Below are 49137 nucleotides of genomic sequence, written 5' to 3'. Positions count from 1 at the left end.
CCGTTAACCATGTGAAAAAGGCTTTGAAATTACTGAAGTGAGAACACTTATACCAAATGGCGATAAAGCTAATTTCCGAGATGGTCAGCTGTGCAGTTCTGATTCTTAAAGAGTAGCGGATTTGTTTGAGAAACTTCCAATAAGTTGATTCAAATTTAAGAAAGAAATCATCGATTACACAGAATAATTCGGTACTATTGAACATTAGGACTAGAGCTTTAGGTTTGGTAACTCAACTGATGGCTCTAGTTCTTTTATTTTTCAAGTCAATTTTTTATCCACGATTCGGGTTATTTTAGCTTGAGTGTTCTTAGAGGCGGTTTACTTTAGGGGATTGGTGAGTTAAATGCGAGTAATCTAAGTGTTTGTTAATTCTGGTTGTTCAAGAGTATTTTGGGTAGAACATTATAACCGATAATCATTATTATTCAGCTTGTTGTTGAAATGGTTTTAGATGGTATTCTTGGGAAAGGTGATTGCTAACATTGTTTGTTTTTTTTGTGCATATTTTGGCTGGTTTTTATTAAAATTCCTGCTCAATTTTTAGATGTAGAGTCTCTTATTTTTATAGTAAAAAAAATCATTAAAAAACCGCTAAATTATTGAAAAAAACGGATGAAGTTATTTGAAATAACTGAAAATAAACCTATTAATTATCATAAACCCATGTTAAGCTCGATGCGTTTTAGGATATATGTTATACGATATTATCGTTAAAAACCTATAACAAATGGATGTAACCGGAAATTGTTGATAGTTTTACAGAATGATTACAAGCTTTAAGATTATAAAAAATTTTAAAACCTTGTTGGCTCTGCTGTTTGCAACACCGGAAGGTCCTTATCTTTCAATATCTGAGGATTGACTTATGACAGCTCGTGAACAAGGCGTAGTAAAGTGGTTTAATGACACTAAAGGCTTTGGTTTTATTCAACGTAATGGCGGTGATGACGTATTTGTTCATTTCCGTGCAATTATGGGTGACGGTCACCGTTCTTTACGTGACGGCCAACGCGTTGAATTCAGCGTAGTTCAAGGACAAAAAGGTTTCCAAGCTGAAAACGTTCAGCCTTTAGACTAATTTGTTGCTTTAACGCAATATAAAAACGCTCCAATGTAATTTGGGGCGTTTTTGTTTATAATACTTCTTTTTTTGATCATTGCTGGTCCGAGTGCATACCTATATGACATCTGGTTTTGATACCTTAAATTTACATCCGCAGTTGAAAAAGGCAATTGACGCTTTGGGCTTCACGCAAATGACCCCAATTCAACAAAAGGTTTTGAAATATACACTAGTAGGTCACGATGCTATTGGTCGGGCTCAGACAGGTACAGGAAAAACAGCAGCATTTTTGGTTAGTGTAATCAATGATTTGTTGAATAATCCAATTCAAGAGCAGCGATTTCGTGGTGAACCACGTGCTTTGATTTTAGCGCCTACACGCGAGTTGGCTTTACAAATTGAAAGTGATGCGCAAGCATTAACTAAGTTTTCAAATTTACACCTTGTGACGTTGTTGGGTGGTGTGGATTTTGATAAACAAAAGAAAATGTTGGACAGTAATTTTGTCGATATTATTGTTGCAACACCTGGTCGATTGATTGATTTTGTTGAGCAAAAAGAAGTTTGGTTGGATAAAATCGAATTTTTGGTGATTGATGAAGCTGACCGTTTACTTGATATGGGTTTTATTCCATCAGTAAAAAGAATTGTTCGTTTTTCTCCATATAAAGAACAACGTCAAACGCTCATGTTTTCTGCAACCTTTAGTTATGATGTGCTTAATCTTGCACGTCAATGGTTGTTTGAGCCTGTAACTGTTGAAATTGAACCAGAACAGAAAACCAATAATGATGTTGAGCAGCGTGTTTACATGGTTGCCAAAGAAGATAAATATAAGCTTCTACAAGACATTCTTCGTGATGAACCTATTGATAAAGTCATGATTTTTGCGAATCGTCGAGATCAAGTACGTCGTTTGTATGATCATTTAAAACGTGATGGTTATCGAGTTGGAATGTTATCTGGTGAGATCGCACAAGATAAACGTTTGAAAATGCTAGATCAGTTTAAGCAGGGTAAAAATAATATTATGATCGCAACAGATGTTGCAGGTCGTGGTATTCATGTAGATGGTGTTTCTCATGTGATTAACTTTACCTTGCCGGAGCAGTCGGATGATTATGTTCACCGTATTGGTCGTACGGGGCGTGCAGGGGCTCAAGGTGTGAGTATTAGTTTCTTATCTGAGGATGATGCCTTTTATTTACCAGAAATTGAAAAAGCAATTGGTAAAAAGCTTCCTTTAACGCGTTTGGAAGGCTATTGCTAAGTTTAAGTTAAATTTAGTGTATCGCATTTGATATGACTAAATTTCATTTGGAAAGACTAAATCACTTTTTGATTTAGTCTTTTTTTTATTTTAAGTGCAATTTGCTGGTTAAATTACACAAAAGATTCATAATTTTTTGGGAAATCCAGTGATTAGTTGCTGAATTGAAGTAAATCAACATGTAGAATATGGCGCATTACCTGGGAGGATATTATGGCTCTAATCTCAATGCGCCAGCTCTTGGATCACGCTGCAGAATATAACTACGGCGTACCAGCATTTAACGTAAACAACTTAGAACAAATGCGCGCAATTATGCTCGCTGCAGATGCGACTAATTCACCTGTCATCGTGCAAGCTTCAGCAGGCGCACGTAAGTATGCAGGTGCACCTTTCTTACGTCATCTAATTTTAGCTGCGATTGAAGAGTGGCCGCATATTCCAGTAGTAATGCACCAAGATCATGGTACAAGCCCTGATATTTGCCAACGTTCGATTCAATTGGGTTTTAGCTCAGTGATGATGGATGGTTCATTAGGCGTTGATGGTAAGACACCAACATCTTATGACTATAATGTTGATGTAACACGTCGTGTTGTCGCTATGGCACATGCCTGTGGTGTTTCGGTTGAAGGTGAGATTGGTTGCTTGGGTAGCCTTGAAACTGGTATGGCTGGTGAAGAAGATGGTGTGGGTGCGGAAGGCGTACTCGATCATTCTCAATTGCTCACTTCTGTTGAAGAAGCAACTCAATTCGTTACAGACACCAATGTAGATGCCTTGGCGATTGCTGTGGGTACTTCACATGGTGCGTACAAGTTTACTCGTCCACCTACAGGCGATATCTTGGCGATTGATCGTATCAAAGAAATTCATGCTGCATTGCCAAATACCCATTTGGTTATGCATGGTTCAAGCTCTGTACCACAAGAATGGTTGGCAGTGATTAACCAATATGGTGGCGATATCAAGGAAACTTACGGTGTGCCTGTTGAGCAGCTTGTAGAAGCAATCAAGCATGGTGTGCGTAAGATTAATATTGATACCGATTTACGTTTGGCATCTACGGGTGCAATGCGCCGTATGATGGCTGAAAAACCAAGTGAATTTGATCCACGTAAATTCTTCGGTGAAACAGTTGAAGCAATGAAGCAAATCTGTGTAGATCGTTACCATTCATTTGGTACAGCAGGTAATGCAGATAAGATTCGCCCAATTTCGTTAGAGAAAATGGTTGATCGTTACAAATAATTAATTTGTGATGAATAAAAAACAGCATCTTTTGGTGCTGTTTTTTTATTTCTAAGTGTAGAAAATAAAATGTGCTGTAGGGTGCTAATATATTAACTGAATAATTTTTATAAATTAGATATTAACCAGTTTTAGATTGCAATGTGCAGTGGATGTCGAAAATCACATATGATGTGAGATAATAGAGTATTGAATTATGTCTAGATCACTTTTAGCTCAAAAATTGACTGAGCATAATGAGAAAATGAAACGAATAGAGCATAATGAGATTATATCAAAACTTTTAAGTATTGATGAAAAAGAGTTATTTGGGTGTGAAGATAAAGATAATGAAAGTTTAGCGGAAAGAATATTAGCATCGAACAATGTGATGTTTCAAACCCCATCAGATAGGGATGTTTATATTAGACCTCTTGCATAAGTGCCATTTTCAATGATTTTAGAATTGATCAAACTTAATAAAATCAATACTTACATCTGATTGTTTTTTGACTTTTGCAAGAGGTCTATTGTAGATGGTGTCAATCAAATACATAAATATTTGGATATAAATGAAAAAGAATCAGTAAGTGTTTCGCTTAGACTTCCTAGTTATATCTTTACATCATGTTTTTGTATTGCAAGTATTTTAGACTTTTATAATTTTATATATAAATTTCTAAAACATGATAGTGTTATTATTTTCGTTCTAAAATTACCTTCAGGACATTATGTTTTTGCAAACCCAGAATCAGAATTGATAATCTATACTGATGATAATTCTAGTAGTGGGTAGTTTATGTTGTTTTCTATTCTTTGGTGGCATTTAGTTTATTGTACTTTATTGCATTACGATGAAGTGAGAACTTAGCTAAGGTAAAATTTTATTAAATAAAAATTAATCATAAAAAATGCCAGCTAAATCGCTGGCATTTTAATGTAATGGACTTATTTTTGCTGAGTTACTTTTGAATCTAAGCTTGTATCTTTAATTTCAACATAAGCATTAGCACGCAGTTCACGCATCCAACTATCCACTTCGGTATCGAATAAACGTTCACCTAAAACTTGGCGAGCCATACGCTCTTGAACTTCTTTGGTCATATCTTGTTGGCGAGTATCAGTCACTTGTAAGATGTGCCAACCAAATTGGCTCTGGAAAGGTTTGCTGATTTGCCCAACTGGTGTTTCTTTCATCACTTGTTCAAATTCAGGCACCATTACGCCTGGACTAACCCAACCAAGACTACCACCATCACGTGCTGAACCTGTATCATTTGAATAGGTTGCAGCTAAAGTTGCAAAATCATCGCCTGCCTTCGCACGATTATACAGGCTATCAATCATTTGTTTTGCGCGATCGAGGCTAACAACTTCAGATGGTTGAATCAAGATATGACGAGTTTGGTATTGAGAAACTAAGGCTTTTTGATCATCTTGTTTACGCTCAATAAGTTTGAGTACGTGTGTTCCATCACGGACATTAATTAGTTCTGTTGTTTGTCCGACTTTTAAAGGAGTAATTCGCGCAGCAAGTTCACTTGGGATTTCGGATAAAGAGCGAAAACCCATATCTGCACCATCGACTTTAATTGTTGAGGTGGAGAGTTTTGAGCTAATAGCTTTGGCATCATCATTGTTAGTGAGAGAGAGTTTTACCTCTTGAGCAATTCTTTGTACATCAGCACTGTTTTCACCAGAAACACGCATATGTATCACATGAACTTGTGTCCCAAGTGCAGCTTGACCTTCAGGAGAGTTTAGGAAGTTTTCAACATCATGATCGCTGATTTTAATACGAGACATCACTTGTTGTTGACGTAAGCGACCAATCGCAAGATCTTCAGCAATTCGGTTGCGTAAATTCTCATAGGTACCTGGTGCAATCGCATCTAATTTTTGTTGAAATGCTTCTAATGTATTTGCACCTGATTGATTTGCAATTTTTAATACGGCTGCATTTAGGCTTTTTTCATCAGCTTTGATGCCAAAGCGTTTGACTTGCTCTAATTGTGCTTGACGAATGATCAGCTGATCTAAAACCTGCATTTGTAAATATTGTTGCGGTGGAACTGTTTTATTTTGCGCTTTTAACTGATGTTCTGTTTCGGCAATTCCTTGTTCTAAATCACTTTTAAGAATGACACTACTATCTACAATTGCAACAACCTCATCCGTAGGTTGAGCAAAGCTTTGCATTGAGGAAGAAATTAGGGCAGCGAGAACAGTCGCTTTAAAGATATGTTGGAAAGATTTTATCTTCATTAACGTTGTGTCCAAGATTGATTAATTTTGTTGAAACCTAAAACTCTATTTTCAAGAAGAGAAGCGAGTTTGTTGTTTAAAGCACCGAGACCTTTAAGTGTAAATTCAGCCATGACAGCACGTTTTCTATGGACATCAGATGAGTTTGGATCATCTAAATCATTATAGTAAGAACGACCATATACTGAAACAGCCCAACAACAAGACTCATAATTAACACCAAGTAAATATTCACGCATTAGGTTGTTATCCAGGTCATATTGAGCATGGCCCATAATACGCCAATTGTCTTTTACTGGTTGTATAAAGGATGCAACAGCCTGATCGTAAGAGCTTTGACGATCAGGAATATTTTTACGATAGAAGTAACCCAAATTGTATAGCTTTCCTGTGTCGCCTACATAGTAAGCTTGGAAGTCTCGTTGAGCATTATCACCATTTGACATCCATGCTGAATTAGCCGCAAGGGTGAAGTTCTGATTGAGTTGACTTGATATGTTCACAATTGGCCCTGTACGACGTTGGGTGTCAAATTCGTCAGGTTGTTGGTTGAGTGTTACACGTCGATCGCTAAAATAATAACTTTGCCCGACACTGGCTTTAATCCGTTCTAAACCTTCAGTATCTAGTAGACTGTAGGTTACACCGAGTGATAAGAAGTTATTATCATCTAAACGGTCATGTCCGTAGAAGCGATATGGATTGAATAGCTGATCATAATTAATTGATGCTGTTGTGGAATCAAAGTTTGGATGATCATCTTGATTTTTGTAGGGAGAATAAGCATAAAAAGCACGTGGTGAAATACTTTGTAAGTATTTACCCTCTTTTTCGAAAGTTATGCCTGTTGCAATGGTGAATTGAGGGACAGCAACTGATTTTTCTAAATCATCAGATGTAGATAGCCCACGTCCTTCTTTTGAGTCTTGATCGTAAAAGGTGTTAATACTTCTGATCGATATTTCAGGAACGGCATAGAACCAAGATGGTGTTAGGTAGTTGTAGCGCACAGCAAATTGGTTGTAAATACGTGTACCACTAGACTCTAATGCGGATTGATCGTTAATTGATTTTTTAAAGTAGGCAGTATCATTATTAAACTCATATTGTAGACCTTGAGGGTCACCGCCAACATAATTTAATAAAAACTGTGGAAGACGGGCATAAGGCTTGTCTGCGTCTAGAATTTTTTGATCAAGCGTCTGAAAGTCTTCAACTTTTAACTGTGCCTTAAGCCCGGGGATACCATTGCGATAATTGAGTTCCCAAGCACGACGTAAGTTAAGGTCTGTTCGCGTATTCGGATTGTTATTAAAGTCAGCAAAGTAATCTTTATCCGATGCGTAATTATATTCTAAATCGGTTGACCACTGATTGTTGATTTTCCAATTGTGAATAAAATGTAAATCGCTTCGATTTTTATCGTCATAATGGTTATCTGTGGGTAAATAACCACCCCAAATACGACCAGAACCAAAATCTTCGGTCATATAGCGAAATTCTGCATCTAATTTTGCACCACGTTGACTCATATAACTTGGCGTGAGTGTCAGGTCATAATTCGGCGCAAGATTAAGATAGACGGGTGTCGTAAGTTGGGCACCACCATCGTTGCTATAGCCAAAATTTGGGCTTAATAAACCTGTTGTACGACGGTCATCAATGGGAAAATTGAAATAAGGTACTGCTAGGACGGGAACGTCTTTGACATAAAGTTTGGTTCCACGAGTGACACCACGACCAGAAGCTTGATCCAGTTCAATTTGTTTGGCTTGTATTTTCCAAGCAGGTTTTTGATCAGGCGGACAAGCGGTATAACTTGCATCTTTCAGTACAATTAGATTTTCATTCTGACGTTTAATCTGACTTGCGTGTCCATGTGCATGCTGCTGTTCAGAAATATAGAAACTATTATTTAAATCGCCTGTTTGGGTTTTTAAATTATAGTCAATATGATCACTTTGGGTAAGTAACCCTGATTGAGCAAGTTGGACGTGCCCTTGAGCTTTGGCATGTGTTTGTGTTGGATCAATCGTGACTTGATCTGCACGAATCGTTCGACCCTCTTGGTCAATGATGACATTACCTTGTAGAACAGAATCGCCAGTAGGGTTGTAATGCCCATAATCTGCGGTAATCACAGAGGTCGTTGTATTTGAATGACTTGCCTTTGTTTCAGGATTGATTGGTGTGACCCATGTTCCCTGACAAAAAGAGGAGCTCAAATAGCGATTGTCGCGTAATTGTGCTTCTGGTGCAGATTTATCAACATAATATTGCTGAAAAAACTTCTCGCCAGGATAGTTTTCTTGCACTTGATCTTTTTGAATGGCTGCTTTGAGCTGTTTATTGTCAAGCGTAGAGACAACATCAGCCTGCGCTGCGAAACTGGATTGAATCGAGCCGCCACACAAGAGTGTTAAAATAGCTGTTGCTAAAGGATTAAATTTAAACTGATGTTTCATTGTCTCATTAACCAGTACGCTAATTCACAATTAATTATTGTCGCATCATAGAGAAAAAGTTGATAAGTGGCTACACTTAAGCTTTCAAAATCTCAGCTAGTTTTAGATTTTATTGCAAATGAATACACAACGCGAACAATTGATACAAACTTGGCTTCAAGCTACTCTCCAAACCGATCAATTTGAGATCAATTTTTTGGCTGGAGATGCGAGCTTTCGTCGCTATGCCCGAATTAAGTTACAAAACAAAACATATATGCTCATGGATGCGCCACCTGAAAAAGAAGATTGCGTCCCATTTGTAGAGATTGATGAGTTCTTTGATCAAAATGGTGTGCGTGTACCGCATATTGTTGCCAAAGATCTATCACTCGGTTTGTTGTTGTTAGAAGACTTTGGTGATGTCGTATTATCAACTTTATTAAATGATGACACTGTTGATCAATATTATGCACAAAGCTTCAAGCAGTTGATTGACTTACAGCAGATCGACGTACATCAACAGTTGCCAGCATATTCCTATGAAAAGTTGATGACAGAAATGCGTCTGCTAACCGAATGGATGTTGCCGTCATTAGAGATTCAGCCGACAGAGCAGCAGTTGGAAACGATTGAACAGGCTTTTGATTTCCTTGCGATTGAGGCAATCAATCAGCCACAAGTCATTGTACATCGTGATTATCATAGTCGTAATTTGATGAAAATCGAGAATGAACAGGTTCTTGGCGTGATTGATTTTCAAGATGCAGTGATTGGTGCTGATACCTATGATCTGATTTCGATTACACGTGATGCGTATGTGCAATGGAATGCTGCACGAGTCTATGGGTGGTTCGAGGTGTTCTATAACTTGTTACCTGCGACTGCAAAAGAAAATCGTAGCTTTGAGCAATTCAAGCGTGATGCTGATTTTATGGCAATTCAACGCCACCTCAAGATTCTCGGTATTTTTGTGCGCCTGTTTGAGCGTGATGGCAAATCAGGTTATTTAAAAGATTTACCACGTGTGATGTGGTACTTACTTGAAGAAAGCCAAACTTATACTGAGCTTAATGATTTTATGCAATTTGTGCATGATGTTGTGATGCCAAAATTCATCGCTAAATATGGTGAATATGAGGTCGTTGCATAATGAAAGCCATGATTCTTGCAGCAGGTCTAGGAAATCGTATGCGACCTTTAACGTTGCATACGCCTAAGCCTTTACTTGAAGTAGGTGGAAAGCCCCTGATTGTTTGGCATATTGAAAAGCTGCAACAGATAGGTGTTACCGAGATTGTCATCAATACCGCTTGGTTAGGTGAGAAACTGGCAACTGCTTTGGGTGATGGCTCTCAATTCGGTGTGACGATTTTATGGTCGCACGAAGGTGAAGGGCTTGAAACCGCAGGTGGGATTGTCAATGCACTACCATTATTGGGTGATGAACCCTTTATTTTGGTGAATGGTGATGTTTGGACCACAATGGATTTCGCTCCCTTGTTAAATGTCGAGTTGGGTGACAAACAGGCACATCTGGTGTTGGTTGATAACCCCCCACAACATTTGAAAGGTGATTTTATCCTTGTGAATGGTTTGGCTTGTACTTTTGAGCAAGCACAGTTAGGTGAAGCTTTGACCTATAGTGGGGTTGCGGTTTTAGCACCCAAAATGTTTGCTGGTTTAGAAAATGGTAAGCGACCTTTAGCACCCTTGCTTAAACAAGCGATGCAACAACAGCAAGTCTCTGCTGAAAAATTACAAGGGGTCTGGGTGGATGTTGGCACTCCAGAGCGTTTGGAGCAGCTTGATCAACAAATTATACAAGGTGTGTTTTTATAAAAATGCTTTGTCTATCTTTGATTTGCATAAGAAAAGACGAAAAACCTAATGGATTATGCAGTTTATCATGTTTGTAAATGTTTAACTGCATAATCGTTCAACAAGTCCTACTGTGCCTTGTATCAGAAATCGGTATACTGCACGGCAAGTTTATCGAGATGTTGCACTGTTATGCATCCTTTTTTTCAAGAATTAAAGCAAGGTAGTCAGGCTTTAGGTTTAAACCTGAGTGAAGAAGCACTAACACTACTATTGAAATATCAAGATGCTCTAGTGCTGTGGAACAAAGCATACAACTTGACCGCAATTCGCGATCCAAAAGAAATGTTGGTTAAACATTTGTTAGATAGTTTAAGTATCTTAAATGATTTACCACAAGGGCGATTATTGGATGTTGGTACGGGCGGTGGAATGCCCGGCATGATCATTGCATTATGCCAACCAGAACGTTCTTGTGTGCTATTGGATTCAAATGGGAAAAAAATTCGCTTTTTAAAGCAATTTATCGCCGATTTAAAATTGAATAATGTTGTTGCAGTTCAAACACGTGTAGAAAATGAAGACACGATTGGTGAACTTGGTCAGTTTGATGTCATTACAAGTCGAGCATTTGCATCATTAACTGATTTTGTTGATGCGGCGCAACCTTATATGCATGAGCAAAGTATTATTGCTGCAATGAAGGGCTTGATTCCAGTTGATGAAATGGAACAGATGAAAGACCAGTATGCATGCAAAGTGATAGAGCTGCGTGTACCACGATTAGATGAACAACGTCATTTACTTTTACTTCAACGAATTCAATAAAAAATATTAAGGGTAATCATGGCTCAAATTATTGCGATTGCAAATCAAAAAGGTGGCGTGGGAAAAACCACAACAGCCGTTAATCTTGCTGCTTCTTTGGCGATTTTGAAGAAACGTGTCTTATTGGTTGATATGGATTCTCAAGGTAATGCCACTATGGGATCTGGCGTTCAAAAGAATGATTTACTTTACTCGATTACGGATGTGTTGTTGGGTGAAGTGCCAATTGAAACGGCGATTCAAAAAGCTGAAGTTGGTTATAAAGTTCTAGGTGCAAACCGAGAGCTTGCGGGTGTGGAACTTGCAATTGCTGAACAAGAAGGGCGTGAGTTTATTCTTAAAAATGCCTTGCAAGAAGTTGATTCAGCTTTTGATTATATTATTGTGGACTGCGCACCAAGTTTGAGTTTGATTACAGTGAATGCTTTGGCTGCGGTTAATGGTGTAATTATCCCAATGCAGTGTGAATACTATGCTTTGGAAGGTTTGGCTGACTTGACTCAGACGATTGATCGTATACAAAAAGCGCTCAATCCAAGCTTGGAAATTGTTGGGGTATTACGTACCATGTATGATGCTCGAAATGCGTTGACGCGTGATGTGTCGGCTGAGTTAGAGCAGTATTTTGGTAAAAAGTTATATGAAACGGTGATTCCTCGAAATATTCGTTTAGCAGAAGCGCCAGCTCATGGTTTGCCTGTGATCTATTTTGAGAAAAGTTCAAAAGGTGCGGTTGCATATTTGAATTTAGCCGCAGAAATGTTGAAGAAAAGTAAAGTGAAAAAAGGAAGTGCTATATGAGCATCAAAAAACGCGGATTGGCTAAAGGTCGTGGTTTAGATGCGCTATTGGGTTCAATTCAAAAAGAAAAATTGCAACTTGAAGCACAAGCCTTGGATCATGGTCAACTCAAGCAAATTGATGTCAATTTATTAAAACGTGGTGAATATCAACCACGTCGCTTTATCCAAGAACAAGACTTACAAGAGCTTGCATCGTCGATTGAGAAACACGGGGTGATGCAACCAATTGTGATTCGTCCTATCGAAGATGAACAATATTCTTATGAAATTATTGCAGGTGAACGCCGTTGGCGTGCTGCGCAATTAGCAGGATTAACGGAAATTCCTGCAATCGTGCGAGATTTAAATGATCAAGTTGCGATTGCACTAGCGTTAATTGAAAATATTCAGCGTCAAGATCTCAATCCAATTGATCAAGCAGTTGCTTTGCAACGTTTTCATGATGAGTTCGGTTTGAGCCATCAAGAAATTGCGGATACTGTAGGTAAAGCACGTACCACTGTCAGCAATTTACTACGCTTGTTAAGTTTGCCTGATCCGATTAAAGACTTAATGCAACAAGGTCAATTGGATATGGGGCATGCACGCGCTATTCTAACCTTGAAAGCAAAAGACCAGATGGATGTGGCGGAAATCGTGATTGAAAAAGCCTTGTCAGTACGTCAGACTGAGCAATTGGTGCGTGAGTGGAGTGAGCCAAAACCTGAAAAGGAAAAGGTACAGGTTTCTCCTGATATTGAACAGTTGACCCAGAAATTATCAGAACGTTTTGGAGCAAATGTGAAAATTGACCATAACCAGAAAGGTAAAGGGAAAATGGTCATTCATTATCACTCATTGGATGAGTTGGATGGAATCTTAAATATTTGTTTACCTAACTAATATTTAAGGTACATCCTTTTATATTTTAAATATTATTGGGGAATAATATGTGGGAACTTGTGAAAGCGGGTGGTTGGTTAATGCTACCCCTTATTCTTTCATCAATTTTTACGGTTGCGATTACAATTGAGCGATATATTCGTTTAAAACGGTCACAAGTTTTACCGCAAGCGTTGCTTGTTCATGGTTCAAATGTTGAATCTGTAGTTTCATTTTTAGAACAAGATGAAGCGAAAAAAAGCCCCTTAGGTCGTATTCTAAAAGCAGGTTATGACCACCAAGATCAAGGTGAGCAATTTGCGCGTGCACAAATGGAAGCAACAGCCTCACAAGAAATCAGCTATCTAGAAAAAAATATTAACTTTTTAGGTACTTTGAGTGCGATCGCACCTTTGCTTGGCTTGCTAGGAACAGTACTCGGTATTATTGAGTCGTTTTTAGTGATTGATATTGGTTCAGCGGGAAATGCAAGTATGATGATGCCTGGTATCTCTAAAGCATTGATTACTACGGCTGTTGGGATGCTGATTGCGATTCCTGCCATGATTGCTTATCGTTATTTTCAACGTGTTGTGCATGAATATATTGCTGAATTAGAACAGCAATCAACATTATTTCATGCTGCACTTTTCTACAAAAAAGCACCTCATGTGCAAGAACATCGCCGTGCAAGCTGAGCATAGGTGACATTATGAAATTTAAGCGTTCTCAAGTCGAAGATATTCATATCAATTTGACACCAATGATTGACTGTATGTTATTTATTTTGGTGTTTTTATTACTCTCTACGACTTTTAGCCAGCAAAGCCGTATAAATCTAACTTTACCTGATGCCCAAGGTGTTCCACCTAAACAATTCGATCACAAAATTGAAATCATGGTAGACTCGACGGGGCATTATTCTGTGAATGGTCAAGCATTATCAACCAAAGATAGTGCGGATTTGAGTACAGCAATTAAGCAAGCTGCACAAGATCGTCGTGATTTTATGTTTATCATTGCAGCTGATGCGAAAGCAAAGCATGAAGATGTGATTCGTGTAATGGATGTAGCAGGTCAGCTTGGCTTTGTTAACGTAAATATTAGTACAAAAGTTCCAACTAGAGGTTTTACTGAGTGAATCAAGATTTTAAGGTTTATGTACGTCTATTAGGTTATTTAAAATCTTATTGGGGTGTTGCCTTATTTATATTACTTGGTTTTGGAATCAATGCAGCGACAGAGGTCTCTGTTGCCAAGTTGCTCAAGTATATTATTGATGCAATTCAAAGTGGTAGCCGTGAAAATCTTGATTGGTTTCCTGCCTTAATTGTCTTACTAATGTTCTTCCGTGGTTTGGGTTTGTTTTTGGGTGGATATTTTTCAGCGGTTATTTCACGTAGTTTAGTCTTTAGTATTCGTCAGGAGGTTTATGCTAAATTGCTACGACTACCTGCGCAATATTATTTAGATAATAGTGCAGGTCATATCAGCGCAAAGTTGATGTATAACGTTGAGCAGTTAACGGCTGCATCATCAGAATCTTTACAAACTTTGATTAAAGATGGTTTGATTGTTGTTGGTTTATTGAGTTATTTACTATACACAAACTGGCGTTTGACGCTGTGTATCGTGGTTTTCATGCCATTTATTGGTTTGTTAGTCCGTATTGCGTCTAAGAAAATGCGAAAATTATCGATTCAAGTGCAAAATACCATGGGTGATGTGAACCATGTTGTGCAAGAGACGATTAATGGAAATTCGGTTGTTAAGAGCTTTACGGGAGAAGCCTTTGAGCAACAACGCTTTTATAAGTCCTCTGAGGAAAATCTTCGTCGTGGATTGAAAATGGTTGTAGTGCAGAATATTAACAGCCCAATTATTCAGCTGTTATTATCCATTGCGATGGCGACTATTCTTTGGCTAGCATTGCGCCCACAAGTTTTGGGTGATACCTCAGCAGGTGAGTTTATCTCATTTATTACAGCTGCAGGTTTGATCTCAAAACCAGTGAAGAATTTGACTGATATTAATGAAAAGCTTCAACGAGGTTTAGCAGCAGCACATTCAGTATTTGAATTGTTGGATTTACCTGAAGAAGAAAATAATGGGCAACTCAAACCAGTGCTGAAAGGGAATATTCGATTTGATCATGCAAATTTGCGTTATACCGATGGTACGCACGCAATCAAAGACTTTTCTTTAGATATTAAGGCTGGTCAAACCATTGCATTGGTAGGTCGATCTGGCGCAGGAAAAACCTCATTGGTCAATATGCTGCCACGTTTCCAAGAGTTGAGTGAAGGTCAAATTTATTTTGATGATATTGCGGTACAAGAGATTGAGCTTTCTTATCTGCGTTCACAAATTGCGACAGTCAATCAACAGGTTGTGCTCTTTAATCGTTCAGTACGCGATAATATTGCTTATGGTCAGTTACAAGATTCGAGTGATGACAAAGTGATTGCAGCAGCCAAAGCCGCTTTTGCCCATGACTTTATTATGAATTTACCACAAGGCTACGACACAATACTTGGTGCGCAAGGTTTAAACCTTTCAGGTGGTCAACGTCAACGTATTGCAATTGCGAGAGCAATCTTAAAAGATTCTCCAATCTTAATCTTAGATGAAGCAACCAGTGCGCTAGATAATGAATCTGAATACTTTATCCAGCAAGCTTTTGATGAAGCGATGCAAGGTCGTACGACAATTGTAATTGCACACCGTTTATCTACAGTGGAAAATGCCGATCTTATTGTGGTGATGGATAAAGGGCAAATTATCGAGCAGGGTACGCATACTGAATTACTTGCAAAACATGGAATGTATTATCAACTGCACCAACGTAATTTTGAGGAAAATTAACGATGTCAATTGCGCAATATGTGCAAGATGCTTGGAATAAAAAAGCGCCTTGGCTGATCGTATTGCGCCCTTTGTCATTATTGTATCGTTTAATTTTTTCGTTAAATAAGACCTTGTATACTGTTGGTTTTAAGAAAAGCTATACAGCACCGATTCCAGTCATGATCATTGGGAATATTACAGTGGGTGGTAGTGGAAAGACACCTCTGTTAATTGAACTGGTCAAGTATTTACAGCAACAAGGTATTCGTGTTGGTGTGATCAGTCGTGGTTATGGCGGGAAGGGTCCTTTTCCGCTGTTGGTCAATGCTCTCTCTGAGCCAGATGTTGCAGGTGATGAACCTTGTTTGATTGTTCAATCGACTCATGTGCCGATGGCTGTTGGACCGAACCGACAAGCATCCATTGAATTATTGTTGCAATCTGAAAAGCTTGATTTGATTATCAGTGATGATGGTTTGCAGCACTGGGCGTTAGCACGTCAAATCGAGTGGATTGTATTGGATCAAAATCGTGGTTTGGGGAATGAAAAGTTACTGCCTGAAGGCTATCTACGTGAGCCAAAGTCAAGATTAAATGGCAGTACCGTGATTGAGCATACCAAAGTTGCACAAACACAAAGAAATATGCATTTAGAGATTGGGCAGCTGTATCTGTTAAATGCGAGTGTAGACCTAAATGGATTTGATCCACGTCAGTGTTTTAATGTAGTTGTTGGTATTGGCTTTCCACAGCGGTTTTATCAAACTTTGAATCAATTGAAAGTGAATCAGTATCAGGCACATGAGTTCCCTGATCATCATGATTACCAAATCAGTGATCTTACTTTTAATAATCAAGATGCGATTATTACCACCGAAAAAGATGCGGTAAAGTTTAAAGTATTGTTGAAACAGCATCCTGAATTTAATATTCCGATTTGGGTTGTGCCTGTTGAAGCGGTTTTGTCTTCTGATTGTTATGCTTTGTTGAAACAGCAATTGCAACACGTTGGTATTCAATTTTCTTAGAGATCGACCATGAAACATATTGTCATTCCTGCTCGTTTTGCGAGTTCGCGTTTACCTGCAAAACCATTATTACTTATTCATGGTCGTCCAATGATTTTGCGTGTGGTAGATCAAGCGAAAAAAGTCGAAGGATTTGATGATTTGTGTGTTGCAACAGATGATCAGCGTATTGCTGAGGTTTGTCGTGCTGAAGGTGTTGATGTTGTTTTAACCAGTGTTGATCATCCATCAGGCACAGATCGTTTAAGTGAAGTCGCTCGTCTCAAAGGTTGGGCACAAGACGATATTATTGTAAATGTGCAAGGTGATGAACCCTTACTTCCTGCTCAATTGGTTCAACAAGTCACACAGTTATTAGTTGATTACCCACATTGCTCGATGTCTACTTTATGTGAACCTATTCATGCTCTAGATGAATTTCAACGCGATAGTATTGTCAAAGTCGTGATGAGCAATCGTAAAGAAGCGCTGTATTTCAGTCGAGCAACCATTCCTTATGATCGTGATGGGGCGAAATTACTAGAGCCAAAGCTTCATAATCAAGCCTTCCGTCATCTAGGCTTGTACGCATATCGCGTGAAATTATTACAAGAATATGTGACATGGGAACAAGGTAATCTTGAAAAATTAGAAAGCCTTGAGCAGTTACGTGTATTAGAAAATGGTCATCGTATCGCAATTGATATTGCCGAAGCTAATCTACCGCCAGGTGTGGATACCCAAGCTGATTTAGCGCGTTTAAATGCGTTACCTGTAAGTTTGTTTGAATAATTATGGTGAGTATGCAGTCAACAACCGTTTATCCTTGGCATAAGCAAACATGGGCGTTATTGACAACGCGATTTCCTGATCTAGGACATGGTTTGCTTTTTTATGGTAAGCAAGGCTGCGCGAAGCATCAATTCACTGAACGGTTTGTGGCATGGGTATTATGTTTAAACAAACAAGTTGAACAAGCTTGTGGTGAATGTACAAGTTGTCTTTGGTTGAAATCTAATACACATCCTCGCTATGTTCATATCACTATAGATGAAGAAAATAAAAAGCAAAATGCCAAAATAAAGATCGAGAAAATCCGTGATTTGTTGCCATTTGTTCAGCAAACAGGTGATGGATGGCGAGTGATTGTTATTGAGCCAGCAGAAGCTTTAAATGCAGCGTCCGCAAATGCACTACTAAAGACCTTAGAAGAACCTGGCGAACGGGTGATTTTAATTTTGTTGGCTGATCATTATTTGAAATTACCCGCAACCATTCGTAGTCGATTGCAGCATTTTGCTTTAGATCGTTTAGATGTTGAGGATGCGCAGAATTTTATTCAACAGCAAATTCCAAATATTTCGGCTGAACAAACGACTTTATTGCTTAACCTTGCGAATGGCATGCCATTGACTGCAATCGAGCTTCATCAAAGTGATTGGTTGCAAAAGCGAGCTGTATTTTTGAGTGATTGGTTTAAACTGGTTACTGAAAAGAATATGCCTTTAAACTATTCAAGTAAGTGGTCTAAAGAATTGAGTTTCTCGGAATTCATGACCATGTTTGAATATTTATTGGCTGATTTGGTTGCTCTAAAATTAAATCAGTCTTTGAGAAATGATGATTTAGATCTGACACAGCTTGCACAGTGTTATGATTTAGAATCGTTATTTCAAATTTATTCTGACTTGCAACAGAAGAAATTGATGGTTGAGCAAAATGTACAAACACAATTGGTACTCGATCAGTTGTTTATCCAATTGATGAATTTTTAATTTTTCTTGGGGAGTTGGTGTTGTTTTGGTCAAATTTTGTTTTTGAGTAATACAGCAACTGGAGATGACAAGCTAAAAATTAACTATGAAAATGAATGCTGTTGTTTTACTCGTATCGTATATCCATTTGGTTGCTATTATGGGAGGGTAATAGATCTTAATTATAGGGTAGGTAGTTGTATGGGGTCTATTATAAAATTAGTGAATTATTATTTGATATTACAAGCTAAAGTAGAACTATATGAAAATTTAATACTCTTAGCTTGTATTGTAACCACTATTCTAACATGTGTGTGGGTTTTAATTTGTCTTCACATTTTCATTCAATAAGAATTCCATTAATGCTTTTTGAGCATGTAAGCGATTCTCTGCTTCATCCCAAACGACCGCATTTTTGTGATCTAGCATATTTTCAGAAATTTCCTCACCGCGATGTGCAGGTAAGCAATGCATAAATAAGCAATCTGGATGTGCTAAGTCCATCAATTTTTCGTTAACCTGAAAATCAGCAAATGCTTTTTCACGTAGCTTTTGCTCTTCTTCTTGCCCCATGCTTGCCCATACGTCTGTTACGATCAGGTCGGCATTTACAGCAGCATCTTCCGCTTTATTAAAGACTTCTACGCAGTCAGCAAATTCAGCTAAAAACTCAGGTTTTGGTTCATAGCCTTCAGGTGTGGCAATTTTGAGTTTAAAGCCCATCATGTGTGCTGCTTCAATGTATGAATTACACATATTGTTGCCGTCGCCAATCCACGCGACTGTTTTACCTTTAATACTACCGCGATGTTCTTGGAAAGTTTGTAAGTCTGCAAGTAACTGACATGGATGATGGTCATCTGTAAGACCATTAATGACAGGAACTTTAGAATAAGATGCAAAACGCTCTACAATGTCATGACCAAAAGTACGAATCATAATGATATCGAGCATACTTGAGATGACACGTGCAGAGTCTTCAATTGGCTCACCACGTCCCAATTGTGTATCGCGTGGAGAAAGGAAAATTGCATTGCCACCAAACTGGCAAATTCCTGCTTCAAAAGAAATACGTGTACGTGTACTCGATTTCTCAAAAATCATTCCTAAGACTTTACCCACAAACGGTTGAAATACCGTATTTGAATGCTGCATACGCTTCAATTCTTGCGCGCGCTCTAAAATGCGTTGCAACTCTAAAGTTGAAAGGTCTCGTAAAGTTAGGAAATGCCGAAGCGCCATAGTGACTCCCACAATAATTATTGAATAAAAACAATAATTAATTGTTATTTAATGGGTGGTGAATAAAAAAGAATTGACTACTATACTATATGGCTCAAAAAATGCAAAAGAATTAGGCTTTTTGATGGGCTTTTAAGAATATATCTACACAATAGTTAATATAATCAAATATTTCTGCATCATTAGCTTGAACATTTAAGCCCATCAAATTGCGCCATTCGACATCGCGTAAAATACCAAAATACATGGTGGCTGAGAAATGGGGATTTGAGCAGAATATTTCATCCATACTGTGTGCCTGTTCAAGTGCAAAGGCAATAGTATTTTGAATATTTAAAGCACATTGGTCATAAAAATAATGTGCAAGCTGAACGTCTTTTTGAGTTTGTTCAGTAAACATGCGCATAAAGGCAATATTTTCAGGTTGTACGATATGTTGATAAAAACGTTGTAAGGTTTGAATTAAATAGATTCTTAAATTATTTTTTTCAGGTGTATATGGAAAACAAACGCCTTTGAAAAAAACTTCTCTACGATAATCGCAAATTGCCGTAAACAGGCCTTCTTTATTGCCAAAATATTTATAAATCGATGTTTTTGAACCACCTGCATGATTGACGATATCATCCAGTGAAACTGCATCATAACCTTTTTCAAGAAATAAATCGGTTGCACAAAGTAATAAGGCAAAACGACGTTCTTGACCGCGACGGGTTTGGGGTTGTTCACAGCTTGGGTAACAAAGATCAGCCATTATCGTCAATGAGTGCTATGGGGGTGCGTTCATTATAGCAAAAACCTTATGTCTTGTATGGTTATAGACATAGAGTATGTTTCAAAACGTCACGATATAAAAAAGCGAGTAAATAAATTACTCGCTTTTTTGCAATGGATATGGGATTAAGCTGAGCGAACTTCTTCGTCATCATCTTCATCAGAAGATTCCATGCCGAGTTCTTTTAGTTTACGGGTGAGTGTGTTGCGCCCCCAACCTAAAAGTTCAGCAGCATGACGCTTGCGTCCACGAGTCTGTTGTAAGGCAGCATTAATGAGCGTGCGTTCAAACATTGGAGTGGCGATATCTAAAATTTTCATTTCGCCATTTTTTAGTTTCTGGATTGCCCATTGACCTAATAATTCATCCCAATGATGTACAGTGACTCTTTCAACTAAAGCTGGGCTTGCTGTTGAAGAAACCGGTGTCGCATCATTCGTCGATTTTTGTATAGAGACTTGTTTAAGCTCAGCAGGTAGGTCTTCTGGATAAACTTCTCTGCCCGTAATCATTACGGTTAACCAACGGCAGGTATTTTCTAATTGACGAACATTACCTGGCCAAGGAAGCTGTTGCATGTAGTCAGTCGTTTCTGTGCGTAAGATTTTAGGGCTTACACCCAGTTCTTTTCCTGCGCGAGCCAAGAAATGTTGGGCAAGCATTGGAATATCTTCGCTACGATGAGCAAGTTTTGGAATATGAATGCGAATCACGTTGAGACGATGATACAAGTCTTCACGGAAACGTCCTTCATTCACTAACTTTTCTAAGTCTTGGTGTGTTGCTGCGACAATACGCACATCCACTTTGACTGGAATATGTCCACCTACACGGTAGAATTCACCATCTGCAAGTACACGAAGTAAACGTGTTTGCGTTTCAAAAGGCATATCGCCAATTTCATCAAGGAATAATGTACCGCCATTGGCTTGTTCAAAACGCCCTTGATGTTGAGTGTTGGCGCCTGTAAAAGCACCTTTTTCATGCCCGAATAACTCGGTTTCGATTAAATCTTTTGGAATTGCAGCCATATTGAGTGCAATAAAAGGTTTGGCACGACGTGGAGAATGCTTATGTAGTGCATGCGCAACAAGTTCTTTACCTGTACCAGATTCACCATTAATCAATACCGTGATATGGGACTGAGATAAACGTCCAATTGCACGGAATACTTCCTGCATTGCAGGAGATTCACCGATAATTTCGGTTGATTGTAGTGGCGTCGTTGCTTTGGTTGCTTCTTGTTGTTGTAATTTATTGAGATGCAAAATCGCACGATTAACGAGGGCCAGTGCTTCATCAATATCAAATGGTTTTGGTAAATATTCAAAAGCACCTGTTTGATAACTCGATACAGCCGATTCTAGATCCGAATGCGCTGTCATGATAATCACAGGAAGGTCTGGATGGGTATTCTTAACCTTAGACAAGAAAGTTAAACCATCAATTCCAGGCATACGAATATCTGTCAAAATGACATCAGGTGCACCATCGTGTAAGCGTTCAAGTGCTGTTTGTGCTTCTTCAAAGTTGGTAACGTCAAAACCTTCTTCTTTAAAAGTTTTTTCGAGTACCCAACGCATGGCACGATCATCATCTATTACCCAAATTTTATTTCGTGACACGGTCTAACTCCCAAGGTAAATATAAGCTAAATATGGTTTTTCCTGGAACGGACTGACACTCGATCATTCCGTTGTGTTGATGCATTATGTTTTGTGCAATACTGAGGCCGAGTCCTGTACCTTTTGCTCGCCCTGTGACGAGAGGATAAAATACAGACTCTAGAATATTTTCTGGCACACCTGGTCCATTGTCTTCAATATCAATACGGATGGTTGAACGATTAAGTACACCATTAATTGTGACTAAGCGCTGGATACGGGTTCTTAAACTAAGTTCAGGTTCGGAATCTATAAAGAAGTCTTTATTTTCGGTCATCGCTTGAACTGCATTTACGCTGATATTGAGCATGACTTGAATGAGTTGATCACGATCAGCCATGACATCAGGCAAAGAAAGGTCATAATCACGTGTGATCTTAATTTTTTTCTTGGTTTGGTTCGCGATCAGTGAGCGAACACGCTCTAAAGGCTCATGAACATTTACCAGTTCATAGCTTGGTAGTTGACGCGAACCAAGCATGGTATCTGCGAGGTTGGTTAATCTATCGACTTCACTAATAATAATATCTGTAAATTCACGATAGCTATCATCGCCTAAACTACGCGCCAGTAACTGTGTTGCGCCGCGAATACCCGCAAGCGGATTTTTAATTTCATGTGCAACACCACGGACGAGTTGGCGTGCGACTTGATGCTGTTGAACGAGATTTTCTTCTTTAGAAATTTTTAGCATACGATCAATTGGATTTAACTCAATTAATAGTAGCGGATGGTAGCTTTTACCTGCATTGAGTTGTGATGCTGTGTAGTCAACATGTATCGGTTTAAAGTTAACATTAATCACAGCTTCACGGCGAGTGTAATGTTGTCCACTTTGTAAGGTATTCAAAAGTGCTTCATAAGTATTAAATGAATCATCATGCGCATGAAGTAAATTTAGTACAGGTTGACCTGATGCGCGAAATGAACTGATGTCAAATAATGCTTCACAAGCAGAATTTAAATAAAAAATATTCAATTTACTATCGACCAATAAAATGGCAGTGGTTAGATTATCTACAAGTAGTCGATAGTCGATAGTGTTGTGTTGATCCATTTGTGAATCGTCCTGTTTTAAAATGGCGCAATAAATATCAATGTAGTTGAATAGCCATTAATTCATGAAATGTACTTAATGCAAAAAATAAGCCAACTTTGTAATTGCTAATTTTCAATAACTTAATTGAGAAGTATCAAGTTTATGCTGTGTTTTTCACATGGATTGAGTTATTTCAATATTTTATCATGTTCTAAAGTGGTGCATTGTTTGGATTTATTTAAAATTTTGGTTGTATTTTGGTGCATTACACAAAGAGATGGCTTTGCAGCTATGCGGCAGCAAAGAAAAGTCATACAATACGCCGATTCAAGTGGAGCGCAGATTCATGAAGACCCCCAAAGTCGGTTTTGTATCTTTAGGTTGTCCTAAGGCATTGGTAGATTCTGAACGAATTTTAACTCAGTTAAAGACTGAAGGTTATCAAGTTGCATCAGATTATGATGGTGCAGATTTGGTTGTTGTTAACACCTGTGGTTTTATTGAATCTGCAGTGCAAGAGTCTTTAGATGCGATTGGCGAAGCCATGAGCGAAAATGGTCGTGTCATTGTCACTGGCTGTTTAGGTAAAGACGAAGACAAAATTCGCCAAATGCACCCAAATGTTCTTAAAGTAACAGGGGCGGCAGCATATCAAGATGTGATGGAAGCAGTACACGAGTATGTGCCTGCACCGCCGAAGCATAATCCGTTTATTGATTTAGTGCCTGAGCAAGGTGTTCGTTTAACACCAAAACATTACGCTTATTTAAAAATATCAGAAGGTTGTAACCACCGCTGTACATTCTGCATTATCCCAAGCATGCGTGGTGACTTAGTGTCTCGTCCTGTAGGTAAGGTGTTGGATGAAGCGGCTGCGCTGAAACGTGCAGGTGTAAAAGAAATTCTAGTGATTTCTCAAGATACTTCTGCATATGGTTTAGATACCAAATACAAGTTGGACTTTTGGAATGGGCAGCCTGTAAAAACCAAGTTTTATGATATGTGTGAAGCACTTGGTCAGTTTGGTATTTGGGTGCGTTTACATTATGTATACCCATACCCACATGTAGATGCTGCAATTGATCTTATGGCACAAGGTAAAATCTTGCCATATTTAGATATTCCTTTTCAACATGCCAGTCCGCGCATCTTAAAATTGATGAAGCGACCAGCTCATAGTGAAAATACCTTAGAACGCCTGAAATTGTGGCGTGAAAAATGTCCAGATTTAGTGATTCGCTCAACTTTCGTGGTTGGTTTTCCAGGCGAGACAGAAGAAGACTTCCAGATTTTATTAGACTGGTTACAAGAAGCTCAACTTGATCGTGTAGGTTGTTTTACTTATTCGCCTGTAGAAGGTGCAACAGCCAATGATCTTCCAGATCATGTAGCAGAAGAGATTAAACAAGAACGCTATGAGCGTTTTATGGAAGTTCAGCAAGCGATTTCTGCGGCAAAATTGCAAAAACGTATTGGTCAGACAATGACAGTATTAGTTGATAGCTTGGAAGAAGAATTCCCTGTTGCAGTTGCTCGTTCTTATGCAGATGCGCCTGAAATTGATGGTAACGTTTTTGTTGAAGATATTGATAAAAATGTGATAAAAGCCGGTGATTTGCTTGAAGTCGAAATTACCGATGCAGATGAATATGATTTGTTTGCAAAGTTGATTCAAATTAAATCTGCTTGATGTTGAATTGAATTTAAGAAAATTTTGAGATTGGTCGATTTGGAGTAAAAGTATGTCAGCTTCTAAAAATCCACGTTATGCACGAATCTTGCTCAAGCTTTCTGGTGAAGCTTTAGCAGGTAATAAAGATATGGGTATTGATGCCCAAGTATTAGATCAAATGTCGCTTTCAATTGCACATTTGGTTGGATTGGGCGTACAGGTTGGTATTGTTGTTGGTGGTGGTAATTTATACCGTGGTAGCCAACTACAAAAAGATGGTTTGGTTGGACGTGTAACTGGCGATCAAATGGGGATGTTAGCAACGGTAATGAATGGTTTGGCAATGCGTGATGCATTGGTTCGCCGTAATATCAAAACACGGTTGATGTCTGCTCTTCAAATTGGAACGGTTGTAGAATCATATTCTAGTCGTGATGCGATTCGCCATTTAAGTCAAGGTGAAGTCTGCGTATTTGTTGCAGGTACAGGTAATCCTTTCTTTACCACAGATACTGCTGCTTGTTTACGTGGTATTGAAATTGAAGCAAACTTGATCTTAAAAGCAACAAAAGTAGATGGTGTCTATAACAAAGACCCAAGTAAATATGATGATGCTGTTAAATATGATAATTTAACTTTCGATCAAGTGCTTGATGAGAAGCTTGGTGTGATGGATCTTACCGCAATTTGTTTGTGTCGCGATCATCATGTTCCATTGCAAGTCTTCGATATGAACAAATCGGGTGCATTGCTTTCCGTGGTAATGGGTGAAAAAGAAGGGACTCACGTTACGAATTAATGTACGTGAGCCATAAAGCTCTTTATACTAATGTCTAATATTTTGTAATACCTAATGAATAAGTAAGGAAGATCATATGATTAACGATCTCAAAAAAGATAGCGAACAGCGTATGAATAAAACACTTGACTCTTTGGAGCAAGGTTTTGCCAAAGTTCGTACAGGTCGTGCACACCCATCTATTTTAAATGGTGTGATGGTTTCTTACTATGGTTCTGATGTTCCATTAAACCAAGTTGCAAACGTGGGGCTTGAAGATTCACGTACACTGTTAGTACAGCCATTTGAACGTTCAATGGTTTCTGCAATTGATAAAGCGATTCGTGAAGCTGGTTTGGGATTGAACCCTATTACAGCAGACGCAATTCGCGTACCAATGGCTGCGTTGACTGAAGAAACGCGTCGTGATATGCAAAAAGTTGCGCGTACTGAAGCTGAGAATGCAAAAGTTGCGATCCGTAATATTCGCCGTGATGTACTAGGTGATATCAAAGCATTATTGAAAGAAAAAGAAATTTCTGAAGATGATGATCGCCGTGCATCTGATGATATTCAAAAAATTACAGATAAATACGTTGCCGAAGTAGAAAAGCGCTTGGCTGCGAAAGAAGCTGAATTAATGAAGGTCTAAGATTTAATGACCGTATTAGAAGATAGCTTGCTTCTTCCAAAACATGTTGCCGTCATTATGGATGGCAACAATCGTTTTGCTAAAAAAAAGCAAATGGAAAAAGGCGATGGGCATCGTGAAGGCAAGAATGTCTTAGATCCTATTGTTGAACATTGTAAAAGAGTAGGTGTTCAGGCTTTAACTGTTTTTGCATTTTCAAGTGAAAACTGGAATCGACCACAGTATGAAGTTGATTTACTGATGAAATTGTTAGAAGAAACAATTCATGAACAACTTCCTCGTATGGAAAAATTCAATATTGCACTGCGTTTTATTGGGGATCGCTCAAGACTCTCTGATCATTTAATTGATTTGATGCAGTATGCAGAACAAAAAACATCGGCATTTGACTCAATGACACTCACCATTGCAATTAGTTATGGTGGTATGTGGGATATGGCACATGCTGCTAGAACTATAGCTGAGGATGTTATTGCTGGGAAAATTCAAACAAATCAGATAAATGTTGATTTATTTGACAAATATGTCAGTCTAAATGATCTACCTGCTGTGGATTTATTGATCCGTACAGGAGGGGATTATCGTTTGTCTAATTTCTTGCTTTGGCAGGCTGCTTATGCAGAACTGTATTTTACAGAAACCTTGTGGCCAGAGTTTACTGTGGATGAGTTAGATCACGCATTTCGTGTTTTTTCAGGGCGTGAGCGACGTTTTGGTAAAACGACAGAACAGATTCAACAAGCGAAAATAGAGAATTAATAATGTTAGAGCGGATTATTACCGCATTGGTGTTAGTTGCTGTTGTTTTAAGTTGCATGTTTGCAACGCAATCACATTATCCAATGTTTATGCTTATGATTTTAGCGGCTGGGGTTGCAGGTTATGAGTGGTTTAAGCTTATGCCTCATCAAGCAGCGATGGTTTCAAAACCTAAAGCTTGGGTATATGGGGGATGTGTAGCACTCGTTTCAACACTCGCATTATTTTTTGATGATGTTGCATTGCTACTTTGGGCAGCATCTATTCTTACGTGGTTAGGTAGCATTTACTGGGTAAAAAGCTTTCCAGAGTCGGATAATTGGTACAATGTTTCGTTGTATATCATTGGGTTTATCTTAATTTCTGCTGCTGTGACCGCACTTTATGCTGTTTGGCATAGTTCTCCGTGGTGGTTGATGTATTTGTTCCTCTTAGTTTGGGGGGCAGATAGTGGTGCTTATTTTGTAGGTCGTAAATTTGGGAAGAAAAAGCTCGCACCAAGTGTCAGCCCAAATAAATCAGTTGAAGGATTGTATGGAGGGATTGCAACAACTGTAATAATTATGTTTGTTGTACAATATTTCTATTTAAATTTAACGACAATACAGCTTATTTTATTCTTAATTCTTTCAATTATTACCGTATTTGCATCAGTATTAGGTGACTTATTTGAGTCGATGATCAAACGCCGTGCAGGAATCAAAGATTCTGGTCGTGTACTTCCAGGGCATGGTGGTGTATTAGATCGAATTGATTCACTTCTTGCAGCAGCACCTATTTTTGCAACTGGTATGTATGTATTGGTAAAACTCATTGGTGTAGATCTCTAAATGACACAAGCTGTTTGTATATTGGGTGTTACGGGTTCAATTGGGCAAAGTACCTTAAAAGTATTGGAACGGCATCCAGACCAGTATTCTGTCTATGCAGTTTCTGCATATAGTCGTTTAGATGAACTACTCGAAATATGTAAAAAATATCATCCTAAAATTGTTGTTGTTCCTCAAGCCAAAGCATTTGAACTTCAGCAGCGGTTACATCAAGAAAATCTAAAAAATATTGAAATATTCACAGATGAAGCAGGCTTAATTGCGATTGCTGAGCATGCCGATGTTGATATTGTCATGGCTGCGATCGTGGGTGCTGCGGGCTTATTACCAACGCTTGCAGCGGTCAAAGCCGGCAAGCGTGTGTTACTTGCAAATAAGGAAGCATTGGTGATGTCAGGTGACATTATGATGCAGGCAGCACGCGATCATAATGCATTATTACTTCCTGTCGATTCTGAGCATAATGCAATCTTTCAGTCCTTACCGCATAATTATTTACAAATTGAAAGGACAGGTCAGCCTCAATTAGGCGTTTCTGGGATTTTATTAACAGCCTCTGGTGGCCCGTTTTTGAATCATTCATTAGAACAATTGCATGATGTAACGCCACAACAGGCTTGTAAGCACCCGAATTGGTCGATGGGGCAAAAAATCTCGGTAGATTCAGCAACTTTGATGAATAAAGGTTTGGAATTGATCGAAGCGTGTCATTTGTTTTCAATATCAGAACATTTTGTTACAGTTGTTGTTCATCCACAAAGTATTATTCATTCCATGGTGCAATATGTGGATGGATCAACTTTGGCACAAATGGGTAACCCAGACATGTGTACGCCAATTGCGCACGCATTAGCATGGCCGCAACGCTTAATGACGGATGTTCCTGCTTTAAATCTGTTTGAAACGGCTCAATTAAATTTTCAGGCACCTGATAATCTTAGATTTCCAGCTTTAAATTTGGCTCGTCAAGCAATGCGTGCTGGTGGGTTAGCACCTACAATTTTGAATGCTGCCAATGAGATCGCGGTTGCTGCATTTTTAAAAGGACAAATTCGATTTACTGAAATTACGCAAGTGGTCGAGAATACTTTACAAGTTGTACAAAATGCTAAAGCAGAAAGCATAGACATCATCTTGCAGACTGATATGATCGCAAGACGTATTACAGAGAAGTACATTGTGGGCATAGGGAGTTAAATCGTATGAATGCACTATTTATGATTGTTGCAGCGATTTTATTATTAGGCCCATTGATTGCAATTCATGAGTTTGGTCATTATTGGGTTGCACGCAAATTAGGCGTTAAGGTATTGGTCTATTCCATCGGTTTTGGACCAACTTTGCTGAAATGGCAATCCAAAAAATCAGGTATCCAGTACCAACTTTCTGCGTTACCGCTTGGTGGTTATGTCAAGATGTTAGATGAACGCGAAGGTAATGTTGCTGAGCAAGATTTATCTTATGCATTCAATCGACAATCTCCATGGAAGCGTATCGCAATTGTTGCAGCTGGACCGCTGATTAATCTTATTTTTGCTGTTTTATTATTTTGGATTTTGTTTTTACCAGCCCAAGAACAGTTAAATACCCGTATTGGCAAAATTATGCCAAATACACCTGCTGCCCAAGTTGATTTACATCTTGGCGATAAAGTGGTGATGGTGGATGGTCAAACAACTGCAACATGGGAAAAACTGAATTACGCTTTGGTTAATCGCGTTGGAGAGACTGGTCAAGTTTCGATTGTTGTTGATCGTGCAGGAACTGAAAAACAATACAACTTGCCAATTAAAGACTTTTTAAAAGATCAAAGCCAATCTCCATTAGATGTATTAGGTTTCTTACCTTACCGTCCATTTATTTCAGCGACTGTAAAGGAGTTGAGCCCAGATGGCGCTGCAATACGCCAAGGCATGAAAGTGGGTGATCGCATTGTCGCAATTGATAATGTTGCAATGAAAGATTGGTTTGATGTTGTAAATGTTGTGCAAGATTCACCTGAAAAACTGCTGAATATTGATGTAATACGTCAAGGTCAACTTGTACATTTACAGGTGATGCCGCAAGGTCAACGCGATAATATGGGAAATATAAGTGGTGTGCTTGGGGTAAAAAGTGATGCGGGTAAAATCACGATTCCCAATGAATACAAACAAACCATTCAGTATTCACCTGTTGAAGCATTAGGCGTTGCTGTTGAAAAAACGACACAATTGTCAGGTATGATTTTTAGTTCCATCACCAAAATGGTACGTGGATTGATTGGATTAGATAATTTGTCGGGTCCAATCACCATTGCAAAAGTTGCTGGTCAAAGTGCTGAAATGGGATGGCAAACTTTCCTTTCATTCATGGCGTTGATGAGTGTAAGTTTAGGCATCCTAAATTTATTACCAATTCCGATGCTTGATGGTGGTCATTTAGTTTATTACTTTATCGAAGCAATTCGTGGTAAACCTGTTTCTGAACAAATACAGATGTTTGGTCTAAAAGTTGGTATGGTACTGCTCGGTAGCATGATGCTTTTGGCTTTATTTAACGACTTCATGCGTTTATAAAAAAACGCAAACGGAATTTAACTTACTGGAAAATATATGGGCATGCGTCACACACATTTATTAATGCCTTTGGCACTGGTTAGTGCGATGGCAGTGGTACAACAAGCATACGCAGCAGATGAGTTTCTTGCACAAGATATACGAATTGATGGCCTCGTGCGTTTAACACCTGCAAGTATCTATTCTATGTTACCAATAAATAGTGGCGATAGAGTAAGTGATCCTGTGATTGCTGAGGCAATCCGTACTTTATATGCTTCAGGTTTATTTGATGACATTAAAGCCTATAAAGAAAAAGATGTACTGGTCTTTAAAGTTGTTGAGCGTCCAATCATTTCTAAATTGGAATTTAAAGGTAATAAGCTGATTCCTAAAGAAGCCTTAGAGCAAGGCTTAAAGAAAATGGGGATCGCAGAGGGCGAAGTCTTTAAGAAGTCGGCATTGCAGATCATTGAGACTGAGCTTGAGCAGCAATATACGCAACAAGGTCGCTATGATGCTGATGTAACGGTGGATACCATTGCTCGTCCAAATAACCGTGTTGAATTAAAACTTAATTTTAATGAAGGTACGGCTGCAAAAGTTTTTGACATCAATATTATTGGTAACACCGTATTTAATGACAGTGATATTAAACAAGCATTTGCTGTAAAAGAAAGTGGTTGGGCATCGATTGTTACACGTAATGATCGTTATGCACGTGAAAAAATGGCTGCAAGTTTAGAAGCATTGCGTGCATTGTATTTAAATAAAGGCTATATCAACTTTAATATTATTAACTCTCAATTGAATATTAGTGAAGATAAAAAGCATATTTTTATTGAAGTTTCAGTTGATGAAGGCAGTCAGTTTAAGTTTGGTGAAACGAAATTCTTAGGTGATGCACTTTACAAGCCTGAAGAACTAAAGGCTCTTAAACTGTATAAAGATGGTGAAACTTATTCACAAGAAAAAGTAAATGCGGTGAAGCAGTTACTACTTCGTAAATATGGTAATGCAGGTTATTACTATGCTGAAGTGAATGTTGTCCCTGAAATTAACAATCAAACAGGTATCGTCAACCTCAATTATTATATTAATCCAGGTCAGCAAGTAACGGTTCGTCGTATTAACTTTACGGGGAATACAAAAACTGCCGATGACGTATTACGTCGTGAAATGCGCCAAATGGAAGGTGCATTGGCGAGCAATGAAAAAATTGATTTGTCGAAAGTGCGTTTAGAGCGTACAGGCTTCTTTAAAACAGTTGATGTTAAGCCAGTTCGTGTCCCTAACTCGCCCGATCAAGTTGATTTGACGGTGAATGTTGAAGAACAGCATTCAGGTACAACGACGCTTGCCGTTGGTTATTCTCAAAATGGTGGTGTGACATTCCAAGCAGGTTTGAGCCAAACCAACTTTATGGGAACAGGCAATCGTGTTGCAATTGATTTATCTCGTTCTGAGACACAAGACTATTATAACTTAAGTGTCACTGACCCTTACTTCACCATTGATGGTGTGAGCCGTGGTTATAATGTCTACTATCGTAAAACAAAGTTAAGTGAAAGTTATAACGTTAATAACTATGTGACGGATAGTGTTGGTGGTAGTTTAAGTTTTGGCTATCCGATTGACGAAAACCAAAGTGTGAGTGCTTCTCTAGGTATTGACCAAACTAAAGTAAGAACTGGTCCAAGTGTTTCTACTTATATTCGTGATTATTTATTGGCGAATGGTGGTAAGGCAACAGCACAGTCGACTTGGTGTCCAAGCGGTGAAAATGAGACAGAAAATGATCCAGATAATCCAACGACTCCAAAGCCAATACCAAACACATGTAAAGATGGGTTTAGGAACTATGATAGTGCTTTTGAAGGCACATTCTTAACTTACAATTTAAATTTAGGTTGGTCGTATAACACATTAAATAGACCAGTTTTCCCAACATCGGGTATGTCACATCGTGTAGGACTTGAAGTGGGTCTTCCTGGTAGTGATGTCGATTACCAGAAGCTGACCTATGATACGCAAGCATTCAAGCCTTTATGGGGCGGTTTTGTACTACGTGGCTATGGAAAGCTAGGCTATGGTAATGATTTACCATTCTATAAAAACTTCTATGCTGGTGGATATGGTTCAGTCCGTGGATATGATAATAGTTCATTAGGTCCTAAATACCCAAGTGTGATTTTCCAAGCAACGAATAAAAATGACCCTGATCCAGAAGAAGTGGGTGGTAATGCATTAGTGCAGTTTGGTACAGAATTAGCGCTGCCTTTACCATTTAAAGGTGATTGGACTCGTCAAGTTCGCCCAGTATTATTTGCTGAGGGTGCCCAAGTGTTTGACACGCAATGTAATGTACCAACTGGTGATATCTTAGTTGGTGGTAATAGCGTTGATATCAAACAATATTGTAAAGATAACTACAAATTTGATTTTGGTAATATGCGTTACAGTGTAGGTGTTGGTTTCACATGGATTACCATGATTGGTCCTTTATCATTGAGTTATGCATACCCGCTCAATGATAAGAGTGGTGATAATACCAAGTCTATTCAATTTGAAATTGGTCGTACGTTCTAAGTACGACCATCCTCCATCATGTCTTAAAATATAAAGGATGAAATAATGAAAACATTAACAATGCTTATGCTTGGTTTAGGATTGACGGTTTCTGCAGTGACCAATGCTGGCGGTATTGCTGTTGTAGACTTGGCGCGTGTGGTTGAGAGTAGTACTTATTTAAAGCAGCAAAATGCTAGTTTAGGCCAGTCTGTAAAACCGACTTCTACGAAGTTGGAGCAGTTAGGTAAAGAGCTTGAGACTATGCAGCAAAAAGCACAAACAGATGGCCCAAAGATGAATCAAGCGGATATCCAGAAAATGACCGCATTATATCAAGCAAAAATGAATGAGTTTAATACCACTCAACAAGGCTTGCAGACTAAGGTTCAAACAAGTTTACAGTCTATGAATACAACTTTTGAAAGTCGTGTTAAGCAAGCTGCTGAGCAATTAAGAAAAGAAAATAGCTTAGATTTTATTTTAAATAAAAATTCTACTGTTGCCTCTGACGCTCAGTATGATTTAACTGATAAAATGATTCAAAAGGTCAATGCAATGAAATAATCAATGAATAGACATGGTTATCGTTTAGAAGAAATAGCTCATCTTGTAAAAGGTGAGCTTTTTGGTGATAAAGATTTTAAAATTTCTAATTTAGCTAGTTTAGAACAGGCACAAAATCAGCATATCTGCTTTGTAAATGGTGATAAATATTTAGCACAAGCAGAAGCAAGTCATGCAGGTGTATTTATTGTTACCCAACACTTGATGCAGCAGCTTAAAAGTAAAAAGAATTTCATTGTTGTTGATAATCCTTATCTAGCGTTTGCTACTTTAACCCATATATTTGAAAAGAAAGTAACGCAAAAAGGGATTGAAAGTACTGCACAAATCCATTCTTCTGCCATCATAGCTGATGATGCGTATATTGCTCATTATGTTGTCATCGGTGAGAATTGTGTAGTTGGTAGGAATACCATTATTCAGTCGCATGCTGTTATTGATCATCATGTAGAAATTGGTAATGATTGTTTTATTGATGCACATGTGACGATTACTGGTGCTGCGAAGTTAAAGGATCGTGTCCGTGTGCATGCAAATACAGTGATTGGTTCTGAAGGTTTTGGTTTTGCACCTTACCAAGGGAAGTGGCATCGTATTGCTCAATTAGGGTCTGTTCAGATTGGTAATGATGTTCGTATTGGTTCAAATTGCAGCATTGATCGTGGTGCATTAGATGATACAATTTTGGAAGATGGGGTCATTATTGATAATCTTGTGCAAATCGCCCATAACGTATATATCGGTCAAAATACAGCAATTGCCGCAAAGTGTGGAATAGCTGGAAGTGCAAGAATTGGCAAAAACTGTATTCTCGGTGGTGCGAGTGGTGTGGTTGGACATCTTGAAATTGCAGATAATGTTACGCTTACTGCAATGTCAATGGTCACAAAAAATATTTCTGAGGCTGGAACATACTCTTCTGGTATTGGACTTTTTGAAAATAGTCATTGGAAAAAGACGATTGTACGCTTACGACAATTAGCAGATGTGCCATTGACCCAAATCACTAAAAGGCTTGATCATATACAAGCTCAATTAGAGTCCCTTGAATCAACCCTGAAGTTGCGTAAATAATTTATTATGACTGAGTCAACATTACCTGCATTTACAATGCCTGAATTACCAATGGATATTCTTACCATTCGTGAATATTTACCTCATCGCTATCCTTTCTTACTTGTTGATCGAGTTACTGAAGTAACTGAAAAAAGTATTGTTGGTTATAAAAACGTATCTATCAACGAAGAGTTTTTGCAAGGACATTTCCCAACTTATCCAATTATGCCTGGTGTATTGATTATTGAAGCTTTGGCACAAGTCTCTGGAATTTTAGGTTTTGTTCTGACAAATCAAAAGCCTAAGGCTGGTTCACTGTTTTTATTTGCTGGTGCGGAAAAAATACGATTTAAAAAACAGGTTGTTGCTGGTGATCAACTTATCTTAAAATCTGAACTTGTGATGCAAAAACGTGGCATTTACAAGTACAATTGCACAGCTAGTGTTGACGGTATTGTCGCTGCAACAGCAGAGATCATTATTTCCCACCAAAAAATTGAGCAGACATGAGTAGTCAAAACCTAATTCACCCTACCGCAATTATTGACCCGTCTGCAGAAATTGCATCGGATGTGCAAATAGGACCATATACTGTTATTGGTCCAAATGTAAGTATTGAAGCTGGTACTAAATTACATTCACATGTTGTGGTCGGTGGTTTTACAAGAATTGGTAAAAATAATGAAATTTTCCAGTTTTCGAGTGTTGGGGAAATTTGCCAAGATTTAAAGTATCAAGGTGAAGAGACTTGGTTAGAAATAGGGGATCATAACTCTATTCGTGAACATTGTACTTTGCATAGAGGTACAGTTCAGGATCATGGTATTACTAAAATTGGTAATCACAATTTATTAATGGTCAATACTCATATTGCACATGACTGCGTAATTGGTAATCACAACATTTTTGCTAATAATGTAGGGGTTGCAGGTCATGTATCTGTTGGTGATCATGTTATCGTCGGCGGAAATGCTGGGATTCATCAATTCTGTCGAATTGATTCTTACAGTATGATCGGTGGTGCTGCTTTAATCCTAAAAGATGTCCCTGCATATATTATGGCATCTGGCAATCCAGCACATGCATATGGTATGAATATTGAAGGTATGCGTCGTAAGGGATGGTCAAGAAACACCATTCAAGGCTTAAGAGAGGCATATAAATTAATTTATAAAGCCGGTCTTACTACTGAACAGGCGATTGAGCAGATTCGTAACGAAATTTTGGTAAACACGCCTGAAGCACAATTGTTTATTGATTCACTCGAAAAGTCTACACGTGGAATTGTGCGTTAAGCATTTTTCGAATAAATAAAAAAGACACTCATGTGTCTTTTTTATTTGTTTTTATTCTGCAACGAATTTTTGCCGATATTGTTTTGGGGGTAACTCGAAAGTTCGTTTGAATGCTTGGCTAAATGCAGTTTCAGAAGAATAACCAACTTTATTGGCAATTTGTTGAATTGAATAGTTACTTTTACGTAAATATTGGCTTGCTAAGCGCATTCGATATTGTTGTAGATAGGCAAGAGGAGAATCACCAATCACTTCATGGAATAAACTTGCAAATTTTGAACGAGACATACAACACTGTTCTGCTAATAACTCAACAGTCCATGCATCTTCAGGGTGATTATGGATTGCGGCTAAGCTGTTACTGAGTTCGGGATGAGTTAGAGCACTCAGCCAACCATGTTGACTTGAGATTTGTTGTATATGGTCTCGAATACATTTAATTAATAGAATATTGACGAGATGATCAATAATAATATCTCGACCTGCTTGAATGTTTTGGGTTTCTAAGGCAAGAAAATGTAAGCCCACTTGCAACCATTCTAATGCAGCATTGTCTCCATGTTGTATATGGATAAGTGAAGGTAAAGCTTGAACAAATGGGCGAGCCATAATCGTATCAATTTGACAACGAATGGTGAGAATTAGATTTTTTTCAGATGAGTCTGTACCAAATTCAATTGCATCCTCTTTATGACCCTCAAAGAATTTTGAAATATCAACTGCATCAATTAATTTTGTAATTGAATTGTCCGCTGCGATATGTGCTTTACCCGAAGGGATAACAACAATTTCACCCGCATGGGCCGTTAGGCTGTTTTGTGTGTCAATTTGGATATACATAGAACCGACCAAAACAATATGTACAATCAGAGCAGCTTGATCTTGGCAAAAAAAACTCCATTCTCCTTGCGTTTTCAAGTAGATATATTCAGTGTGATTTAAATGAATATCAGCAAATATTTTACTTAAAGCATCCATATGATTTTTAAATGATGTATTCCTTTTAAATTATAAAGAGCTATTGTAATAACTCAATATGTGTTTATAGGACAAAAACAGGGTGAATCATGCCAAAGACTTTGACATAGGTTTTTTGGACGCTTGCAACTGTCATGAAACGCATAATTCCTCAAAATATACATATATACAAAGATATGGATAAGATGATGAATGCGCCAGTAAATGTTGAGCATGAACTTACGCCAGTAAGCATTTCAAAATCAAAAACTGAGTTGGATCGTAAGCGCTATTTGTGGGCAATCAGCCCAGCTTTACCTGCCATTGGAATTGGAATTTTAGCAGGTTATCAATTTGCTCCACGTCCCTTAAAGAAAATATTTGCTTTAGGTGGACCCATTGTTTTACATATTATTATTCCAACGATTGATACGATCATTGGTAAAGATGCAAATAATCCCACAGATGAAGATATTAAACTTCTTGAAAAAGACCCATATTATTCTAAATTGGTCAAAAGTTTTATTCCTATCCAATATGCAGCGAATGTGTATGCTTGCTATTTAACAAGTCGCAAAGAAACTTCTTTTCTTGATAAGATTTTACTTGGGATTTCAATGGGTGCAATTAATGGGATTGCCATTAATACAGCACATGAATTGAGCCATAAACATGATCGTATGGATCATATCTTGTCGCATTTAGCATTAGTGCCAACGGGCTATAATCATTTCCGTGTAGAGCATCCATATGGTCATCATAAACGTGCAGCGACACCAGAAGATCCAGCATCATCACAAATGGGTGAGACATTTTATGAATTCTGGCCGCGTACAGTATTTGGTTCTTTAAAATCAGCCATTGAAATTGAGACCAATCGTTTAAAACGTAAAGGGAAAGAATTTTGGTCAACTGAAAATGAATTGTTGCAAGGCTGGGGCATGAGCGCAGCATTTCATGGTTCGATGGTCGGTTTGTTTGGTAAGGGCGTGATCCCTTATTTAGCCACTCAGGCTTTCTATGGTATTAGCTTGTTTGAAATTATTAACTATATTGAGCATTATGGTTTAAAACGTCAAAAAGATAAGAATGGTAAGTATGAACGGACTATGCCTGAGCATAGCTGGAACAATAATAATATTGTGACTAACTTATTCTTGTATCAGTTACAACGTCATTCAGACCATCATGCTTATCCAACACGTCCATTCCAAGCGCTACGCCATTTTGATGAAGCACCTGAATTGCCAAGTGGTTATGCAAGTATGTTATTGCCTGCACTTATTCCACCTCTATGGTCAAAAATGATGGATAAGCGAGTATTTGATCACTACAAGGGTGATTTGAATAAAGCCAATATTTATCCAAAACGTCGTGCTAAATTATTTAAGAAATTTGGCGTAGTTGACCAATCTTTGGAACAAATTTCAGCTGAAATTGTAACAACTGAATAATTTGTAGCTTTCCCAAGGCAAAATACCAACTCGTAAGAGTTGGTATTTTTTTATTTTAAGTGATTGAATCAAAAAAATAAAATACTTTTAATCATTTCGTGTGGTCTATAAAATACTAAAATTTATTAAAATCACTAGGTTGTTCAGTGCGAGAAATTTCAAAGAAAGCAATACTTATCACATTCTTTTTTATGACATCATCCGCTTGGGGAGATAATGCATTGCATGTTACTTATGCATCGCCTGAATCAAAAACAGTCAATAAAACAAGAAAATAATCAACTTACATCCCGACAGAAAAAAACCAAAATCCTTAAAACAGATAACTTGGATCAAGATACTAAAACTTTGTTGAAAGAAGAATATTTGGTGCTAAAGCGAGATGTTGTATATGTGAGATCAGACTCAATATTCCCAACTGTTGCTTATGAAATAGCTGTAGAAAATATTCAGCACCATGCAAGAAAATTGGGTGCTTCTACTGTTTTATTTAGTAGTAAAAATATAGGAGAATCAAGTCAGTATTTTCCTAATCGTTTTTCTCCCCCTCAAACAATTAACACTCAAGACCTGAAAAAAGAGAATCGGATTAATACTGATAATTCTACACCATTGGGTGATCTGCTAGTTTGGATGAGTATACAATCAATTATTTTATAAAATTTCACTCAATTACAGGTGTTTATCCTAGCGCTTTTACAGAGAAAGAAAAAATGATGGTAGGGCATGATGGTATTAGAACCGTTGTTGTTACTGCAAACTCACCTGCAAATGGAATTATTAAAGAAAATGATATCATTAAGACTATTAATAATCAGCCAATTTTAGATATTAATGGTTTTGTAGAGGCTTCAAATTATTTGGAAAAAGGTACAGTTAAATTTGAAATTATCCGTTTTAATTAAAATAGACGCACAGCACCCATCATTATCCATGCTATTGATCTAAGTGTTTTTCAATCCAAAATAACAAACCACTCAAAAGAGCGGTTTGTTATAACGAATAAGTATTAGCTTAAGGTCGTAGTTTTTGGCATATGCTGAGCTACTTTCTCAAAGTATTGTACGGCAGGTGAACGAGCCATATATGCTAAGGCTTGTTCTGTATCACCTTCATGGATCGGATTAAATTTGGGTGATACCCAACGTAAAGTCGCTTTCCATAAGTATGAAATGCTGGGTAAGTTATCTGTCTTTATTGCGGTTTTTTCAAACTCACGAATAAAAGTAAAGAATCCACGGCGCATTAATTTCTGAATATCTTGATGTTCTAAATCCTGCTTCCCTAGACTACGTGCAAAATCAGCAAGAAAGTAAATAAATAGTGGGAAAATAGCCATCATAATAACTTGACGAGAAACATAGAAACCAAGTTTATTGGTTAATAGATGTTCAAATAAATCATAAGCCACACAACGATGTTCAACCTCTTCAGCTAAATGCCAACGGAACAAATCTGCCATTGCAGGATCTGCTTTATCCCAAGACTTACTATCGAGTGTCCATTGCCCAATTGTCCCTGTAAAATGCTCAATTGCAGCAATTACCCCAACACGAAAGAGTAGCCAATATTCATCTAGTTTTTCACCTTTTAAAAAAGGAATACCTAAAGGTTTGTCGCCCAATAAAACATTAAAAATAAGGTGAGCACGGTTTAATGGATCTTGTATGTCGTAACCATTTTCTCTCAGAAAGTCTTGTGCTTTTTCATGTGCACGAGCATGAGCAGCTTCTTGACGAACAAAACCAATGACTTCTTCTTTTAATTTCGTATCAGTAATCAAGGGAATCGCTTTATTGAATACTCGGCAAAACCAAAATTCACCTGCTGGCAAAAGCATATTAATGCCATTGGCAATGTGTGAGCAGAGAGGATCCTCTGGCATCCAACACACTGAGGATTCAGAAAAATCGAAATAAACTTTCCTTGCTTTAATTTGATGATTTTCTGTGATCATACATGTCACCCAAAATTAAATTACGAATAAAATTGATTAAGCAATTTTTAGCATTGAGTAAAATAGATCACCATGTGCTTATAGGACAAAAATACTTTTTATAGTGATTTTAAAGACAAAACCTAGGTTGAAAGGATGATTTCAATATAGATTTCCATACACAATTAAAAGATGAAAAAACAGAAATGCTGTATTTGACTTAGCCAAAATAATAAGTATTGCATGATCATGGTTAAAGGAAAAAAGATGATATGAGTTTTTAACAGCAAATTTTTTAACAATTATTTCTGATGAAGCTTGCTACTCTGTGATGAGTATAAAAAAATTTCTAGAAAATTTGGCGGAGTAACAATGACAAAACATTATGATTATATTGCGATTGGTGGTGGTAGTGGCGGGATTGCATCTGTTAACCGTGCTGCAATGTATGGCAAAAAATGCGCCTTGATTGAGAAAGGTGAGATTGGTGGAACTTGTGTGAATGTCGGGTGTGTCCCGAAAAAGGTCATGTGGTATGCCGCACATATCGCTGAATCTATTCAAAAATATGCTCCTGATTATGGCCTCAATAGCAAAGTTGAATCATTCGATTGGCAAACACTCGTCAATAACCGCCAAGCCTATATAGAGCGTATCCATCAATCCTACCAAAATAGCCTAAGCAAAAATAAAGTTGATCTCATTCAAGGTGAAGCACGTTTTATTGATATTCATACGATTGACGTGAATGGTGAACGATTTACCGCAGACCATATTCTGATTGCTACAGGTACACAGCCGTCATTGCCTAATATAGAAGGGGTCGAATATGGTATTGATTCAAATGGTTTCTTTGAACTACCAGCCTTACCAAAAACAACCGCAGTGGTTGGTTCTGGTTATATTGCGGTTGAATTAGCTGGAGTGTTGAATGCTTTAGGTTCTCAGGTTGGACTATTTATTCGTAAGGATTTACCTGTAAGACGTTTTGATTCTTTTTTAAGTGAAACCTTGGTTGAGGTAATGCAGACGGATGGTATTGCAGTTCATAAGCAAGCTATCCCACAGAAAGTCACCAAAAATGCTGATGGTTCTGTGGTGTTACATTTGGAAAATGGTGAAATGCATACCGTAGATTACTTGATTTGGGCAACAGGTCGAGAGCCGAATACCGCAAGCCTGAATTTAGATAAAGCGAATGTTCAACTTGATGAGCGAGGCTATATTCAAGCCGACAAATTCCAGAATACGTCGCAACAGGGTATTTATGCGGTGGGTGATATTATCGGAAAAATGGAACTTACACCTGTAGCTGTTGCAGCAGGGCGAAGATTATCTGAAAGATTATTCAATAATAAACCAGATGAACATTTAGATTATGAAAATATTCCGACTGTGGTATTTAGCCATCCTCCAATAGGAACGGTGGGGATTACTGAGCAAGAAGCTATTGAACAATATGGTCAGCAAGCGGTAAAAGCCTATAACTCATCTTTTACTGCAATGTACAGTGCCATTACGCAACATCGGCAACCGACTAAAATGAAGCTAGTTTGTGTTGGTGAGGATGAAAAAGTTGTCGGTATTCATGGAATCGGTTTTGGCATGGATGAAATTCTTCAAGGTTTTGCGGTTGCCTTAAAAATGGGAGCCACTAAAAAGGACTTTGATAATACAGTGGCAATTCATCCAACCTCAGCAGAAGAGTTTGTGACGATGCGATAGTAATGCATAGCATATGAAAATAAAAAGGGCGTAAATAACGTCCTTTTTAAATTGGTTGCTTAAATGGATATTTATTTCAATTCACTCGAAGATTTACCCAATTCACGGCGAGCAATGATGAGCTGTTGAATTTGTTGTGTACCTTCAAAAATATCCAAAATTTTTGAGTCACGTGCCCATTTTTCTAATAACTCATCTTCGCCATAACCTACGCTTGCAGCCAACTCGACGCATTTAAGCGTAATTTCATTACCAACACGTCCAGCTTTTGCTTTAGCAATAGAAGCCTCCTTAGAGTTTGGCTTTTTATTGTCAGCCATCCATGTGGCTTTAATCATAAGTAGGCGAGCAGCTTCCCACTCAGCTTCCATGCGATAGATTTGAGCAGCCAAATTTGATGTTTGCAAATAAGGTGTTTTGTAGTCTGGATCAAGCTGATCTTTAAAGATTTCTTTAATACGTTCTAAAGATGCCTTTGCACAACCGATTGCCATTGCTGCAACAAGTGGGCGAGTGTTATCAAAGGTTTCCATAACACCAGCAAAACCTTTAGCTACATCTATTTCAGGATTACCCAATAAATTTGCAGCGGGCACGCGACAGTCAATAAAACTAATCACTGCTGTGTCAGATGCTTTGATTCCAAGTTTATGTTCAAGGCGTTCTACTTTCATGCCTGCTGTACCTTTTGGTACAACGAAAGATTTGATCGCAGCCCGACCAAGCTTTTTATCTAGTGTTGCCCAAACCACAACTGAGTCTGCACGATCACCAGAAGTGACAAAGATTTTTTCACCATTTAAGATGTAATCATCACCATCTTTGGTTGCGGTTGTACGAATAGCTGCTGAGTCTGAACCACATCCTGGTTCGGTAATTGCCATAGCAGCCCAAGTACCTTTGAAACGTTCAAGTTGCTCATCATTCGCGACTGCTGCAATTGCAGAGTTTCCTAAGCCTTGACGTGGCATACTGAGCAATAAACCTGTATCACCATAGCACATTTCAATAATGCCAAGCGCCGCAGACATATTGCCACCATTCACAACTGCATCTGGGTTCGCTGTACCTCGTTTACTAGCATTGGCTGCACCGACACCTTCACCACTTTCATTCATGCCGTCTAATAGCGCAGCGAGCATATCTAATTCTTTTGGATATGCATGTTCTGCTTTATCATATTTACGTGAAATGGGGCGTAATACATTTAGTGCAGTTTCATGTGCCTGATCAATCAACATTTTAAATTTTTTCGGATTTTGTAAGTTCATTCTTATTCTCCAAAATTAAGCATGTAAGCCAGAATGTAAGATTGCTGTCGCACGTAAATCACGATACCAACGTTCAACAGGGTGCTCTTTGGTAAAACCATGACCACCTAAGATTTGTACGCCATCAGTACCGATTTTCATTGATTTTTCAGCACAAAGTAAGCGAGCAAGATACGCTTCACGATGGAAAGGTTTACCTGCTTCAGCCAAGCTTGCTGCATTTAAAACCAACATACGCATGGCATCAATTTCAATGGCCATATCGGCAATCATGAAAGCAACACTTTGACGATGAGAGATTGGTTCGCCAAAAGCAGTACGTTCATTGGCATATTTAATACAGTAAGCTTTGATTGCTTCACCTGTACCAATCGCCATGGCACACCACATTAAGTTTCCAAGATCGACAAATGCAGTGTAATCAAAGTCAGCATCGCCTAAACGCAAAGCAGGGGTTTGGTTGAATTGAAGTGTTGCGGTTTCAGTTGCTTTTAGCCCCATTGCTGGATTAGCTTTGATTGAAATACTTTCATTCGATTGAACAATGAAAATATCAGGCTGACCATTAAACTCAGCACTGACGAGAAATACATCTGCCGTATCACCTAGGATTACTAACGTTTTTTCACCAGTAATCAGCAATTGACCATTATTTTCAGTTGCTTTGGTTTTTAACTGGAATGGATTAAATGCAGGCGTTGCTTCTTGAAAAGCGAATGACGCCGTAATATCTGTATCTTCTGCAAAGCAAGGCAAATACATAGACTGAACTTGGGTAGAACCCCAACGTGTAATCGCATTAATCACACTGAACGTGCTAAGTAGACCAGCGGTTAAACTAAAATCACCTTTTGCAAGACTTTCAGCGATTAAGATGTTACTCACAATATTTTGTTCGGCAGCAACACCACCTAAAGCTTCTGGCAAAGCATAGTAATTAAGACCTAGATCAACGAGATGCTGCCATAGCTCTTCAGGGAATTGAGCATTGTGATCCGCATCATGTGCTAAAGCATATAAAACTTCTTCAGCAAATTGTGACATAGCATCCACAGTCATCTGCTGTTCTTCAGTCAGGCTGAGATCGAATAAATTTTTATTGACCTGAGTTGGCAGGCGTTGTTTATCGACAGGTTGAGGCTTGAATGCTTTTTGTGTTGTATTTAGCACTTTAAAGCCTGTTTTTGAGCCTTGATATAATGATTTCTCTACAAATTTTCTTAATTTGAGTTGATCAAGTACTTCGCTTCCTGCGATTTTTGTGATTAGTGATAGCCCGAAGCCTTGAGCCTTATTCATCATATTCGACATGATTTTATCCTAGAGGATGGTTGTAAAATTATGCTGACATGCTCTAGGTTAAAAAACTATGTCTTCTTTGACATGGACTATGGATAAAGATAAAGGGCAGTTGATATGCTAATTTTATATTATTCTATTGTTTTTTAATGATATTAAAAAATATTAGAAAAATACTTGTGAAGAAAATTGACCAAACTGACAAAGTCAATTGGCTGAATATAAATGCTATTCAAAAAACAGTAATTCATTGGATGGTGTGACCATATCTAAATACTGGTCTATACGTATATCTTTAAACTCATATTTACTCCATATCAGCCCTGCATAAAAATCTATGAATTGCAGTTCCTTGGTTGTTCGGCTGTCAAATGGTTTTATATTCAAGCTTTCATTTTCAATATCATTCAACTGAGCACATTCAGCTAGCATTTGTTTTAAATATATTTCAAGATTCCAACCAACATTCACTTTCTCACAACGGGAATCAGGCATAAAATCAATGTGTTTATACTTACATAAATGATCTAACAACATGGTTTTAACCATGTAATTGTATAGTGCATTTGGATCATTTCTGAGTTTGCTTTTCACTCTTTTCTTGTTAACAGTGATTGAAATTAATTTAATATCAGGATGATCACAATATGCAACTTGAGGAGTTGCTTGATGAACTGTTCTTTTTCTTTTGAACTTAAATCGTAGGATTTCAACTCGTTGCTAAAAGGGCGTTTTCTGGCTTTATAAAAACCTGTCACAATGCGATTGAGATGCTTTGTCTTTTCCTTAGGACAGAGTACACTGGCAATTGTTAAGGTTCGGCTAGAGCCACCTTTCCCATAAGGTGCAGTGAATGTCCAGCCTAAATCACCACTTTCATCTAAATAGATTGCAACCATTCAAATCCCAAAAAGACAAAAAGCCCATAAATGGGCTTTAAGATAAGCGTGTAACCTATTATTGGTGAACTTACAGAACGCTTACGATCATAACGGCATTTATCGCAATGGCTCTAGGCTGATTATTTATAACATCTCCGTTATTACAGTTCCATTATTATGCAAATATGCAATGCAAACTGTATTATTTTGCAAACTGACGAATCATTTTACGAACATTGGTCTTTGCTTCAATCACCGTCATGAAGGTATAAGCACCAATAAATTTACGGCTGATAAACATAAATTCTTTAGGCGGAATAGAAAAATAACGAGATGCCATAGACTGAGCCGCTTGTTGCATTACTCGACTATGGAGTTGGCTTTTTTTCCAATCATAGCGTTCCTGATCATCCATCACACCTGTTGGCATGTCAGGATTATTACTTGGACAACTAAATGCTTCTGTTGCAATTAGAAAAACATCCGCCATTCCAGGTTTAATACTTTCAGGCATTGCATCAAAAAAATCATAGCCTGTCATGGCTTGAACCATTGCATTTTTGTCATGGCTATAACCTGCATGAATCAAATTACGAGCAACGCTAAGTAAATTGTCATCAAAATGGCGAATAGCACCAAAGTCGAGTAAAACTATTTTATCTTTTACATCATCACCATTACCTAAACGAACAAGGTAATTACCAAAGTTCGGATCGGTTTGCATTTCACCCCAATCAAACAATTCACGTACAGCAATTTCTAAAGATGCTTCGCCGATTTGATTTCGACGTTCTTGAGGCAAAGAGAGCATGACTGGACTATTAACCGGTACACCACGCTCGAAGGTCATACACAGTACTTTTTCAGCACAAAGTTCATCAACGATTTGTGGGACAATATATCGTGGGTCATCTTTCAGGCGTTCAGCAAAACGCCGTGTTGTCGCAGCTTCGATATCATAATCTACTTCACGATGCATCATCTCACGGACTTCATCAAACCATTGATCAAATTCCCGGGTTTGTGGCACCATGCGAGTGAGTTTTAGCATGTTCTTAAAAAGGTTCATATCCGAATCAATTGCTTCTGCAACACCTGGATATTGGATTTTTAAAACAAGTTCTAAACCATCTGATTTACGTGTTGCACGGTGTACTTGCGCAAGTGAAGCTGTGCCAATTGGTTCATGATCAATCGTGAGTTCATTTAATTTTGAACCTAACTGTTCTTGCAGATGCACTTTAATTGCAGGCCAAGCCAATGCCACTGTTTGATTGTTTAGCGTATTTAAAGCTTGTGTGATTTCTTCTGGTAGGAAATGTTCGCCGTATAAAGCCATCATTTGTCCAATCTTAACGATTGAACCTTTTAATTTTCCAATTTCAGAAACTAAGTAGTGGGCTTGGTCAGCCATAGCTTTTTTACGTTTCTTTTCTTTTTCTTCTTCACTAGAAAAGATAGACGTAGCACTTGCAGTTGCCCAACGAGTTCCAGCAAGCAAAGACGCTTTTGCAATAGATAAGCGACGATCCACAGAGGAGGTTTTTAGATTCTTAAGCTTATCGTTCTGATCTGACATGAAAGAAAAATCCTATGCTGAAATCGGAGGGTTGAAAGCTGAGGCTTAAATTGTAGCGGATATTACAGCTTTTGAACGTATTAAAATAGTTCAATATCTTGAATTATCAGTCTAAATTTGTGAAATAAATCAAAATATAGAAATAGCCTAAGCATTTTTTTGATTCTAAATTCTAGATAATTTTACACTTGTCCTAAAGCTTAAACTGAATTTTTAATGTTGATTTACGCATTAAAATAGACCGGTTCATATGAATATGCTTAATCAGCATACGTTTAACAAGACTGTGATGGAAACCTAAAGCATGTGCTTTGACGATGATAATACTGGGAAGAGTGAAGAAAAAATACTTGGTATCGTCTAAAGTTGCATTTTCAAAAATTCCTTCCTCAATAAGCGTATGCCGTAAAAACTGTTTTTCTGCTTGGACAGTAGGTGATACCTCGTCATCCCAGTAGTTTTGGCGCATAGCCATTAAATTATTATGTTTGTAACTCATAAATACTTTGAGCCTATTCCTAACATCTTTAGATGAATATATGAGGATGGGAAATGAATTATCAAGAAAATAATACTTTAGCTAAATAGCCTAAGTAAATTTTAACTTTTATTTGAAAATGCTACACTTATCCCACTTTTAATCTCATACAAAAAATACTGACTCACTATGACACCTGCTTGTAAACTATTAGAAAAAAATAAAATATCGTTCTCTATTCATGAATATGAACACGATACAAATGCAAAAAGTTTTGGGCTTGAAGCTGCAGAAAAATTGAATTTAAAAGCTGAAGAAGTATTTAAAACATTAATGGTGACGGATGAAAAGAATTATTTCATCGCAATTTTACCTGTCAATCATCAGCTTAATCTTAAAAAAGTTGCAACAGCTGTAGGATGTAAAAAACTACAAATGGCAAATCCTAAAGATGCTGAACGCTTAACAGGTTATCTGGTAGGGGGAATTAGTCCTTTAGGACAGAAAAAGCGCTTGAAAACCATGATAGATGAAACAGCGAAATCATTTTCAAAAATCTATGTCAGTGGTGGTAAGAGGGGACTAGATATTGGACTTGACCCTCAAGATTTGGCTCAATTATTAAATGCTGTATTTATGGATATCCTTGATATTTAGTCGGAATCCTATAAAAATCCATAATTTATCCATTGTTTTCTGATAAGTAAAGTCTATCGTAAATGATAATATTATCATTTAAACTCATGGCAAAATTGAGGTCTTTTGACACATTTTTTAATCTATCTAAAATAAAAATCAATTAATTCAATATTTTGACTGAAGAGTTCTTTTTTTGAATTTCTATTGAAATATCAAATAATAATAATTATCATTATTTCCATTCTTAGAGTTTACATCTAAGTTCAGAAACATAAATGAAATTAAAGCAACTGTTCAAAGACTTAAATCTTATAAATTTATAGCTCCTTCTAGGACAGGCTTATTTTGCTCTTTTGTGAAGAGGATTCGTCAGATGCAACAACTTGCCAATCGATTGGCGATGCAACATTTCGTCAATGCATACACGCAAGAAACTGGCAAAGGTCATTTGCTTAATAATGATCAACAAAATTCACAACAACAAGCGTTTAGCCAAGGTTTGACGCTGTTATTCATCCCCATTCACTCCATCCAAGCATATTGTTATTTCCCTTTATCCTATGTCAGTCGGGTAGGACGGCACCGTTTAGCAAATCTTCCGCAAATTATTATTCATGGACAAATCAAAACTTTAAGCCCTGTTACAATTATAGGTCTCCTGCTTGAAGAACTGGTTCTTGAATCTTCGATTCCATTAGATGCTGCTTCATTGGTTGAAAAATGGATTCAAAGTCGGGATGCGTTACAACAGTTTTTAGTACGACGTGAAGAAGACTTTAATGATCTTGTTAAAGCAGGTCAGAGTTTTATTGAAACTGAACAAGCTTTGATTCTGGGGCATAGCATGCATCCAGCACCGAAAAGTAGAACAGGGTTTGTGCATGAAGATTGGTTAAAGTTCTCTCCTGAACATAAAGGCAAGACACAACTGTATTATTGGTTGGTTCATCAAGACTATATTTCTGAGGGTAGTGCCACTGATGAAAGTATTTCAGCCCAATTGAAAACTGCTTTACAGTGGTATTTATCTGAACAAGATATCAATCTATTAAAAACCCATGCTGAATATAAGTTACTACCTTTACATCCTTGGCAAGCGCGTTACTTACAAAGTAAACCATGGTTCGAACGCCTTAAACAAACAGGACAACTGATTGATTTAGGCTTGCGTGGCTGGCAATTTTCGCCAACAACATCGATTCGTACACTTGCGAGTTTTAATGCACCTTGGATGGTGAAACCCTCACTTTCAGTGATGATCACCAACTCTATTCGGGTAAATTTAGCC

Annotated in this window: 47 protein-coding genes and 1 pseudogene (1 of these 48 cut by a window edge); 33 read left to right on the top strand and 15 right to left on the bottom strand. The window is 37.9% G+C overall.

Annotation, left to right across the window (positions count from 1 at the left end):
- Positions 1–205, bottom strand: a pseudogene (locus C502_RS18900) (IS982 family transposase); the annotation flags it as partial.
- Between the two features lie 663 nt (positions 206–868).
- Here C502_RS18900 and C502_RS0112080 point away from each other — a divergent pair.
- The 4 genes from C502_RS0112080 to C502_RS0112065 all read left to right on the top strand — a co-directional run bounded on the left by C502_RS0112080 (position 869) and on the right by C502_RS0112065 (position 4008).
- Positions 869–1081: a cold-shock protein gene (locus C502_RS0112080; protein WP_004653893.1), complete on the top strand. Its 213-nt coding sequence runs from the start codon at positions 869–871 to the stop codon at positions 1079–1081.
- A 103-nt stretch (positions 1082–1184) separates the two neighbouring features.
- Positions 1185–2336: an ATP-dependent RNA helicase RhlB gene (gene rhlB, locus C502_RS0112075; RefSeq protein WP_018679081.1), complete on the top strand. Its 1152-nt coding sequence runs from the start codon at positions 1185–1187 to the stop codon at positions 2334–2336.
- A gap of 213 nt (positions 2337–2549) precedes the next feature.
- Entirely contained in the window at positions 2550–3587 is a 1038-nt protein-coding gene (fba, locus tag C502_RS0112070) for a class II fructose-bisphosphate aldolase (RefSeq protein ID WP_018679080.1), read from the top strand.
- Positions 3588–3783: 196 nt separating this feature from the next.
- Entirely contained in the window at positions 3784–4008 is a 225-nt protein-coding gene (locus tag C502_RS0112065; protein WP_018679079.1) for a hypothetical protein, read from the top strand.
- Between the two features lie 506 nt (positions 4009–4514).
- On the opposite strand, the gene C502_RS0112060 is transcribed toward C502_RS0112065, so the two are convergent.
- Together C502_RS0112060 and C502_RS0112055 are read right to left on the bottom strand one after the other, a co-directional pair.
- Positions 4515–5831 (bottom strand): peptidylprolyl isomerase, encoded by a 1317-nt coding sequence (locus C502_RS0112060; protein ID WP_018679078.1) that lies wholly within the window; start codon positions 5829–5831, stop codon positions 4515–4517.
- The gene (locus C502_RS0112055) at positions 5831–8296 is read right to left on the bottom strand and encodes an LPS-assembly protein LptD (protein WP_018679077.1); all 2466 of its coding nucleotides are present in this window, start codon (positions 8294–8296) and stop codon (positions 5831–5833) included. Before C502_RS0112055 ends, C502_RS0112060 begins: the two co-directional genes overlap by 1 nt.
- Before the next feature lie 118 nt (positions 8297–8414).
- Here C502_RS0112055 and C502_RS0112050 point away from each other — a divergent pair, with 118 nt between their 5' ends.
- From C502_RS0112050 to C502_RS0112000, 11 genes are all read left to right on the top strand, one after another.
- Positions 8415–9428: an aminoglycoside phosphotransferase family protein gene (locus tag C502_RS0112050; RefSeq protein ID WP_018679076.1), complete on the top strand. Its 1014-nt coding sequence runs from the start codon at positions 8415–8417 to the stop codon at positions 9426–9428.
- The gene (murU, locus tag C502_RS0112045) at positions 9428–10117 is read left to right on the top strand and encodes an N-acetylmuramate alpha-1-phosphate uridylyltransferase MurU (RefSeq protein WP_018679075.1); all 690 of its coding nucleotides are present in this window, start codon (positions 9428–9430) and stop codon (positions 10115–10117) included. Before C502_RS0112050 ends, murU begins: the two co-directional genes overlap by 1 nt.
- A gap of 171 nt (positions 10118–10288) precedes the next feature.
- Positions 10289–10924 carry a 16S rRNA (guanine(527)-N(7))-methyltransferase RsmG gene (gene rsmG / locus C502_RS0112040; RefSeq protein WP_018679074.1) on the top strand — a complete coding sequence of 212 codons (636 nt, stop codon included), beginning with the start codon at positions 10289–10291 and terminating at the stop codon, positions 10922–10924.
- 18 nt (positions 10925–10942) lie between these two features.
- Positions 10943–11725, top strand: a complete 783-nt coding sequence (locus C502_RS0112035) for a ParA family protein (RefSeq protein ID WP_018679073.1) — start codon at positions 10943–10945, stop codon at positions 11723–11725.
- Complete coding sequence (locus C502_RS0112030; protein ID WP_018679072.1) at positions 11722–12609, top strand: ParB/RepB/Spo0J family partition protein; 888 nt, start codon at positions 11722–11724, stop codon at positions 12607–12609. The genes C502_RS0112035 and C502_RS0112030 overlap by 4 nt, the downstream gene beginning before the upstream one ends.
- Before the next feature lie 47 nt (positions 12610–12656).
- Complete coding sequence (locus tag C502_RS0112025) at positions 12657–13286, top strand: MotA/TolQ/ExbB proton channel family protein (protein WP_018679071.1); 630 nt, start codon at positions 12657–12659, stop codon at positions 13284–13286.
- Between the two features lie 14 nt (positions 13287–13300).
- Positions 13301–13729, top strand: coding sequence for an ExbD/TolR family protein (locus C502_RS0112020; protein ID WP_005159883.1), 429 nt, complete (start codon positions 13301–13303; stop codon positions 13727–13729).
- Positions 13726–15453, top strand: coding sequence for a lipid A export permease/ATP-binding protein MsbA (msbA, locus tag C502_RS0112015; RefSeq protein ID WP_018679070.1), 1728 nt, complete (start codon positions 13726–13728; stop codon positions 15451–15453). The genes C502_RS0112020 and msbA overlap by 4 nt, the downstream gene beginning before the upstream one ends.
- A 2-nt stretch (positions 15454–15455) precedes the next feature.
- Entirely contained in the window at positions 15456–16463 is a 1008-nt protein-coding gene (lpxK, locus tag C502_RS0112010; protein ID WP_018679069.1) for a tetraacyldisaccharide 4'-kinase, read from the top strand.
- Between the two features lie 9 nt (positions 16464–16472).
- Entirely contained in the window at positions 16473–17234 is a 762-nt protein-coding gene (gene kdsB, locus C502_RS0112005) for a 3-deoxy-manno-octulosonate cytidylyltransferase (RefSeq protein ID WP_018679068.1), read from the top strand.
- Positions 17235–17236: 2 nt separating this feature from the next.
- Positions 17237–18217, top strand: a complete 981-nt coding sequence (locus tag C502_RS0112000; protein ID WP_018679067.1) for a DNA polymerase III subunit delta' — start codon at positions 17237–17239, stop codon at positions 18215–18217.
- Positions 18218–18517: 300 nt separating this feature from the next.
- Here the strand turns inward: C502_RS0112000 and argF are convergent, their stop codons facing one another.
- From argF to glnL, 4 genes are all read right to left on the bottom strand, one after another.
- The gene (gene argF, locus C502_RS0111995; RefSeq protein WP_018679066.1) at positions 18518–19438 is read right to left on the bottom strand and encodes an ornithine carbamoyltransferase; all 921 of its coding nucleotides are present in this window, start codon (positions 19436–19438) and stop codon (positions 18518–18520) included.
- 112 nt (positions 19439–19550) lie between these two features.
- Positions 19551–20192 carry a TetR/AcrR family transcriptional regulator gene (locus tag C502_RS0111990; protein WP_018679065.1) on the bottom strand — a complete coding sequence of 214 codons (642 nt, stop codon included), beginning with the start codon at positions 20190–20192 and terminating at the stop codon, positions 19551–19553.
- A 146-nt stretch (positions 20193–20338) separates the two neighbouring features.
- A complete protein-coding gene (glnG, locus tag C502_RS0111985; RefSeq protein ID WP_018679064.1) occupies positions 20339–21838 on the bottom strand; it encodes a nitrogen regulation protein NR(I) in 1500 nt (499 codons plus the stop codon).
- Complete coding sequence (gene glnL / locus C502_RS0111980; RefSeq protein WP_018679063.1) at positions 21825–22934, bottom strand: nitrogen regulation protein NR(II); 1110 nt, start codon at positions 22932–22934, stop codon at positions 21825–21827. Before glnL ends, glnG begins: the two co-directional genes overlap by 14 nt.
- Before the next feature lie 328 nt (positions 22935–23262).
- On the opposite strand from glnL, the gene rimO reads away from it, so the two are divergent.
- The 12 genes from rimO (at position 23263) to lpxA (ending at position 35630) form a co-directional block, all read left to right on the top strand.
- Positions 23263–24606: a 30S ribosomal protein S12 methylthiotransferase RimO gene (gene rimO / locus C502_RS0111975; RefSeq protein ID WP_018679062.1), complete on the top strand. Its 1344-nt coding sequence runs from the start codon at positions 23263–23265 to the stop codon at positions 24604–24606.
- Between the two features lie 52 nt (positions 24607–24658).
- Entirely contained in the window at positions 24659–25387 is a 729-nt protein-coding gene (pyrH, locus tag C502_RS0111970) for a UMP kinase (RefSeq protein ID WP_018679061.1), read from the top strand.
- A gap of 76 nt (positions 25388–25463) precedes the next feature.
- Positions 25464–26018: a ribosome recycling factor gene (frr, locus tag C502_RS0111965; protein WP_018679060.1), complete on the top strand. Its 555-nt coding sequence runs from the start codon at positions 25464–25466 to the stop codon at positions 26016–26018.
- Positions 26019–26024: 6 nt separating this feature from the next.
- Positions 26025–26777: a polyprenyl diphosphate synthase gene (uppS, locus tag C502_RS0111960; RefSeq protein WP_018679059.1), complete on the top strand. Its 753-nt coding sequence runs from the start codon at positions 26025–26027 to the stop codon at positions 26775–26777.
- Between the two features lie 2 nt (positions 26778–26779).
- Positions 26780–27607, top strand: coding sequence for a phosphatidate cytidylyltransferase (locus C502_RS0111955; protein WP_018679058.1), 828 nt, complete (start codon positions 26780–26782; stop codon positions 27605–27607).
- Complete coding sequence (gene ispC / locus C502_RS0111950) at positions 27608–28804, top strand: 1-deoxy-D-xylulose-5-phosphate reductoisomerase (RefSeq protein WP_018679057.1); 1197 nt, start codon at positions 27608–27610, stop codon at positions 28802–28804. It abuts the gene before it with no gap.
- Positions 28805–28809: 5 nt separating this feature from the next.
- Positions 28810–30165, top strand: coding sequence for an RIP metalloprotease RseP (gene rseP / locus C502_RS0111945; RefSeq protein WP_018679056.1), 1356 nt, complete (start codon positions 28810–28812; stop codon positions 30163–30165).
- Positions 30166–30201: 36 nt separating this feature from the next.
- The gene (gene bamA, locus C502_RS0111940) at positions 30202–32733 is read left to right on the top strand and encodes an outer membrane protein assembly factor BamA (protein WP_018679055.1); all 2532 of its coding nucleotides are present in this window, start codon (positions 30202–30204) and stop codon (positions 32731–32733) included.
- 45 nt (positions 32734–32778) lie between these two features.
- A complete protein-coding gene (locus C502_RS0111935; RefSeq protein ID WP_018679054.1) occupies positions 32779–33279 on the top strand; it encodes an OmpH family outer membrane protein in 501 nt (166 codons plus the stop codon).
- Between the two features lie 3 nt (positions 33280–33282).
- Complete coding sequence (lpxD, locus tag C502_RS0111930; RefSeq protein ID WP_018679053.1) at positions 33283–34353, top strand: UDP-3-O-(3-hydroxymyristoyl)glucosamine N-acyltransferase; 1071 nt, start codon at positions 33283–33285, stop codon at positions 34351–34353.
- 6 nt (positions 34354–34359) lie between these two features.
- Positions 34360–34845: a 3-hydroxyacyl-ACP dehydratase FabZ gene (gene fabZ / locus C502_RS0111925; protein ID WP_018679052.1), complete on the top strand. Its 486-nt coding sequence runs from the start codon at positions 34360–34362 to the stop codon at positions 34843–34845.
- On the top strand, positions 34842–35630 hold the full coding sequence (lpxA, locus tag C502_RS0111920; RefSeq protein WP_018679051.1) for an acyl-ACP--UDP-N-acetylglucosamine O-acyltransferase: 789 nt from the start codon (positions 34842–34844) through the stop codon (positions 35628–35630). Before fabZ ends, lpxA begins: the two co-directional genes overlap by 4 nt.
- Before the next feature lie 51 nt (positions 35631–35681).
- Here lpxA and C502_RS0111915 read toward each other — a convergent pair whose 3' ends face one another.
- Complete coding sequence (locus tag C502_RS0111915) at positions 35682–36608, bottom strand: AraC family transcriptional regulator (RefSeq protein ID WP_018679050.1); 927 nt, start codon at positions 36606–36608, stop codon at positions 35682–35684.
- Positions 36609–36796: 188 nt separating this feature from the next.
- Between C502_RS0111915 and C502_RS0111910 the strand changes: the two genes are divergently transcribed.
- From C502_RS0111910 to C502_RS0111900, 3 genes are all read left to right on the top strand, one after another.
- Positions 36797–38041, top strand: coding sequence for an alkane 1-monooxygenase (locus C502_RS0111910; RefSeq protein ID WP_018679049.1), 1245 nt, complete (start codon positions 36797–36799; stop codon positions 38039–38041).
- 225 nt (positions 38042–38266) lie between these two features.
- A complete protein-coding gene (locus tag C502_RS0111905; RefSeq protein ID WP_023274595.1) occupies positions 38267–38701 on the top strand; it encodes a hypothetical protein in 435 nt (144 codons plus the stop codon).
- Positions 38671–38946, top strand: coding sequence for a hypothetical protein (locus C502_RS0111900; protein WP_154650420.1), 276 nt, complete (start codon positions 38671–38673; stop codon positions 38944–38946). The genes C502_RS0111905 and C502_RS0111900 overlap by 31 nt, the downstream gene beginning before the upstream one ends.
- Before the next feature lie 104 nt (positions 38947–39050).
- Here C502_RS0111900 and C502_RS0111895 read toward each other — a convergent pair whose 3' ends face one another.
- Entirely contained in the window at positions 39051–39998 is a 948-nt protein-coding gene (locus tag C502_RS0111895) for a metal-dependent hydrolase (RefSeq protein WP_018679046.1), read from the bottom strand.
- Positions 39999–40349: 351 nt separating this feature from the next.
- Between C502_RS0111895 and gorA the strand changes: the two genes are divergently transcribed.
- Positions 40350–41702, top strand: a complete 1353-nt coding sequence (gene gorA, locus C502_RS0111890) for a glutathione-disulfide reductase (protein ID WP_018679045.1) — start codon at positions 40350–40352, stop codon at positions 41700–41702.
- 71 nt (positions 41703–41773) lie between these two features.
- Here the strand turns inward: gorA and C502_RS0111885 are convergent, their stop codons facing one another.
- The 6 genes from C502_RS0111885 to C502_RS0111865 all read right to left on the bottom strand — a co-directional run bounded on the left by C502_RS0111885 (position 41774) and on the right by C502_RS0111865 (position 47231).
- Positions 41774–42973 (bottom strand): acyl-CoA dehydrogenase family protein, encoded by a 1200-nt coding sequence (locus tag C502_RS0111885; RefSeq protein WP_018679044.1) that lies wholly within the window; start codon positions 42971–42973, stop codon positions 41774–41776.
- Positions 42974–42988: 15 nt separating this feature from the next.
- Positions 42989–44275: an acyl-CoA dehydrogenase family protein gene (locus C502_RS0111880; RefSeq protein ID WP_171067629.1), complete on the bottom strand. Its 1287-nt coding sequence runs from the start codon at positions 44273–44275 to the stop codon at positions 42989–42991.
- Between the two features lie 225 nt (positions 44276–44500).
- A complete protein-coding gene (locus tag C502_RS19550; RefSeq protein WP_228129338.1) occupies positions 44501–44809 on the bottom strand; it encodes a hypothetical protein in 309 nt (102 codons plus the stop codon).
- A gap of 83 nt (positions 44810–44892) precedes the next feature.
- Complete coding sequence (locus C502_RS19545; RefSeq protein ID WP_018679041.1) at positions 44893–45171, bottom strand: hypothetical protein; 279 nt, start codon at positions 45169–45171, stop codon at positions 44893–44895.
- Positions 45172–45355: 184 nt separating this feature from the next.
- Positions 45356–46732 (bottom strand): ABC1 kinase family protein, encoded by a 1377-nt coding sequence (locus C502_RS0111870; protein WP_018679040.1) that lies wholly within the window; start codon positions 46730–46732, stop codon positions 45356–45358.
- Positions 46733–46925: 193 nt separating this feature from the next.
- Positions 46926–47231 (bottom strand): hypothetical protein, encoded by a 306-nt coding sequence (locus C502_RS0111865; RefSeq protein WP_018679039.1) that lies wholly within the window; start codon positions 47229–47231, stop codon positions 46926–46928.
- A 168-nt stretch (positions 47232–47399) separates the two neighbouring features.
- Between C502_RS0111865 and ybaK the strand changes: the two genes are divergently transcribed.
- The gene (ybaK, locus tag C502_RS0111860; protein ID WP_018679038.1) at positions 47400–47867 is read left to right on the top strand and encodes a Cys-tRNA(Pro) deacylase; all 468 of its coding nucleotides are present in this window, start codon (positions 47400–47402) and stop codon (positions 47865–47867) included.
- A gap of 355 nt (positions 47868–48222) precedes the next feature.
- Positions 48223–49137, top strand: the 5' portion of a protein-coding gene (locus tag C502_RS0111855; protein ID WP_018679037.1) for an IucA/IucC family protein. 870 nt of this gene lie beyond the right edge of the window; only the first 915 of its 1785 coding nucleotides appear in the window; the start codon lies at positions 48223–48225; its stop codon lies beyond the right edge, outside the window.

Source organism: Acinetobacter tjernbergiae DSM 14971 = CIP 107465 (assembly GCF_000374425.1).
GTDB classification, from domain to species: Bacteria; Pseudomonadota; Gammaproteobacteria; order Pseudomonadales; family Moraxellaceae; genus Acinetobacter; species Acinetobacter tjernbergiae.
Note: the sequence above shows the minus strand (reverse complement) of the source record. Positions and strands in the feature narration are given on the sequence as shown.

Bases quoted from the DNA above. Each gene is read 5' to 3' on its own strand.
- C502_RS19550 (WP_228129338.1), bottom strand. From the start codon at position 44,809: ATGTTGTTAGATCATTTATGTAAGTATAAACACATTGATTTTATGCCT.
- murU (WP_018679075.1), top strand. From the start codon at position 9,428: ATGAAAGCCATGATTCTTGCAGCAGGTCTAGGAAATCGTATGCGACCT.
- C502_RS0112030 (WP_018679072.1), top strand. From the start codon at position 11,722: ATGAGCATCAAAAAACGCGGATTGGCTAAAGGTCGTGGTTTAGATGCG.
- C502_RS0112050 (WP_018679076.1), top strand. From the start codon at position 8,415: ATGAATACACAACGCGAACAATTGATACAAACTTGGCTTCAAGCTACT.
- C502_RS0111880 (WP_171067629.1), bottom strand. From the start codon at position 44,275: ATGATGAATAAGGCTCAAGGCTTCGGGCTATCACTAATCACAAAAATC.
- ispC (WP_018679057.1), top strand. From the start codon at position 27,608: ATGACACAAGCTGTTTGTATATTGGGTGTTACGGGTTCAATTGGGCAA.
- C502_RS0111990 (WP_018679065.1), bottom strand. From the start codon at position 20,192: ATGGCTGATCTTTGTTACCCAAGCTGTGAACAACCCCAAACCCGTCGC.
- C502_RS0112025 (WP_018679071.1), top strand. From the start codon at position 12,657: ATGTGGGAACTTGTGAAAGCGGGTGGTTGGTTAATGCTACCCCTTATT.
- pyrH (WP_018679061.1), top strand. From the start codon at position 24,659: ATGTCAGCTTCTAAAAATCCACGTTATGCACGAATCTTGCTCAAGCTT.
- bamA (WP_018679055.1), top strand. From the start codon at position 30,202: ATGGGCATGCGTCACACACATTTATTAATGCCTTTGGCACTGGTTAGT.
- argF (WP_018679066.1), bottom strand. From the start codon at position 19,438: ATGGCGCTTCGGCATTTCCTAACTTTACGAGACCTTTCAACTTTAGAG.
- C502_RS0112020 (WP_005159883.1), top strand. From the start codon at position 13,301: ATGAAATTTAAGCGTTCTCAAGTCGAAGATATTCATATCAATTTGACA.
- C502_RS0112035 (WP_018679073.1), top strand. From the start codon at position 10,943: ATGGCTCAAATTATTGCGATTGCAAATCAAAAAGGTGGCGTGGGAAAA.
- fabZ (WP_018679052.1), top strand. From the start codon at position 34,360: ATGACTGAGTCAACATTACCTGCATTTACAATGCCTGAATTACCAATG.
- uppS (WP_018679059.1), top strand. From the start codon at position 26,025: ATGACCGTATTAGAAGATAGCTTGCTTCTTCCAAAACATGTTGCCGTC.
- C502_RS0112055 (WP_018679077.1), bottom strand. From the start codon at position 8,296: ATGAAACATCAGTTTAAATTTAATCCTTTAGCAACAGCTATTTTAACA.
- glnL (WP_018679063.1), bottom strand. From the start codon at position 22,934: ATGGATCAACACAACACTATCGACTATCGACTACTTGTAGATAATCTA.
- rhlB (WP_018679081.1), top strand. From the start codon at position 1,185: ATGACATCTGGTTTTGATACCTTAAATTTACATCCGCAGTTGAAAAAG.
- C502_RS0111885 (WP_018679044.1), bottom strand. From the start codon at position 42,973: ATGAACTTACAAAATCCGAAAAAATTTAAAATGTTGATTGATCAGGCA.
- C502_RS0111870 (WP_018679040.1), bottom strand. From the start codon at position 46,732: ATGTCAGATCAGAACGATAAGCTTAAGAATCTAAAAACCTCCTCTGTG.
- fba (WP_018679080.1), top strand. From the start codon at position 2,550: ATGGCTCTAATCTCAATGCGCCAGCTCTTGGATCACGCTGCAGAATAT.
- C502_RS0111905 (WP_023274595.1), top strand. From the start codon at position 38,267: ATGTTACTTATGCATCGCCTGAATCAAAAACAGTCAATAAAACAAGAA.
- C502_RS0111955 (WP_018679058.1), top strand. From the start codon at position 26,780: ATGTTAGAGCGGATTATTACCGCATTGGTGTTAGTTGCTGTTGTTTTA.
- C502_RS0111865 (WP_018679039.1), bottom strand. From the start codon at position 47,231: ATGAGTTACAAACATAATAATTTAATGGCTATGCGCCAAAACTACTGG.
- C502_RS0111935 (WP_018679054.1), top strand. From the start codon at position 32,779: ATGAAAACATTAACAATGCTTATGCTTGGTTTAGGATTGACGGTTTCT.
- frr (WP_018679060.1), top strand. From the start codon at position 25,464: ATGATTAACGATCTCAAAAAAGATAGCGAACAGCGTATGAATAAAACA.
- lpxD (WP_018679053.1), top strand. From the start codon at position 33,283: ATGAATAGACATGGTTATCGTTTAGAAGAAATAGCTCATCTTGTAAAA.
- C502_RS0111910 (WP_018679049.1), top strand. From the start codon at position 36,797: ATGAATGCGCCAGTAAATGTTGAGCATGAACTTACGCCAGTAAGCATT.
- lpxK (WP_018679069.1), top strand. From the start codon at position 15,456: ATGTCAATTGCGCAATATGTGCAAGATGCTTGGAATAAAAAAGCGCCT.
- C502_RS0112065 (WP_018679079.1), top strand. From the start codon at position 3,784: ATGTCTAGATCACTTTTAGCTCAAAAATTGACTGAGCATAATGAGAAA.
- kdsB (WP_018679068.1), top strand. From the start codon at position 16,473: ATGAAACATATTGTCATTCCTGCTCGTTTTGCGAGTTCGCGTTTACCT.
- C502_RS19545 (WP_018679041.1), bottom strand. From the start codon at position 45,171: ATGGTTGCAATCTATTTAGATGAAAGTGGTGATTTAGGCTGGACATTC.
- rseP (WP_018679056.1), top strand. From the start codon at position 28,810: ATGAATGCACTATTTATGATTGTTGCAGCGATTTTATTATTAGGCCCA.
- C502_RS0111915 (WP_018679050.1), bottom strand. From the start codon at position 36,608: ATGGATGCTTTAAGTAAAATATTTGCTGATATTCATTTAAATCACACT.
- C502_RS0111895 (WP_018679046.1), bottom strand. From the start codon at position 39,998: ATGATCACAGAAAATCATCAAATTAAAGCAAGGAAAGTTTATTTCGAT.
- rimO (WP_018679062.1), top strand. From the start codon at position 23,263: ATGAAGACCCCCAAAGTCGGTTTTGTATCTTTAGGTTGTCCTAAGGCA.
- ybaK (WP_018679038.1), top strand. From the start codon at position 47,400: ATGACACCTGCTTGTAAACTATTAGAAAAAAATAAAATATCGTTCTCT.
- lpxA (WP_018679051.1), top strand. From the start codon at position 34,842: ATGAGTAGTCAAAACCTAATTCACCCTACCGCAATTATTGACCCGTCT.
- C502_RS0112000 (WP_018679067.1), top strand. From the start codon at position 17,237: ATGGTGAGTATGCAGTCAACAACCGTTTATCCTTGGCATAAGCAAACA.
- C502_RS0112060 (WP_018679078.1), bottom strand. From the start codon at position 5,831: ATGAAGATAAAATCTTTCCAACATATCTTTAAAGCGACTGTTCTCGCT.
- rsmG (WP_018679074.1), top strand. From the start codon at position 10,289: ATGCATCCTTTTTTTCAAGAATTAAAGCAAGGTAGTCAGGCTTTAGGT.
- gorA (WP_018679045.1), top strand. From the start codon at position 40,350: ATGACAAAACATTATGATTATATTGCGATTGGTGGTGGTAGTGGCGGG.
- C502_RS0112080 (WP_004653893.1), top strand. From the start codon at position 869: ATGACAGCTCGTGAACAAGGCGTAGTAAAGTGGTTTAATGACACTAAA.